Consider the following 40,886-nt stretch of genomic DNA (forward strand, 5'->3'; position numbering starts at 1 on the left):
CAAGATCCTTGCACAGCGGTTGGTGCTGAGCGAGGAAGTAACCCTGCGCGCCAGTTTTGAAGCCGGTTCCTTCAACTGGCTCGGTAGCGGATCCAGCCGGTCTCTGGACCGCTTTGTTATCACGCCAGATGTGTTCCGTGGATTTGAACCCGGCGGTATCGGCCCGCGCGACCAATCTGCGCGTGTCAGCGGTGGCAACTATGACGACTTCCTTGGCGGTAACCTCTATGCTGTGGCCCGGCTTGAAGCGCAGTTCCCGCTGGGCCTGCCCGAGGAACTGGGTCTGCGCGGGGCGGCCTTCTATGATGTCGGCAACCTCTGGGATCTCAAGAACGTCAACACTACTGGCGCAAACGTGGTGGGTGCAGATGGCTCCTGGCGCCATGTGATCGGGGTATCGCTACTCTGGACTACGGGTTTCGGACCGCTTCGGTTCAACTTTACCAAGGCGCTCAGGAAGGAAGATTTCGACAAGGAACAGACCTTCGACCTGACGCTTCAGGCCCGTTTCTGACCGCGCTATGATCCGGCGCCTTTCTCCGGTTTTCTGGCTCAGTGCCGCCCTGCTTTCAGGGGCGGTTCTGGCTTGTTTTGCCGCTGTTCAGGTTGCGCGGGCACAAGCCACCGGAGCAGGACAGACCGGAGGCTTGCAGACCGGGGTTTTGGAAACCGGAATCGTCACCACGGGCATTGTGACGATTTCGCCGGAAAGGCTGTTTGCCGAATCCGATTTTGGCCGACGGGTGGCGCGTGAGATCGAAGCCGACAGCGCCGTTCTGGCAGCCGAAAACCGCAGGATCGAGTCGGAACTGGCCGCCGAGGAACGCGAGCTCACCGAGCGGCGGCCTGAAATGGAAGCAGCAGCGTTTCGCGTGCTGGCCGAGGCCTTTGACAAGAAGGTTCAGATTAACCGCACCGCGCAGGATGCCAAGGCGCGCGCCCTGCAGGAACGCACCGAAGCCGAACGTGGGGCGTTCTTTCGCGCGGCCCGTCCGATTCTCGAAGATCTGATGCTCGAAACCGGCGCGGGTGTGATCCTCGACCGCTCCAGCGTGTTTCTGAGCGCCGGCACCTCGGATATCACCGGCCTTGCCGTCGAGCGCATCAACAGCGCCATTGGGGATGGCAATCCGCAGGCCGGTTCGCTGGACGATTGAATCCGGCGTTCCGAGTGCTTCACCGGGCGAAGCAGTGAAGGCTGATGCGGGGCTGACTGCTTGCGGCCTGCTTGCCCTAGTGGTCCGGGGTTGCTAGTCACTTTCTGGAAACGACCTAAGACAGGACATGCACATGACCGCCGAGCTGAAAAGCGCCGACATCCAGCTGATCCAGCGCATTCTGCCACATCGCTATCCGTTCCTTCTGGTGGACAAGGTGGTCGATATCGACGGTTACAATGCCGCGCGTGGCATCAAGAACATTACCATGAACGAGCCGCACTTTCAGGGCCATTTCCCCGGCACGCCGATCATGCCCGGCGTTACCATCGTCGAAGCGATGGCCCAGACAGCCGGTGTCATGCTTGGGGTGGCTTTCGATGTGGTCGATACCAACTTGCTGATCTACTTCATGTCGATCGACAAGTGTAAGTTCCGCCGAAAGGTGATTCCGGGCGACGTGATGGAAATGCAGGTCACAACCCTGCGCGGCAAACCGCGTGGCAAGATCTTCAAGTTCAACGGTGTTGCCACGGTCGAAGGCGAGGTTGCCGCCGAGGCCGAATTTTCCGCCTTTGTGGACTGGGAACCAGAAGCATGAGCACCGCTCAAGTTCATCCCAGCGCCATCATCGAAGAAGGCGCACAGCTGGGCGACGGTTGTATCATTGGTCCGCTCTGCTGCGTCGGGTCCGAGGTCAAGCTGGGAGATCGGGTCGAACTGAAATCCCATGTTGTGGTCACCGGCAACACCGAGATTGGCGATGATACCGTCATCTTCAACTTTTCGGTGATCGGAGAGATCCCACAGGATCTCAAGTTTGGTGGCGAGAAGACACGGCTCGTGATTGGACAGCGGAACAGGATCCGGGAACATGTGACGATCAACACCGGCACCGATGGTGGCGGGGGCGTCACGCGGATCGGGGACGACTGCCTGCTGATGGCCGGCGTTCATGTTGCCCATGACGTTCAGATCGGCAACCGGGTGATCATGGTCAACCACGCCGGTGCCGCTGGCCATTGCATTGTCGGAGATGACGCAATCATCGGCGGTCTGTCTGGGCTGCATCAGTTTGTGCGGGTCGGTCAGGGCGCCATTATCGGTGCATTGACGATGGTTCCCAATGACGTCATTCCCTATGGCCTTGTTCAGGCGCCGCGCGGTGAACTGGATGGTCTGAACCTTGTCGGGCTGAAACGGCGCGGTGTTTCGCGTGAGGACATCTCGGAACTCCGGGCCGCATTCAACGAACTGGCCAAGGGCGAAGGCACTTTTCTGGAGCGGGCCCGGAAGGCAAGCGAAGAATCGGACAGCGAATATGTTCGCCGGATCACCGAGTTCATTCTTGGTGTTTCAGATCGCTCGTTCCTGACGCCCAAGTGAATGCAGTCTTGCTAGAGAGGGATCTGAAATGCTGGCCCTGATTGCTGGCGGCGGTGTGCTGCCCACGGAACTGGTTGCAGAGCTCGAGACGCGGCCGCTGATTTGCGCGATGGAAGGGTTTCCGCCGGACACCCTGACCGTGGATCTCCCATTCTATCTTGAGCATCTCGGCACGCTGGTCGCCGAGCTCAAGGAACGTGGCGTGACCGAGATTTGCATGGCCGGATCGGTCGGGCGCCCACCGGTCGACCCTGCGCGGATTGATGCGGCGACGCTGCCGCTGGTCCCCATCGTTCAAAAGGCATTGGTGTCCGGGGATGACGGTGCCTTACGGGCCATGATCGGGATATTCGAGAATGCCGGGATGCATGTGCGCGCTGCCCATGAGATCGCTCCGCATCTGTTGCCGCCGATCGGCTGCCTGACCGAAGCACAGCCTTCGGACACAGAGGCCAACGACGCCGCCCGCGGGGCAGGTGTGGTGCGTGCGATGGCGGTTGCGGATGTCGGACAGGCCTGCGTAATTCACAAGGGGCAGGCGCTGACCGTCGAAGGAAATTTTGGAACTGACTGGATGCTGCGTTCGATGACCATGCGTCCGGACGCCGGCGGAGGCATTCTCTTCAAAGCGCCGAAACCGGGGCAGGACCGCCGCGCCGACCTCCCGGCGATTGGTCCCGATACGGTGACGGCCGCCTGCGCAGCTGGCCTGTCCGGCATCGTTCTTGAGGCGGGCGGCGTAATGGTGCTGGGCCGCGAAGAGGTGATGGCGGAGTGCGAACGGCTTGGCCTGTTTCTATGGGTGCGGGAGCGAACCAGCTGATGCGGGTATTCATCCTTGCCGGTGAACCCTCGGGCGATCGGCTGGGCGGGGCGTTGATGGCCGGGTTGAAGCAGCTCGTCCCCGACGTCGAGTTTCAGGGGGTTGGTGGCCCGCTGATGCAGCTTGAAGGGCTGGACAGCCTGTTTCCGATGGAAGAGCTCAGCATCATGGGTCTGGCCGAAGTGCTGCCAAAGTACTTCGACCTCAAGCGGCGGATCGAAGAAACCGGACAGGCCGCGCTGTCGATGAAGCCGGATGTGATGATCACCATCGACAGCCCTGATTTCAGCCTGCGTGTTGCCAAGATCGTGAAGGCTAACAGCAACACGCGCACGGTTCACTATGTCGCTCCCTCGGTCTGGGCGTGGCGGCCGAAGCGGGCGCAAAAGATGGCCCGGGTGATCGACCATGTGCTTGCCCTGCTGCCTTTCGAGCCGCCCTACATGGAGGCTGCCGGCATGGAATGCGACTTTGTCGGCCATCCGGTCACGATGGAGCCGCTGGCCTCGGAGGACGAGATATCGGCTTTGCGGGCCGAACTTGGGCTTGGGAACGCACCTGTTCTGCTGACATTGCCGGGATCGCGCCGGGGCGAGGTGACGCGACTGGCTCCGGTGTTTGGGGATGCTCTGGGAAAGTTTCTGCCCGAAAACCCCGATCTGCAGGTGGTGATCCCGGCCGTCGGGCCCGTCGCCGATCTGATCGCTGAGCACACACGGGATTGGCCATTGAGGCCACATATCCTTGATCCGCGCCGCTATGACCCCAAGATTGCGCTGGCCCACAAGCGTGCGGCTTTCGCCACGGCCGAGCTGGCGCTGGCGGCCTCGGGCACGGTATCGCTGGAACTGGCAGCCAACGAAACACCGATGGTGATTGCCTACAACCTCCACTGGCTGACCAGAAAGGTCGTGCCTTACCTGTTCTCGATCGACACGGTCACTCTGGTCAATCTCGTTACCGAAACCCGCACCGTCCCTGAATGCATCCTCGACAATTGCCGGCCGGACAGTATCGCCGAGGCTTTGGCAAAGCTGCGGGCGAACCCGAACGATCAGATCGAGGCCATGCGGGAAACCATGCTCCGGCTTGGACGCGGCGGACAGGAACCGGGGCTGCGCGCGGCGCAAGCTGTCTTGAACCGCATGGGGAAAGGCGCAGAGACAGGTTGAAGTCCACTCTGTCCACCGGTCGAAGCGATGGCCATGAAAAGGGCAGGGACAGTTTCAGTAACCGCGCCAGATCCAGCCACCACCATAGATACGACTGCCCTCGCTGGCATAGAATACGCAGGCCTGACCGGGTGAAACCCCTTCTTCGGGGGTGAGCAGTTCAACCTCGGCTTCGGTGTCAGAGATCGGACGCACGATCGCCTCGCGCGGGGGGCGGGTTGAACGCACTTTGACCGAGAGGTGCCATTCCGCACGGCTGGTAAAAGGCTCATCGCCCAGCCAATTAATCTCGCGCACCGGGATCTTGCGGGTTGCCAGCATGTCCTTGGGCCCGACGACCACCTGCTTTTTATCCACGTCCAGCTTGACCACATAAAGCGGTTCGCTCAGCCCGCCGATCCCCAGCCCGCGCCGCTGCCCGATCGTGTAGTGGATGACACCGGTATGAGTCCCGAGAACACGCCCATCCGCGTGCACGATCTCGCCTTGTTCGGCAGCGCCGGGGCGCAGCTTTTCAATGACACTGGCATAGTTGCCGTCGGGCACAAAGCAGATGTCCTGGCTGTCCGGTTTGTCAGCCACGGCCAGACCATATTGTGCCGCCAGCTCGCGCGTGGCGTCTTTACTGGGCAAATGACCCAGTGGGAATCGCAAGTAGTCCAGCTGTTCCGGTGTGGTTGAGAACAGGAAATAGGACTGGTCGCGGTTGGCGTCTTCGGCACTGTGCAATTCTGGCCCGTTCGGGCCGTCCTTGCGTTGGATATAGTGACCGGTCGCCATGCAGTCGGCCTCGAGATCGCGTGCGGTTTCCAGCAGGTCCTTAAACTTGACCCGCTCGTTGCACCGGATGCAGGGCACGGGAGTAGCTCCGGCAAGATAGCTGTCAGCGAACTCGTCGATCACCGCATCCTTGAAGATGTTCTCGTAGTCCAGCACGTAATGCGGAAAGCCGCGCTCTTCGGCGACGCGGCGGGCGTCGTGGATGTCGATACCCGCACAGCAGGCACCTTTTTTGGCCAGCGCCGCACCGTGATCATAAAGCTGTAGCGTCACGCCGACCACGTCGTATCCCTGGTCGGCCAGATGCGCGGCCACCACCGAGCTGTCAACGCCACCGGACATGGCTACAACAACCCGCGTTTCGGCGGGTGGCTTGGCAAATCCAAGCGAGTTGAGCGGGGTGTCGGTATCCAGCGCCATTCGGGCAGCTCCTACGGATAGTTTGGAAGACCGGCAGAATATAGGAAAATCCGAGACACTCTCAAGGGCCGGTTTCACCGACCGTTAAGTTGGCATGGCCAATCTCGGTTCAAAGTTTCGAGGATTGATGAGATGTTCCTTAAAAAAGTGGATGGCCCACGGGCCGTGACCCTGCCCGACGGAAGTGTAATGACCCGGGCGGATCTCCCGCCCGGCGATACGGTGCGTTGGGTTGCTTCACGCAAGGCCCGGGTTGTGCGGGGTGTGCTCTACGGCCTGATCTCGCGGCGAGAGGCGATTGAACGTTACCGTCTGAGTGATGAAGAGTTTCAGGGCTGGGTTTCGGCCATCGCAGAACATGGCGAAGATGCGCTGAAGGCGACGGCTGCGAAAAGGTATCGGCAAGTTTAGTCAAAATCCCGAAAGCCCCGTCCGCAGTCGTGTTGAGCCGACAGCTCTGTCCTCAATCAGTCTCTGGAATTGTAGTGCATGTCACGGCCCAGACGTGCGCCCCAATGCAGAGTTGGTATCCGTTGCAACACAGAGTCACGGGTTAGCTGGACGAAGAGCCAGAGGAAAAAGTTGCCCTTTCGACTGGAGAACTGGCGCAGGGTAATCGTTTGAGCAGCCCCAATGCCGGTGTCGGCAGACAGCTGCCCAATGTTTGGTGCGCCGACATTCCCACCGACCGTCTAACCTGCCAAACGGGTAGGTCGCGGGCAATTTGCCGCAAAGCTCTCAAAAACTCTAATCGACCAGTTACATGCATGACTGAAAAACAATGAGGCGAAACTCGATGTCACATCCATTGAACCCTGCAATTGAAATGGCAATGAATGCAGCTGATCGGTCGGGCGAATTCAAGGACCTTCCGGGTGCTGGCAAGCCGCTGGAATTTCTTTCGGCTCCCAAGGATGCCGTGATTGACCGGCTATTGAAGGAAAACCAAGCCAAACCGCTGGCCGTCCATTTAAAGAAAAAAGTTGCCGAACTGCGAGAGACCCTCAAGGCCGAAACCGATGAAGAGGGGCGGAAGGCTCTGATAAAAGAAATTGCCGACCATCAACTCAAGCTCGATTTGGAGTTGGAGGCGCTTCGCAAATATGGCTAACGCGAAGCGTCCTGAACGGGCGATATGGGTTTGGCATTGACCATTGTAACGCCTCTTTGTGAGTGAGAATGGCCGGATTTTTGCATCGAGTGCGGTGGCCGTTGCCCCATTTGCGTGGAGCAATTGATCGGCCAGTCGCTCCCAGCGGATTGCCAAGCTCAACGTTCTTAACTGGGGTGATTTCTGTGAATGCCCAAAGTGCCGTTTTTTGGACGCGCAGCCTGTGCAATTTAAGGATGCGCTGTTTTTCTCAGATCAAACCTTCCATGTTCCACTCTTGGTCATCAGCCAAGGTTAAACCCGGCCAAGGGAATGCACTTTGTCCCGGATCGCAGGCAACCGCAATTCGCCGCCTCCAGTTTGTGCCAGGTCTACTGCCCTTCGAACTGCTGCGCCGATCCAATTTGCAGGCTGGGTCGCGTGAACGGACCGCAGATTTTGACATCAAAGAGAATTAGTCAATCTGGTCGGTCAGAACCGCCAAGGTCTTTATCGCTGTGTTGTATGTGAATGTCCAACTCAGGGGTTGGTGGCAGAAATCTTGTTTCTTTGGCGTTGGTCAGTGTCATTCCTGCCCCCAGAACCTAGCGGCCTGCCCTGGAAGTGGATGAGCACCCGGTTAGGGCGAGCGAACGAATATCAAACATTCCGAGGCACATCGTTTCACTCAATAAAAGAACCAAAAATCGGGGCTTGCCATCAACAAAATGCAACCATAGATTGTGATCCAGTAGTAACGCGGGGTTAACCTTTTTTGGCCACGGTTAACCCGGCAACGGAACAAGTTTTCATGACGGAGATATCTAGATGCGCATTTTGTTGGTCGAGGATGACCCCACAACCTCAAAAAGCATCGAACTGATGCTGACCCACGCAAACTTAAATGTTTATGCCACCGATCTGGGTGAGGAGGGGATCGACCTGGCCAAGCTGTATGACTACGATCTTATCCTGCTTGATCTGAACCTACCCGACATGAACGGGCACGAAGTTCTGCGGCAGCTGAGGCTGGCTCGGGTGGAAACCCCGATCCTTATCCTGTCCGGTGAGGATGACACGGAAAGCAAAATCAAGGGCTTTGGGTTCGGGGCAGATGACTACCTGACCAAACCGTTCCATCGGGAAGAGCTGGTTGCGCGTATTCATGCGATCATCCGGCGGTCAAAGGGACATTCGCAGTCTGTGATCCAAACAGGCAGAATTGCAGTCAACCTCGACGCCAAGACAGTCGAGGCTGATGGTCAGCCCGTGCATCTGACCGGCAAGGAATACCAGATGCTAGAACTGCTCAGCTTGCGCAAGGGCACGACTCTTACCAAAGAGATGTTTCTTAACCATCTTTACGGCGGAATGGACGAACCCGAGTTGAAGATCATAGACGTGTTCATCTGTAAGCTTCGCAAAAAGCTCAGCAACGCGACTGAGGGTGAAAACTATATCGAGACAGTATGGGGTCGCGGCTATGTTCTTCGCGATCCACAGGCCAACGACCTTGGAAGGTCGCGCATCGCGGTCGGGGCCTGACAGAACACCAAAGGTCCGGGACGGAAGACGCCACTCACGCGCCGTCAGGATGACTGGACCTTAACGGGGCCTCGCCCTATCACTTGTCACGAACACGATTGTGGGCACAGGTGTGGGGCGAGGTCTTGAACGACGCGATTGCAGTTGAAAACCTGACGGAAGAGCAGGCACAGGCGGAACTGGCCCGGCTGGCGGCAGAGCTGGACCGGGCCAATACCGCATACCACGCCGAAGACGCGCCGGAGATTTCCGATGCAGACTACGACCGCCTCAAGCGTCGCAACGCCGAAATTGAAGCACGATTCCCGCAACTGAAACGCGCCGACAGCCCCTCGGAACAGGTGGGCGCGCGACCTGCAGACGGGTTCACCAAGATCACCCATGCGGTCCGCATGCTGTCGCTTGGCAACGCTTTTGACGATGGGGATGTTGCCGCCTTTGACCAGTCAATTCGGAAGTATCTGGGGCTTGGGGCCGACACCGGGCTGAGCTATACGGCAGAGCCCAAAATCGACGGACTGTCGCTGTCACTGCGATACGAAAGCGGCCAGCTCGTTCAGGCCGCGACCCGAGGGGATGGGGCTGTCGGAGAAAATGTCACCGCAAATGCGCTGACGATCGCAGACATTCCGGAGCGGATCGACGGTGCCCCCGAAGTTCTGGAGGTGCGCGGAGAGGTCTACATGTCCCACGAAGACTTCGCCGCACTCAATGCCCGGCAAGAGGAAAGCGGCGGCAAGAGCTTTGCCAACCCGCGCAACGCCGCAGCAGGGTCTCTGCGGCAACTCGATGCCAGTATCACCCGCGATCGCCCCTTGCGCTTTTTTGCCTATGCGTGGGGGGAAACCTCCGAGCCTCTGGCCGGGACGCAAACTGACGCGATCAACCGTTTGGGCGCGCTGGGTTTCCAGATCAACCCGCTGACCCGGCGGTGTGAGTCGCCAGCCGAGATGATCGCGCACTATCACAACATCGAGGATCAGCGGGCGACATTGGGCTACGATATCGACGGGGTTGTCTACAAGGTTGACGACCTTGCGCTTCAACACCGGCTTGGCTTTCGTTCGACCACGCCGCGTTGGGCAATCGCCCACAAATTCCCGGCCGAGCTGGCGTGGACCCGGCTTGAAGCCATCGACATTCAAGTCGGTCGCACCGGGGCGCTCAGCCCAGTGGCCCGTCTGACCCCTGTGACCGTGGGGGGCGTGGTGGTTTCCAATGCGACGCTGCACAACGAGGATTACGTTGCCGGTCGTGATGCCAACGGCGAAGAGATCCGGGGCGGCAAGGATATCCGGGTCGGAGATTGGGTGCAGGTCTATCGGGCCGGCGATGTCATTCCAAAGGTGGCTGATGTGGATCTGTCCAAGCGTCCGCAGAACTCCGAGCCGTACGCGTTTCCGACCCGCTGTCCGGAATGCAACAGCGAAGCGGTGCGCGAGGTCGGCGACGCCGTGCGCCGCTGCGTTGGAGGCATCATCTGTCCGGCTCAGGCCATGGAAAAGCTGAAGCATTTCGTTTCGCGCAAGGCATTCGACATCGAGGGACTGGGCGCCAAACAGATAGAGATGTTTTTTGATGATGAGCTGCTGCCCGTGAAAACACCGGTCGACATCTTCACCTTGCAATCCCGTGACGCCGACAATCTTGCAAAGCTTGCCAATCGCAAAGGCTGGGGGGAGCAGAGTGCGCGCAATCTCTGGGATGCTATCGACGAGAAACGCACGATACAATTCGGAAGACTGCTGTTTGCCCTTGGGATCCGGCATGTCGGTGAAGCGGCGTCCACGCTGATCGCGCGTCACTACGGGAACTGGTCGGCCTTCGAATCTGCGGTGACGGCGGCTTCGGGATTCGAGGGGCCGGAATGGGATGAATTGCTGGCGATCGACGGAGTTGGCGAGGTCATGGCCCGGGCGTTGGTGTCGGCTTTTGCACAAGAAACCGAGCGTGCCTCGATTGACGCGCTGGTGACTCGACTGACTGTCTTGGATGAGGAAAGGCCACAATCGGATGGAAGTCCGGTCGCCGGGCTCACGGTCGTGTTTACCGGAACGCTTGAAAAAATGACCCGAGCGGAGGCGAAGGCCAGAGCCGAGTCTCTCGGCGCGAAGGTTGCGGGGTCGGTCTCGAAGAAAACCGATCTCCTTGTGGCCGGGCCGGGCGCTGGATCAAAGGCAAAAAAGGCGGACGAGCTGGGGATCCGGACGCTGGATGAAGACGGCTGGCTCGAACTGATTGGCGACGCATGAGCGGCCGGCCTGAATCACTCTTTCCGCTCTTTGCCGGGCTGGAAACACTGGACGGGGTCGGGCCAAAGACGGCCCAGCTGCTGGAACATCTCGAGATCGAAACCCCGCGCGATCTCCTTTTTTCACTGCCTTATTCAGTGGTGGATCGGCGTCGGCGCGAAACGATTCAGGGTGTTGATCTTCCGACGACGCTGACCGTGGCGGTGACAGTTCTGTCGCATAACCCGCCGCGCAACCGGGGAGGGGCCTACCGCGTCCTGGTCGCAGATGCTCAGGCGGAGTTCCAATTGGTGTTCTTTCATGCGCGTGGCGATTATCTGAAGAAGATCCTGCCAGAGAGATCAGAGCGCGTGATCTCCGGAAAGCTGGAGCTATTTGACGGAATGGCGCAGATGGTTCATCCCGACCACGTTCTGCCGCTGGAAAACGCCGGTGACATCCCCGAATACGAACCGGTCTATCATCTGACGCAGGGGGTCAGCCAGAAAACTGCGTTCAAGGCCGCCCGAAGTGCGCTCAAGCGCGCGCCGGTTCTGGCTGAGTGGATCGATCCAACCCATGTCCAGCGCGAAGGGTGGCCGGGTTGGCACGAAGCGATGGATACCGCACACGCGCCCGAGGGGCTTGACGACATCGCACCCACGGCGCCGGCCCGCGCGCGTCTGGCATATGACGAGTTCATGGCGCATCAGTTGACGCTGGCGCTGGCGCGGCTGCGCGAACGCAAGGCGCGCGGGATCAGCAGTCACGGTACCGGTCGCCTGCAATCAAGGGTTCTGGATGCGTTGCCATATCGCCCCACCACTGCGCAGGCCCGTGCGATCGAGGAGATCGCCGCCGACATGGCCTCCGAGGCCCGGATGAACCGGTTGCTGCAGGGTGATGTCGGAGCGGGCAAAACACTGGTGGCGTTCATGTCGCTTCTGGTTGCGGTCGAAGCGGGAGGGCAGGGCGTCATGATGGCCCCGACCGAGATTCTCGCCCGGCAGCATCTCGAAGGGCTTCGCCCCCTGGCCGAAGAAGCAGGCGTTGTGCTGGAGCTGCTGACAGGGCGCGACAAGGGCGCGGAGCGTCGGGCCAAGCTGGCTGCGCTGGAAAAAGGCGACATTCAGATCCTTGTGGGAACCCATGCGGTGTTTCAAAGCGATGTGGTCTTCAAGGATCTGCGTCTTGCCATCGTCGATGAACAGCACCGTTTTGGCGTTCGTCAGAGGATGGAACTGGCCGAAAAGGGATTGGGTGCAGACGTCCTGGTCATGACCGCGACCCCAATCCCCAGAAGCCTCGCCCTGGCGCAGTATGGCGACATGGATGTATCGGTTCTGGACGAGAAGCCGCCGGGCCGAAAGCCCGTCAAAACCGCGATCCTGAGCACCGAGCGGATCGACGAAGTCGTCGACCACCTGCGCAAGGCCATTTCCGAGGGGCGGCAATGTTATTGGGTCTGTCCGCTGGTTGAGGAATCCGAGGCCGTGGATCTGACCGCGGCCGAAGAACGGTTCAAACTGTTGCGAGCGGCCTTGGGCGATGGGGTCGTTGGGCTGGTCCATGGCCAGATGCCACCTGCGGAAAAAGACGCGGCGATGGCGAGGTTCATAGCAGGTCAAACGCAGGTTCTGGTCGCAACCACAGTCATCGAGGTTGGCGTGAATGTGCCCAATGCCTCGATCATGGTCATTGAACGCGCCGAAATCTTCGGACTGGCGCAACTGCACCAGTTGCGAGGCCGGGTCGGGCGAGGGTCAGCCGAGTCGACCTGTTTGCTGATGTATCAGCCTCCGCTTGGAGAGTCGGGCCGCCGCAGGTTGGAAGTTCTTCGAGAAACCGAGGACGGGTTTCGAATCGCCGAAACCGACCTAGAGATGCGGGGTGCCGGGGATCTGATTGGCACCGCTCAATCGGGATTGCCCAAATTCCGCATTGCCGATCTGGAACGGCAGGCTGCCCTTATGGCTGTTGCGCAAAGTGATGCCCGTGCATTGCTGGCGGCAGACCCCGGACTGCAAAGCGAACGGGGCAAGGCCGCTCGTGTTCTGCTGTGGCTGATGAAACAGGACCAGGCGATCCGGTTGATTTCGGTCGGATAGCGGGCTGATCCGGTATCCGGCGGGTCGGCTTCCAGAAAAAGTGTTTTGTTTCAGTCCACTAAGGCTCTTGATCTACAAAAGTTCGCAAATGTTCTCAAAAAGTTCTTTACTTGGGGCGGTCAAAATGAGAACAAAGAGTCAACAAAGGCTTAACGACGCAGACCCAAGACCTCGAGCCGAAACAATCGATACAGGAGCCGTGCCAATGCTGACCGAACTCAAGAGCATTTTGACCCGTTCTCAGGCCACTCTGGTTCAGGATGCAGCGGGTGCTGCGTCTCTGGTTGTTATCCTGATGGTCGCTCTGCACCTGCCCGCACTCTGACGACCCTATCTGCCTGCGGTTTCGTGCCGAACCGGCTGCACCCAGTCCTATCTCTGCAAGGGTGACCTGCCTGTCCATTCCCTTGACCGGATCCCTGCCTCGGATCCAGCAGCTCGGATCGGACCCCACACGAAACACGCTTTTCCTGCCGCTGCTCCTTCTGCCCGGAAAGAGCGGCGGTTCTTTTTTGAGGGGCAGGACCGTCCGGCAGTCGCTCAGAAGATACCCATAGACAAACCCGCACCCATAGCCCGGCCGATATCGCGGCACTGTTCCAGAGCCTCGCGGGGAATGGTCTTTTCAGCCAGAATGGCTTCGGGTGTCTGGGCATGGGTGCAGATGATCAGCGGCGACTGCACTTCCTTCAGTCGCCAGCCCTGTGCGATCCGCGCAGTCTGGCGCACGGCGTTTTCGCCGTCGGACCCGGCGCAAACCATCTGGCAATAGGGTTTGCCTTCGATGCGGCCAAGGACCGGATAATAGCAGCGGTCAAAGAAATCCTTCATCACGCCCGACAGCGCTGCCAGATTTTCCGGGGCGCAAAAGATGTAGCCGGATGCCTGCAAGAGATGATCCGGCTCGGCGGAATCGGCACTTAGGAGGGTCGTGGATGTTTCTGTCTTTGCTGCCGCAGCGGCGGCTTGCGCCATTTGCCTGCTGCCACCGGTCCGGGAATGATAGACGATCAGAAGTTCGGTCATACAGCTGTTTCTCCGGAGCTTTGACCCGTATCCAAGCCTTCCTGTATCAAAGCTGGCCGGTTTCAAAAATGTCCAACAGGGCGGACAACACGGCATTGGCGGCAACCGATGCAAGTATCATGCCCATCACCCGGCTGATGATTGCAGAACCGGAATGCCCGATTACCCGGATAATGGGATCAGCAAACAGCATCAGAACCCCGGCGATGGCGACGACTGAAACCATGACAAGAGCGGTAAGACCCTGGTCAACAAACCCGAATTGCGAATTGTCCGTGAGAAGGACAATGGCCAACATGGCACCGGGTGAGGCCAGAGACGGCACGGCCAAGGGAAAAATCGCCGGGTTGGGTACGATTGCAGGCGGGGATTCTTCGGCCTGGCGGGTTTCGGATTCGGATTTGCTTTCGCCGAAGATCATGGTCAGCGCGAACAGGAAAAGAACGATACCTCCCGCGACCTGAAAGGAATTCAATCCGATCTCGAGCGCATCGATCAGCAATTGTCCAAACACGAGAAAAAATAGCAGCACGCCGATGCTGACAAGTGATGCCTGCAAGGCGGTTTTGCGGCGTTCAGACGCATCAAGGCTGGCCGTAACGGCGATAAAGACCGGGATGGTGCCAATTGGATCTATCACCACCCAGAGCGTGACGAAACGGTCAAAAAGATCGTACATGTGCCGGCCTCCCAACCCTGAAGGAAAGGCTAGCGGTTTAGCAAGGCACAGGCCAGCCCCGCAAGGCGCCAGCTCAGGCGCAGTTGGCTTGCTCGGCTTTCTCGAGGGCCTCGAGCGTCGCCTCGAGCGCCAGTAGAATCGATGCGTGACGGTTTTTGTAGTCTCGCGCCGGTTGCAGAACTTCGAGCCCGTCAAAGGGGGCATCCGGTGCCGGACCGTCCTCTTTCAGCATGGATTTCAGCTGGTCTCGTGCGGTTTCGACCTGGTCACGGGTGGTTCCGATCACGGCAGCGCCGACAACCGCAGCCGAGGCCTGCCCCAGTGCGCAGGCTTTCACGTCCTGCCCGAATTCTGCCACCCGCCCGTTTTCGACAGTCACGTCTACTGTAACGGTCGATCCGCAGAGCGGCGAGCGACGCTTGACCGTCGCATCCGGGTTTTCCAGCCGTTCCAGATGCGGAATGTCGGCTGCCAGCGCCAGAATGCGCGAAGAATACAGCTTGATCAGGTCGGTGTCGCCGGACATCTGGCTTTTCCTTCTTGGACGTTCCCCATACATAGGGATCTCAGTTCCGGATGCAAAAGGTTTTCCATCATGCGTTTCGATCCCCAGAGCCTGACGTTCAATGAGGCGGGTCTGATCCCTGCCATCGCACAGGATCACGGCACCGGCGAGGTCCTGATGATGGCGTGGATGAATGCCGAGGCCGTAGCGCGCACACTGGAGACCGGGCGGGTCACCTACTGGTCCCGGTCACGGGAAGCCTTCTGGGTCAAAGGGGAAAGTTCCGGTCATGTGCAGGAATTGGTGGAATTCCGATTCGACTGCGATCGCGATTGCCTGCTTGTCAGGGTCCGCCAGACCGGTCCTGCCTGCCATACCAACCGGCGCAGCTGTTTCTATACCGCTGTGCAATCTGGTCAGGAAGTCGAGCTGATGGCGCCCGAGGTCTGACTCAGCAAAATGACCCGTGCCGGGCCATGCCTTCGGCGAGAGTATTTGTCAAAAAGATGAAGGGATTGGTTTGAGCCCGACCATGGTGCGTATGTCCTGTGGGCTTGCACCTTCGGCGCGGTATCCGGCGATGGCGCGGGCGTCGTCGCGCTTTGCCAGCCGTTTGCCAGCGTCGTCACGGATCAACCGGTGGTGGTGGTAGACAGGGGTTGGAAGATCAAGAAGGCGTTGCAACAGGACCTGCAGGAAGGTGATCTGATAGAGGTCCTCGCCGCGAACAACATGAGTGATGCCCTGAGAAGCGTCGTCGATGACCGAAGCGAGCACATAGGAGACGGTCTCGATTTCCTTGCGCCCCAGAACCGCGTCGCCGATGTCACGGATCAAAAGGGCCGCGTCCAGTTGCTGTCGGCCTACGTGTTTCGGGCCGGTTTCGTTGAAGACCGGCATTGAAATGCCGGCAACCGAACGTTCCATGTTCAGCCTCAGCGCGTCGCCGGGTTGGCGCGAGGACATCGGACGATCGCGGCAGGTGCCGGGATAGACACCTGGACCACGTGGTTGACCCTCCTGAGGGGCCGAAAGAGCGGCGCGAATGTCGCTTCGGCGGCAGGAACAGGGGTAGACAAGCCCGCGTTCCGCCAGTTGCATCAGGGTGGCGTTGTACTCCGCAAGATGCTCGGACTGGCGCAGCACCGGGGATTCCCAATCGAGTCCGAGCCAGCGAAGATCTTCATAAATCTGTTCTTCCCAGTGTGCACGGGCCCGGTCGATATCGGTGTCTTCGATCCGGAGCAGGAAGCGGCCGCCTGAAGCCCGAGCCATGTCATGGGCAACCAGGGCCGAATAGGCATGGCCAAGATGTAGCGGCCCGGTCGGAGATGGCGCAAATCTGGTGGTAAAAGTCACCTTTTTTCAACGACATAGACGCTGGACTTCATGTCGAGGCCGGGCAAGTGGGGGCCATAGTCCTGAAACAGCAGGCTGGCGCCGCCGCAGTCCAGCCATTCATTCAGTTTGGCCTCATAGGTCGGGTCGGCAAGCGTGTGATCATTGAAGGAAAATGCTAGCAGACCTTTGGCCGGGAGTGCCGTCATCAACAGATCGAAACATGCAACCGGTGCGGCGCCCGAGCCGATGACCCCGATGGCGGCAATGGCGCGATAAGGTTGAGTCGGAACCGGGTTATCACTTTCGATATCAATGGGGTACAGCGTTCTGTAGATGTTTTTTGCCCGGGCGCCGTCCAGCATTTCGGGTGACGGATCAGCTCCGTCGATCGTATCGAAACCGGCAGCACGCAGGGCAAGTCCGGACAGGCCTGTGCCACATCCATAGTCGAGGATCGGAGCGTGATGATCGGGCAGACAGGATCTGAGCGCCTCGGCGACACGGCCGGGGGTCGCATAGCCGTTTTCGGCCACTTCCTCTTCGTAGGTGGAAGCCCATTGATCGTAGAGGGCGCGGGTTTCTTTGGCCCCATCCAACCCATAGGCTTTGTCGAGAAATGTCTTGCTCATGGGTGCAGCCTAATCGTCTGACTCAGGCCGCGTCCAGTGCGCTTTGCGACAGCCAGGCAGACCAGGCCGCTTTGGCGCGGTCGGTGTAGGCCTTGTAGCGGTCCTTGCGACCGCGCCGGCCGCCCTTGAGCCCCTCAACCGGGCGGAACAGTCCAAAGTTGACGTTCATCGGTTGGAAGGTCTTGGCCTCGGCACCTCCTGTGATGTGATGGATCAATGCCCCCATGGCGCAGTCCTGCGGCACCGCGGGAATATGATGTCCGAGAATCTGCGTGGCGGCCAACCGGCCCGCGACCAACCCCATCGCGGCGCTTTCCACATAGCCCTCGACCCCCGTAACCTGACCGGCGAACCTGATGTTGGGCTTTGATTTCAGTCGCATCTGATCGTCGAGAAGGGTCGGGGAGTTGAGAAATGTGTTTCGGTGTATGCCGCCCAAGCGCGCGAAACTGGCATTCTCGAGCCCGGGGATCATCCGGAACACATCTGTCTGCGCCCCGTATTTCATCTTGGTCTGGAATCCGACGATGTTGAACAGGGTTCCCAGCGCGTTGTCCCGCCGCAGTTGTACGACGGCGTGGGCCTTGGTTTCCGGGTCATGCGGATTTGTCAATCCCACCGGCTTCATGGGCCCGTGGCGCAGGGTTTCGCGACCCCGTTCGGCCATCACCTCGATTGGCAGGCAGCCGTCGAAATAGGTGGCGGTTTCGCCGTCGTGAAACTCGGTCTTGTCAGCGGCGAGAAGCGCATCGATGAATGCTTCGTACTGGTCACGATCCATCGGACAGTTGAGGTATGCGGTGCGCTCTTCCTCGGTCTCACCCTTGTCATAACGCGACTGCATCCACGCCTTCGACATGTCGATGCTGTCGGCATAGACAATAGGTGCGATCGCATCAAAAAACGCCAAAGCATCGGCGCCGGTTTCGGTCTGGATGGCCTGACCCAGCGCCGGAGACGTTAGGGGACCGGTGGCAAAGATCCAGTGACCCTGATCGGGCAGGGTGGTGACCTCTTCGTCGGTGACGGTGACCCGTGGATGGGCGCGCAGCCTGTCGGTGACCAATTCGGCGAATGGGTCTCGGTCGACTGCCAGGGCGCCGCCCGCAGGCAGGCGGTGTGCATCTGCGGCGGACATGATCAGACCGTTGGCAGCGCGCATTTCCCAATGCAACAGGCCGACGGCATTCTGCTCGTCATCGTCCGAGCGAAAGGAGTTGGAGCAGACCATTTCTGCCAGGTTGCCGGTCTGATGGGCAAATGTCCCGACTGTAGGTCGCATCTCGTGAATAACGACGTTGACGCCCATTTGCGCCGCCTGCCAAGCGGCCTCGGACCCGGCCATGCCGCCGCCCACGATATGCAGTGTTTCTGTTTCGCGCTGTGTCATGGGCTGCCACATAATGCGTTTCGGCAGAAATCTGAATCGAAAAACGCATTGTTATGGGCAGCGCCTTGCTAGATTTTTCTTGTGTGATCAGACGAAATGATTTTCCGACCCCGGCGGCAAGAGAATCACCTTTGCTGCGCGCTCAGGGCGTAACATCACCCGGGATGCGAGTTGTCAACCCGTCAGGCGCCGGCTGTTTCAGGACTGTGGCTCGGGCTCAAGAGATTGCGGCAATGCGCATAACCTCATGTTTGGCATATGTTTTCATGTTATGAGGGGGTGGTTTGGGGCCGCCGCTGCGGGAATGTCGAACCGGGGAGAGAGACCCAGTTTGGAGGGACCTTCCGCCCACGGCGGCCCAAAAACGTCATAGGCATTTGCCTTGACAAAGCTTTGCCACACTCTTGCCCCGATTGAAAGCTTCAATTTGGAAACAATCTTGGGCGATTGGTGATCATTGCTGCCAGTCGGGATCGCGCTTCTCGATAAAGGCGGCGATTCCCTCTTGGGTGTCGCGGTACAGCATGTTCTCGACCATGACATCCCCGGTATAGGCATAGGCCTCGTCCAGTGGCATCTGAGCCTGCCGGTAAAAGGCCTGTTTTCCGATCTTGACTGCAGCGCCCAGCTTTGAGGCAACCGTTTGCGCAAGCGCGTGTGTCTCGGTTTCAAGATCCTGCTGTGGAACGACCCGGTTGATCAGGCCCAGCGATTCGGCCCGGGTGGCGTCGATGAAGCCGCCGGTCGTCAGCATTTCGAAAGCCTGTTTGCGGGGGATGTTGCGGCTGAGTGCCACCATCGGCGTCGAGCAGAACAGGCCGATATTTACACCGTTCACTCCAAATCGCGTTCCTTCGGCCGCCACGGCCATGTCGCAGCTTGCAACCAGCTGACAGCCTGCGGCCGTGGCAATGCCGTGCACCTGTGCGATTACGGGTTGCGGCAAGCTCCGGATCGCCATCATCATCCTGGCACAGCGATCAAAGAGATCCTTGAAGTAGGCCTTGCCACCATCTTCGGCCTGCCGTCCGGCGGTCATCTGCTTCAGATCGTGCCCTGCGCAAAACGCCTTGCCTGTGCCTGAGAGGATAATCACCCGAATGCTCGGGTCTGCCGCCAGTGTATCGAACTGCTCCTGAAGGGCAGCCAGCAATTCGTCCGACAGGGCGTTCAGGCGCTCGGGTGCATTCATGGTCAGCCGTGCGATTGCGCCCGTGTCGCTACGTTCCAGAAGTGACATCTTGCTCTCCTCCCTCAAACCGGGACAACTCTAGGCCGAAAGAGGCGCGGAGGAAAAGCATGTCGCTGGCGATGACCAAGGAAGAGCTCATGGACTATCTCGGGGAAGTGTTTCCCCAGGTGGCTGATGATTTCGCGATTGATGCCCTGTCCGAAGAGCACGTGACCATGCGTCTGCTGACGGCCGAGCGGCATTTGCGCCCGGGTGGCACGGTCTCAGGGCCCTCGATGTTCGCGCTTGCCGATTGCGCGGTTTATGCGATGGTCCTGGCGCGGGTGGGCAGGCAGGCGTTGGCCGTGACCACCAACAGTTCAATGGATTTCATGCGCAAGCCGGCTTCGAACACCCAGATCCGGGCCGAATGCCGATTGCTCAAACTTGGCCGGACCTTGGCGGTGGGCGATGTGCTGATGTTCTCGGAAGGATCCGACAAGCCAGTGGCGCGGGCCACCATGACCTATTCGATCCCGCCCGAAAAAACCTGAGAGATGGGGGCGACCCGCCCGGCGCGAAGCCGGGCAGGCCGGATTGATCAGCCGCAGCAACCACCGCCACTGGCTACTAGCTTGCGGGCAGGGGCTTCGTCGAAATTGGCGCCACGTCCGAGAAAGGTGCGTTCCGCCAGATAGAAATCCGAGAACTTCTCCTCGAAATCACCGGATACGGATTTCTCGCCCAGACCGGTTGCGGCCAGCGCCTGTTGCCATGCCTTCACCTTTGGGAAAGCGGCAAAGAAGTCATAACCCGAATGCCGTTCCACCAGCCCGGCGCGATGCAGCAGCGGCAGCCATGCGATATCGACATTGCCAAGTTCCTGCCCGTGGAAGAACGGCCCGTCGCCAAGCTGTGCCTCGGCGCGTGCAAAGGATTTGATCAGCTTCTCACGGCGCATTTCCAGCGTCTCCCGGTCGGCGCTCTGCATTGCGGAACACTGGACGAGGTAATGCTTGGACGCCTGATAACTCCACGCCCGGTCGATGGCCCGGTCTTCGGGAGTTGTGGCGCGCAGCGGCGGCGTGATCTCGTCGATATATTCGACAATCGCATCCGACTCGAACAGCGCGGTGCCATTTTCGGTCACCAAAAGCGGCACCTGCGCGGTGGGCGACAGGTCGAGAAACCACTCGGGTTTGTCGCTGAGCGGGATGTATTCGATCTCATAGGGCACCTGCTTGGCCTCCAGCAACGCGGTGACGCGCTGCACGAAGGGGCAGATCTTGAAGCTCACGATCCTGATCATCGGTTGTCCTTTGCTTTGATGGTCACCCTGTAAGACGAACGCGACCGGGAAAAGACGACGATCAGCTTAGCAATTTTTGCAACGATCAGATTTTACGTCGTAATCCGCGATGCTGCCGCGCGTATCCAGCGTCAGCCTGCAGCAGTCCTCGAACACCGAACGCAGTTCCGACCGGGCCTTCTGAACCTGTGATTTCAGCGTCGAATATGGGATCCCGCGGGCATCAGCATAGTCCTTTTGCGATTGCCCGTTGATATCCACGGCAGTCAACAGATCAGCCGAAGCGCGGGGCAGTGCGGAAATGAAGGGTTCGACACAGCCTTCAAGATCCTGTCTCATGCTGGTGTCGTCGCCCTGATACCATAGGTCGTCGGGATGCAGATCGTTGTGCCGGCCAGACTTTCGATAGTGGTCAATGATTGTCCGATTTGCAGTCTGAAAGAGCCAGGGCTGCAATCGGGATTGGTCATCGACCCCCGACAGGCCGGTAAAAACCTTAATCGAGATGTCCTGCAGCAGATCGTCCACATCTGCCGGGTTGGCAACCCGGGCACGGAGGAAAGCCCTGATACGGCTCCTGTAATCGGACCAGACCTGTTCAACGTCCATAGTTCATACTCCCGCGTGAGAGATGGAGGCCATCTGAGGGGTTTTCAATGGCGGAACGTGGTCAATGGATGCAGCAGGGGGAAAATTGGGGAAAGGCTGGGGTAACTGGATACCTATTTTTTATCCAATTGAAAACACATGATAAAATTGACATTTCTGCAATTGACTAACATCGCTGGCACCCGTAAACCCCCTCCATCGAATTCAGACGGGCGCGGAATCGTGTCTGTCTTTCACATCAAACAGGATTGTCCTGCCATGAAAACCTATTCTGCAACTCCTGCAGACATCGACAAGAAGTGGATCCTGATCGACGCTGAGGGCGTTGTTCTGGGCCGTCTTGCGTCGATTGTCGCCACGCGCCTGCGTGGCAAGCACAAAGCGTCGTTCACTCCGCATATGGACATGGGCGACAATGTCATTGTCATTAATGCCGACAAGGTTCAGATGACCGGCAAAAAGCGCGAAGAAAACTTCTATTGGCACACCGGTCACCCCGGTGGCATCAAGTCGCGCACCAAGCAGCAGATCCTCGAGGGTGCACATCCCGAGCGCGTTGTGACCCAGGCGGTCAAGCGCATGCTGCCAGGCAACCGCCTGAGCCGCCAGCAGATGACCAACCTGCGCGTCTATGCCGGTGCCGAGCACCCGCACGAGGCCCAGGCCCCCGAAGTTCTGGATGTCGCATCCATGAACAAGAAGAACACCCGGAGCTAATGACCGATGGCTGATCAGATCAATACTCTCGAAGAGCTGAGCGCCGTTGCAGGCGTGGAAACCGTGGCCGAAGAACTCGTTGCACGCGAACCCGTGCGTGACGAACTGGGCCGTTCCTATGCCACCGGCAAGCGGAAGGACGCGGTTGCCCGTGTCTGGATCAAGCCCGGTTCCGGCAAAGTGACCGTCAACGGCAAGGATCAGGACAAGTATTTTGCCCGTCCGGTTCTGCAGCTGATCCTGCGCCAGCCGTTCCAGGTTGCCGGTGTCGAAGGTGAATTCGACGTTGTCGCAACCGTCAAGGGCGGTGGCCTGACCGGTCAGGCCGGTGCGGTCAAGCACGGCATCTCGAAAGCCCTGCAGCTTTATGACCCCAACCTGCGCGGTGCACTGAAAGCCGCTGGCTTCCTGACCCGCGACAGCCGTGTGGTGGAACGTAAGAAATACGGTAAGCGCAAGGCTCGTCGCTCGTTCCAGTTCTCGAAGCGCTAAGTTTCAGAACCATCATGTTTCAAAGACAGGCCGTGCCACTTGGCGCGGCCTTTTTTGGTATTTTGATCAGAGTCTTGTGAGGGTTACTTGCGGTAACCTGGCAGATCCGATGCCAACGGAACTTCGCCAATCAGACCGCCTTGACGTTGAAGCTGCCCGTCGCGAAAGATCTTGCGGGCGGAGCGCCGCCAACCTCGGCGGATCTCCTTGGCCAGCCTGTATGGCACAGGCCCTCGGCCATCGCTGGTTGGCTCGGAACCGAACGCTGTTCGTTCACTGCCGGCGATCGACGCGGGAATGTCGTCCCGACCCCGAACGTCGGCGAACATGCCCTGAACCGCGATACCCGGGGTCAGCTGAATGGCGCGATAGCCGCGAGCGGGCCGGGTTATGAAGTCGTCAAGATGGTCGCAATAGCTCTGCGACCGTCTCAAAAGGCTCTGCGCACCGGTCGGGCTGAGCAGATAGCCCGCCGCGCTGGCGACAACCTCGGTGATCGGATGCAGCCGGGAATCTCCAAGCCGCATCTCCGGACCGAGACGAACCTGTCCGGCGAGGGCGTCGAGTTTTGCCATCTCGAAACGGTCCGAATAATCCGACAGGGCGGTAATTATCGCTCCGGCTTGGGTCGATATCAGCACATCGTCTTCAAAAATTGCCGCAGGACGGTCCGACTCGACAATTTTTTCCCAAATTGCACGGTGGCTTTCGAACACGGCAATCTCGGTTTCCCGCAATGTCCAGTACGGCCCCCAGCTGTGGGGGCGGTATCGCGGGCAATCACGCATCTCGGCGGATCTGGCATCTATGGCCGGAAAACGGATGGGATCCGATATGCCGGCATTGCTGAACTGCCCCAACATGAACGCCGCCCGTTCCGGCACCCGGTCGAGATTGATGAAGTAGACGTCAGCCGTCAACGGAACCATTTCCGGATCTTGGCAAGCTTGTGCTTTGAACGCCCTTTGGCACGTTCGCTCATGTAATCCTCACCGGCATCTTCCGCCTCGACCTCGCGCAGGAGAACCGGTGCGTTCCACGGATCGAATGGCACCAGGGCCTGCGCGTTGAGGTCCGGACGGACAAACAGCTTTGCCCGGCTGTTCAGCATCGAAGCGGCAAAGGAAAAGGAGCTGTTGGAAATCGCCAAGTGATCACCCAGTGTCAGGGCGGCAAAATCCGTTGCAAAGTCATGGCCAAGATTGGCCGACGGCAGATCGCGCTCGGTCAGCACGTTGAAATCCTTGAATGCCGGCAGGACCTTTTCAGGTTCATCCGAGGCGATGTAGAGCGTCAGGTCCGGCAACTGCTCCTGCAACGCTTTGGCCCAATCAACATACCATTCCTCTGGCGCGATGAAGAAAACACCTGTTCCAAAATCGCCTCGGCGCAGGTGCAGCGTGGCCACCGGGCCGGGCTGGCGATCGAAAAGAGAGCGGATTTGAGCGGCTCGCTCCGCGTAGGCCCCTTTGAAGGTCAGATGCTCGCGGATCATCGCCTTATGCGGCAGGTAATAGCGTGTGTGGTACTGGAAATAGCCAGAGAAATCGCAGGCTGGTCGAACGTCCGGGTCATTAGCGATGTTGCTGTCCGAAAACTGGAACGTCGTTTCCACCTGCTTGTGCGGAAGGGCCGGCAGGGCTTCGACACCCGGCGCCACGTTGAACATGTCGTCGCCGGACCAGAGCGGGTTGACCGGGATATAGTCCTGATCCAGCGCGTATGTCTGCAAGAACATGTATTGGAAAACGTGGTTCGCAAAGCGTCCGGCCGATCCAACGGAGGAACAGCCGACCATCGGCCGCTTGACATAAAGCGCATCGCCCCATTCTTCACTGAACGGGGTATTCGTTTTGACGCGGATGAAGTCGAACTGTGCAAGAAACTCATCCAGATCCGTTACCAGAGGGCAACCTTCGTACAATTCAGAGTAGTTAACTTCGATCTGCAAGGCTTTGATATTAGGTAATAGATCCGTGGCACCTTTCAGTGCCATCAGCTCGGCACCCTGAATGTCCATGGCAATGAAGTCGAGGGTCTTGGGGTCAATTCCGGCTTCCTGCAACAAGGTATCGAGCCGCGATGTGCGCACGTCCACCTTCTCGGCCACGCCGATTTTCGGGTAGAGCTTGGCATGGTCCTTGAGTTCAAGAAGCGAGCTCGACTGGTCCATCGAGGTGATGTTGAAGGTTGCAGTTCCCTCGCTTTCCGATGCCGCAGCCTCGATAACGGTGACATCGGTGTCGGATGCAAATCGGTCCCGAAGCCCTTGGGCAAGTTTGGGGTTGGCTTCGACAAAAACGACCTGTTCAAAGCCAACCTTGCGGTAGGTCGAGATTTCATCGCCAAGATGCGCCCCGACATGCAATGCCCCGCGCGGCTTGATCCCGAAATGTGCCAACCGGTCGAACTCCAGCTTGATCTCTTCGCCAGCGCCAAGAAAAGGGGCCATCAATCGCTCATGCAGGGCAAGAAAGTTCGAATACTGGTAGTCTTCGGTCTTGGCGGTAAATTTCTTGACCTCTGTGAACTTGCCTCTTTCAACGCGCAGCACCCGATAACCGTGGCGGCGCAGCAGCGACCAGACGTTTCGTAGCGAGATGCCGGCGTCGAAGAACGTTCCGCCATATTCGAATTGCAGGAAATCTACCTGCCCACGACGCAGCAGACCGGCCGCGCCGCGCAGAACGTCATATTCCGCGCCTTCGACGTCGACCTTGAGGAACCGAATCCGCTCTTTGCGGTCTCCCCAATATGTGTCGAGCGTGGTGCCGGGCACGGTGATGGCGTCGAAACCCGACGCAAGCAGCTGTTCTTCGACACTGACCCGGCGGTGCAGGGAGCTTAGCCGGGCATCATCCCGATAGACGTGAAAGGTGAGGTCTTCGTTTCGGTTCGAGACCGCGTTCCAATTCAGAGTGACCCGATCGGCAATGGTGGTCTTCAGAACCTCATGCGCTTCCTTGGATGCCTCGAATGCGTGAATATTTGCCTTGCTGGCCTTGAGAACCGCCTCGGACCATTTGCCGTGATGAGCGCCCACGTCCAGAACGATATCGCCGTCGCGGATGCATTTTTTCATGATCAGCCGTTCGTCGGCGGTGATCGGGTCGTCATCATGGCTTTTGCCGCGAAGTTTTTTGAGAAATTTCATCCGATCACTTCCACAATCTTGGGGCGGTCAATGGTCATTACTACTGCCGGGCCAGTTGGTTTTAGAGGCCGGTTCAAGTGCCTTTTTCTGGCGCAGTCATTGCAGAAACCCATCCTGTTGTAAACGGCGGCGCCTGCGCTCGAACAGCCATATCATAGTGGCTTTCATGCTGCTCAGCCGTCCGGGTCGATCAGCCCCAAACCGCGAAGGTATATGCCGATCCCGGATTCCAGAAGATCTTCGGGCGGGAAGGGGGACGCCGTGCCGGTGTTGCGGGCATAGAGTTCGACGACACCGTGGCTGAGCGCCCAGATATGGGCACTGAACATCGAGGCCGGAGGCCGCTTTTCGGGAGGGATATGTTCCGACAGGTCGGTGGCGGCTTTCTCCAGCACCGATTTGGCCCGGTTGGCCGCCGCTGCCAGTTCAGGTGTCCGGTTGACGGAAATGCCGCTTTCGAACATCGCGATGTAGTGTCCCGGGTGTTTGCGGGCAAAAGCAAGATAAGCCCGACCCGTGGCCTCGAACGCCGCCAATGCAGACGGCTGGCCTTTGTCATAGGCGTATTGCATCAGGTCGGCGAACATTTCGAACCCTTGGCGGGCAGCTTCCGCAATCAGGTCTTCGCGCCCCTGAAAATGGCGATAGACGGCTGCGGGCGTAACACCCGCTGTCTTGGCAGCCTCAGACAAGGTGAACCCGGTCGGACCTTTCTGCTCGATCAGCGTCAGAGCCGCCTCAATCAGGGCCGCGCGCAGATTGCCGTGGTGATACCCGCGTTTAGGCATCCCAGATTTCCGGTCCGCCGCAGATGGATTCGTCGCGCTTGCCAAGGGCCTTGTGATCCTTGTCGTCATAATCCAGATCCGCCAGAACCGTCCGTATCGCGGCAAGGCGTGCCCGTTTCTTGTCGTCCGAGCGGATAACGGTCCACGGAGTCGCCGTGGAATGGCTGCGGGTCAGGGTTTCGCGGATGGAATCTGTGTATTCCTCCCACTTGCTTAGGCCCATGATGTCGATCGGGCTAAGCTTCCAGTGCTTTAGGGGATCGTTCTCCCGTGACTGAAAGCGGCGCAGTTGCTCGGCGCGCCCGACGTTGAGCCAGAACTTGAACAACCGGATCCCGTCATTGACCAGACCTTGCTCGATCGGAATGACCTGTCGAAAAAAGCGTTCACGCTCGGCCGGAGTGCAAAAGCCAAAGACATTTTCGACCACACCCCGATTGTACCAGCTGCGATCGAAGAACACGAGTTCACCGGCTGATGGCAGGTGCTCGATATAGCGCTGGAAATACCATTGGGTGCTCTCGGAATCCGATGGCTTGGCCAGCGCAACCACGCGCGCGCCGCGCGGGTTCAGGTTTTCGCGGAACCGTTTGATGGTGCCGCCCTTGCCGGCGGCGTCCCGGCCTTCGAAGATGATGGCGATGCGTTCGCCGCTCTCCTTGACCCAGGTCTGCAGCTTGACCAATTCGATCTGAAGATCCTGCATCTCGGCGTCATACAGTTTTGACGACATCCGCTCGTCATGCGGATAGGAGGGCTCGAGGATGTCGCCCTTTTTTGCATTCTGGATCTGCTCGCGGATCTCCTGCGGCGCGTCATTTTCAAAATAGCGTTGAATTTGCCGCTGATCTGGACGTGCCATCGGGTGCCTCCGGGTGTTCTTGGTTTGCCTTCAATATGGGATGTTAATCCGATTAACGCAAACCGGCTCTGTCCGCCGCCCGGTCGATTGCGGCAACCACGTCACGCACGGCAACATGCTGGGGCATATGGCCAATTCCTTCCAACGGGGTCAGCACCGCGCCCGAAATCCGATTTGCGAGATTGACCGAATGCAGGTTGAAATTGACGGTTTCGTCCCGTGTTCCGTGCAGGATCTCGGTCGGGACCGAGATCTCGTCATACCGGGCGGCCAGTTCAATGATCTCGTCCAGAAGGTTGGCACGTTGCAAGGCATTCGCCCGTAGGGAACTGCGCCGCAGGGTCAGGCCGGGGCCAAAATGAGAAGCGTATCCTTCCGGGACCAGTTGCGGCGCGAACACGCCTTCCAAGGCAGCCTTGACCTTGGCCTCGGAGGTGAAGGCTGTAATCAGCGGAACAGCGATCGCAGATCCGAGGCGCGATGACGTGATGCGGTAGAACGGATCCAGCGGTGTGTCCCAAGGGTGCGATGCCGCTGCGACCGGAACCAGAGCCGACAGGGTTTCGGGGTGATGCACGGCCCAGGCCAGCGCAACCGCGCCGCCATAGCTCTGGCCCATTACGATCGGGCGGGAGGCGCCCAGCAGGCCACAGGCCCGCATCAACAGCTCGGCCTGCTGGTTGATCGTCGCGCCTTTGGGGTTGATGTCTTGGCTGTAACCAAGCCCCGGACGGTCAAAGATCAGCACCCGGTAGCTTTGCGCCAGCGCGGGTGCCAGCGCAAAGCTCATGTCACGGGTGTTTCCGGATGCGCCGTGGATCAGAACCAGATCCGGACCTGCTCCCATCTCGACGACGTGAACCCGTGTCCCGCCCACGTCCAGCATGCGCCCTTCGGGTGGGTGATCGGTCTCGGCGCGGATCTCGTTGTCGGCCGCGCGCCACGAGGTGACGGCAGCCCCCGCCGCGGCCATCAGGCCGGCAAGAGTGATCCCCAGTTCAGCGGCCAATGTCGCCCATGTCGAACGGTGTCGACTGATAGATTTCGTTGATCCAGTTGCCATAGAGCAGATGCGCGTGACTGCGCCAGCGGTTCAGTGGCTGGCGACTGGGATCATCGTCCGGGTAATAGTTGCCGGGCACGTTGATCGGAGTGCCATTGGCTATATCGCGGTCGTATTCCTGCTTCAGCGTATCGTTGTCATACTCAAAATGGTTAAAGATATAGAGCGCCCGGTGTTCGGAATCCTCGACCAGGCAAGGGCCAACCTCGTCGCTGCCCAACAGGGTCTTCAGCCCCGGCGCGGCGTCGATCTCATCCTGCTTCATCTCGGTCCAACGGCTGACAGGTATCACACAATCGTCGGAGAACCCCCGCAGGAACGGTGAAGAAGGCGCAAGATTGCGGTGCCTGAAACATCCGAACGCCTTGTGGGGCAGCATGTACTTTTCGATGCCGTGAAAATGGTTGATCATCGCCATTCCGCCCCAGCAGACGCCAAAGGTGGAATGAACATTCGTCTGTGTCCAATCCATCACCTCGCGCAGTTCGTCCCAATAGGTCACCTCGGGGAACTCGAGGTGCTCGATCGGGGCCCCGGTAATGATCAAGCCATCGAACTTCTGATCCTTGATCTCCTGAAACGGGTGGTAGAATTCAGCCATGTGTTCGGCTGCGGTGTTCCGGGTGCGGTGTTCCGACATGCGGATCAGGCTGAGTTCGATCTGCAGCGGCGTGGCCCCGATCAGCCGCGCGAACTGGTTTTCGGTCTGAATCTTCTTGGGCATCAGATTCAACAGTCCGATTTTGAGCGGTCGGATATCCTGCCGTGCGGCCTGATCCTCGGACATGACCATGACGCCCTCGCGGGTGAGAACGTCATAGGCGGGCAGGTCGGCAGGAATCTTGATGGGCATCGTCGGGCTCTTTTTCGTCGGTGTTGCGGCTAGATAGTGCGCAAGGCGCGGCCTGCCAAGTCCACGGTATGTGTGGCGGGCAGACGATCGGGGCAGGGCGTCACATTCGGCTGTCGAGCAGACCGGCAACCAGATCCTCGAAATCGGCGGCATCGCGCACGCTGGCGATCTGGTCGGCAGTCACGGTCAGTCCCCAGTTCCGCGCCATTGCCTCATACCGGGGCTGGCGGTGCGCCAGCGCCTGCGCATAGGTCCAGCGAATGAAGGAATCGGGGTCCACCTCGCCAGCGGTGCAGCCTTCCTTGGCAAGGAATTCTGTCCAGACGCGGGTGAGGAACTCGGGCTGGTAAGACATCGGTTTCGGGGCCCTGTCGAACCGCCGGATCAGTTCCTCGGTATGGGCATCGTCCCCCTTGATCCAGATCATCAGAGTATGTTTGGCAAGTTCCGACAGCACGGGATCCTGAGGGTCTTCGGGATCCACCCATTCGCAAATCGATCCGCCTGTGTCGCAGATGAAATTCGGATAGCCATACAGTCGTTCGGCCCGGTCGATGAAATAGGACGTGTCGAGCAGGGCGTGTATCTCGGCCTGCCTGAACTGTTCCTGCCGGCGGCGATACTCGTCGATCTCCAGGCCGCCTGCCGCCGGGTTTCCGGGTTTGCCCAGATAAGCGGCCACCGGTGTCAGGTTCGCAAACGAGATATTGGAGCCGATATAGATCGAATCCGAAAGCAAAAGGTCGCGTAGAAACGGCACTTTCATCGCCTCGGCCTTGGCGTTGTCGGTGATATACTCGCCCATGTATCGGGTCCCGATGCGGTAATCGACCGAGTAATGAAACCAGTTTCCGCCGTCCCGGAGCAGGTTGGAAATATGCGTTTTTCCCAGCCCCGACATGCCGAAGAACAGAACGTTCTTGCGGGGAGCGCTGCGCCAGTCTCGGGCCGAATTGTAAAGCATGAGCCGCCTTGTGTGTTGTTTCGCCCTTGCTAAATCGCGGATGGCGGAGGGTCAATCGCGGGCTTTGCCAAACCCGCCATTCAGAACCATGAGCCCGAGGGCCAGCAAAACAAACCCGACATATGCCTGCGGCAGCAATGCTTCGTCGCGGACCAATGCGCCGAGTGTGATGGCAACGGGCGGAATCAGCAGGGTGACGACCATGAGATTACCGCTGCCAGCCTTTGCAAGGATCCGATAATAGAGCAGGTAGGCGCCAGCCGTCGCGACAATTGCGTAATAGCCGATCGCCATCCATGTTCTGGGTTCAAGATCCAGTGAAATGGGTCCATCGATCAACCACGCGGCCGGTGCCAAAACAAGTGTTGACCCTGTCAGCATCCCGGCAGCGGCAACCTGAGGTGGCAGATCGCCCAGCTTTAACCGTCCCCACGAGCTGGCCAGCGCATAGGACACTGTGCCTCCCAATATGGCGAATTGGGCCGTCGACCGCAGATCGAAACTATCGAATGCTTCCAGACCGATCGCTGTGGCGACGCCGAGAAACCCGAGCCCGACTCCAATGATCTTGCGCGGGGTCAATCGCTCGTCGGCAAAGATCATCGCGGCGACAATAACGGCGAATATGGCCGTGGTCGCATTGAGGATCGAGGTGAGCCCGGTCTCGATATAGAGCTGCCCCCACGACATCAGGCCGAACGGAATCACATTGTTCAGCAGTCCCATGACCAGAAACGCCCCCCAGATCCGGGGGTCTTTGGGAACCGGCAGGCGTTGAATGGCCACCACGCCCCAGAGAACCAGCATTGCCCAGAACGTGCGGTGAAACACGCTGGTCACCACCGGCACTTCATCAAGCGCGATCCGGATAGCGAGGAAAGAGCCGCCCCAGATCAGGCCAAGCAGGGCCAGCTCGGCCCACGCCCCTTTGCTGATCGTCTTTTGTTCGGTCATGGAATTTTCGCCCATTGGAGTTTGTCGCATAGAGGGCGTATCTCACGCCCACCGCATCAGGCGACCCGGTTCTTGCGAGTTTCGGCGAGAATGTTGAGGTAATTGCCCCCAAAGATCACGACGGCACCAAGCAGGACGTAGAAGTCCAGCGGTTCCTGATAAAGCAGCATGCCAACAACGGCGATGGTGGGCAGGCGCACGAAATCGAACGGCACCACCACCGTTGCCGGTGCAATGGCCAGCGCGTTGGTGATACAGAAATGGGCCAGCAACCCTCCCAGCCCAACAAGCACCAGCCACGGCAGCATCGGAAGTTGCGGCGGGGTGATCTGCCCGTCCAGCCCCGCTGAAACGAACCCCAAAACGGCCTGCATCAGCGTTAGCCAGAACATGATGCAGCCAATACTGGCAATCGTCGTGAGCTTCTTGGTGGCGATCGTCGTAAGAGCAAAGAAGATTGCGGCTGAAGCTGCGGCAAGCACGCCGAAGCTTATCGGCGTCGCTCCGGGGCGAGCAACGATGAGGATGCCGGCAAAACCGATGAGTGCGGACAGAACCCGGATCGGGGTCAGGCGCTCCTTGAGGAGAAGCGGTGAGAACAGGATGACCCAGAGCGGCTGCGTGAACTCGAGGGCAAAGACTTGCGCCAGCGGGATCAGCGGTACGGCCATGAACCAGAGGTTCTGACCGGCGAAATGGACGGTGTTGCGGATTGCGTGTAAACTGAAGGCCCGGGTCGTCACTCCGCCCCAGCCGCCCGTGAATGTCAGGACCGCAGAGACCACAAGAATACCGGTCAGGCTGCGATAGAGCATGATCTCGAACGTGTCGTAGACGGCCGACAGTTCACGCCCGACAACGGCCATTGTCGAGAAGGCCGCAATCGCACCGGTCATCCACAAGGCTGCTTTGAAGGTTGGGTTCATCTGTCTGACGCCTTTGGCCGGCGGATGATCCCGCCCGACTACCGGTCATACCGAACAAATGCCTGCGGAGTAACGATTCTCTTGGATCGCCAGATGCTTCACCAAAGTTGGATCTGCCTATTCATCCTTCACCGTGTTCAGCCCGACAATGTCATAGCTGCGCGGATAATCCCTGGTGATCCTGCCCCAGTCGGACGCCTCGGCGCGGTCTTGGTGCGCGCGAAAGGATGCGGCATCTTTGAATCGCTCGGACACGGCAAACCGACCGGGTTCCGAAACCGACTCGAACACTTCGAAATACTCGCAGCCCGGTTCGGCCCGGGTCAGATAGACATGTTCGGGCAGGGCGGCCCGCACTTCTTCAAGCGCCTCTTCGGGTACGTCGAAAAAACCAGTGAGGGTGACGGTCATGACGCGGTGGTCTTTCTGGTTCTGCTGATGAACATGGGTTTGGTGAACGCAGCGAAGCGCATCGTCAGGTCCGCGTCAAGCGTTCCGCCACCTTGAGGGCAAGAAGGGTCAGAAGCTGATCGCCAGCAAGACGACCGGTATTGCCAGGGCGGAAAGGATGATGATCGCCGGTTGCTGCCAGAACAGCTTTCGGGTGCCGCAATATCCGCACCGAGGTCCTGCAAGTCTCATCTGATGTTCACAGGCTTTGCAACTGAATACGCGCACGGTCATAGTTTGTGCCTTGATTACATAAAACAATGCATAGGGCCTTGCTGATGGGCGCCCGGTTGAAAGCTGGGTCAAAATAGCCCTGCCAGACCCGGTTGCCGCGAAATGCTCACCCCAGATTTCCACTCACTCCGCGGATAATGTTGCGATTGACGCTAAAGTGCATCAAGATTCGAGCGAGGCGGACAATTTGTCCGGTTCGAGTTGCAAATACCGCACAAGCAGTCTGCTGCGGCGGGGCAAAGAAACGGCCCGCCGGGTGTTTATTCCCACTCGATCGTGCCCGGAGGTTTGGAGGTGATGTCATAGGTGCAGCGGTTGATGCCCTTGACCTCATTGATGATCCGGGTTGCCGTTTCGCCAAGGAATTCGTGGCTGAACGGGTAATAATCCGCTGTCATGCCATCGACACTGGTTACCGCGCGAAGAGCGCAGGCAAAGTCATAGGTGCGCCCGTCGCCCATCACGCCCACGGTGCGCACCGGGAGGATGGCCACAAATGCCTGCCAGATCTCGTTATAGAGCCCGTGCTTGCGGATCTGGTCGATATAGATCGCATCGGCCTCGCGCAGAATGTCCAGCTTTTCTCGGGTGATCTCGCCGGGGCAGCGGATTGCCAGACCGGGGCCGGGAAAGGGGTGGCGACCAATGAAGCTGGCCGGTAGGCCAAGCTCGTGGCCGAGGGCGCGGACCTCATCCTTGAAAAGCTCGCGGAGGGGTTCGACCAGTTTCAGACCCATCTTCTCGGGCAGCCCGCCCACATTGTGGTGCGATTTGATGGTGACCGAGGGGCCGCCGGAAAAGCTGACCGACTCGATGACGTCGGGATAGAGCGTTCCTTGGGCAAGGAATTCGGCACCGTCGATGGTATCGGCGTGCTTCTGAAACACGTCGATAAACAGTTTCCCGATGATCTTGCGCTTGGTCTCAGGGTCGGACACCCCGTCCAGCTCGCCAAGGAAAAGCTCGCTTTCGTCAGCGTGAATTAGGGGCAGGTTGTAGTGCTCGCGGAACATGCCCACGACTTCTTCGGCCTCGTTCTTGCGCAGCAGGCCATGATCGACAAAAACGCAGGTCAACTGCTCGCCGATGGCTTCGTGAATGAGGATCGCCGCGACCGATGAATCGACACCGCCCGACAGCGCGCAAATCACCTTCTTGCCGCCGACCTGTTCGCGGATCTTCTTGATCATCTCGTCGCGATAGGCGCCCATGGTCCAGTCGCCCGCGAACCCTGCCAGGTTGACGAAATTCTCATACAGCGTCTTGCCGTTGGGCGTGTGGTGCACTTCGGGATGGAACTGGACCGCGTAGAAATGGCGCGACATGTCGGCGGTTATCGCAAAGGGCGCGTTGGGCGAAGTTCCATACACTTCGAAGCCCGGTGCGATCTGGCTGACATGGTCGCCGTGGCTCATCCAGACCTGTTCGTCACCCTCAAGGAACCAGCCGCGCAGCAGGTCGATATGCTCGCCTTGCGGGGTCACATAGGCGCGTCCGAACTCGGCGGTTCCATGACCGCTTTCGACCTTGCCGCCCAGTTGCGTCATCATCACCTGCTGGCCATAGCAGATACCAAGGATCGGCAAACCCATTTCAAACAGCTCCTGCGGGGCGCGGGGGCTGCCCTCGCGGGTCACGCTGTCAGGGCCACCTGACAGGATCACGGCCTTGGGGGCCATCTCGCGGATAAAATCGGCTGAGACGTTCTGATAGGGGTGGATTTCGCAATAGACATTCAGCTCGCGCAGGCGGCGGGCAATCAGCTGCGTCACCTGGCTGCCGAAGTCGATGATGAGAAGGCGGTCGTGCGATGTCTGGCTCATGTCCCGCTACTAGGTCGCGGCGGGATTGAGTGCAAGAGTATTCACGTCAGTCCGGGCGTCAGCCCATCGAGTCGGAGCTTTCGGTGCCGCGCTTCTGCGCCCGCGCGCCGTCCTCGCGATAGCTCCAGATTGCGATCGCAGACCAGCTGAGAACGTAGATGAGCCCGATGCCGATGATCAGTTCGCCGGGCAGTGGGCCGACATCGGCGCGTGACATGGCCTCGTCCAGTGTGCTTACCGGAGTGGGATGCACGGAAATCTTGCCGATGAACGCCAGCGACTGGATCAGCAGGATCCACAGATAGTTGCGACGAATGCGCCGGCCGATCGCGATCAGGAATCCGACATGGTAGCGCGGCTTGAGGTAGTCATGTGCCAATGTCTTCTGCCAGTTCTCCTCCATGTGCAGATCGCCGTCATAGAGGAGAGGGGCGTAGAAATGAGTTTCCAGCCATCTCGCCCGGGCCCGCCAAACATTGAAATAACGATAGCGCCGGGCCTCAAGCATCAGGAACAGGATTATGAGCACCCCGACAAGCACCAGTGGTAGCGGCGAGGCGTCGGGTGACGCGAACGAGATCGACAGCGCCACGCCCAATGTGACCACGGCCCAGTTGGTGGTGGTGTCCAGGCGGGTGCGCCAGATGGTGCTGCGATAGACCTCGCCGCGATAGAGATGCGCTACGGCTCCGATTTCGGCCGCATTGAGGGTTTTGCGTTCGGATGCGCTGTCAGAGCTTTCTTTTTTGGAAATAGTTCTGTCCCCCGTTGCCGTTGGGTCATCATGCCCAGTGGAACCGGGGAGTTAAAGGGGGGAACCGATCAGGATGTCGCTTTTGCCTCATACGCGCCGCTATCGCCATTCGGGGCAGGATACGGCTGTTATACTAAACCGGAACGATTCCGATCCATCCAAAGGACAAGCACATGGATGAAGCAATGGCCGGGGCAACACCCCGACGCAGATCGCGCGGCGGTGGCGGCGCAGCACGAAGGGCCGAGCGCACCGCGATAAAAATCGAAACCGCGAAGTACATTGAGCGCAATATCCCCAATTTCGAAGTGTTGTCCGAAGAGGCGCTCGACATCATCGAGCATAATGCCGAGACGGTGCTGGAAGAGATCGGCGTCAATTTCATAGACAACCCGGCAGCGCTGGAACGATGGACGGCAGCTGGCGCCGAAGTATCCGGCGAACGGGTTCGGATTCCGCGAGGGCTCGCCCGCCAACTGATCAAGACCGCGCCGAGCCAGTTCACGCAACACGCCCGCGATCCCGGAAAATCGGTGGTGATCGGCGGCAACAATCTTGTTCTCGCGCCGGTCTATGGCCCGCCTTTCGTACGCGACGTACAAGGCGGTCGCCGCTACGCGACGATGGATGACTTCAACAAGTTTGTGAAACTGGCCTATATGTCGAAATGGCTGCACCATTCGGGCGGCACGGTCTGTGAACCGACCGATGTTCCCGTCAACAAGCGGCATCTCGACATGCTGCTTGCGCATATGACGCTGAGCGACAAGCCGTTCATGGGGTCGGTCACCGATCCATCCCGCGCACAGGATTCGGTGGAAATGTGCGAGATTCTGTTCGGAAAGGACTTCGTTCAGGAAAATACCGTGATGACGTCGCTGATCAACATCAACTCGCCGATGACATTCGACGACGTGATGATGGGCGCGCTGGAGGTTTACGCGAGGAACAATCAGGCCTGTATCGTTTCGCCGTTCATCGTCGGTGGCGCAATGGCGCCGGTGTCGGTGGCCGGTACGCTGACACAGGTTCTGGCGGAAGTTCTGGCCGGGATCGCTTACTCCCAGATCATCCGGCCCGGCGCGCCAGTCATCTTTGGTGCGATGGTCACGTCAATTGACATGAACTCGGGCGCACCGACATTCGGAACACCCGAAGCGTCACATATAACATATGGCGCCGGGCAACTGGCGCGGCGTCTGGGATTGCCCTTCCGGTCGGCCGGTTCCTTCTGCGGTTCGAAGCTGCCGGATGCGCAGGCAGCCTATGAAACGTCGAACTCCCTGAACATGGGGCTGATGGCCGGGGTCAACTTCATGCTCCATGCCTGTGGCTGGCTCGAAGGCGGGCTGGTCGCGGATTTCGAGAAGTTCGTGATGGATGCCGATCAGCTTGGTGCGCTGCATGGTCTCGCCAAAGGCGTCAACATGGACGAGAACGCTCAGGCAATGGACGCGATCCGCGAAGTCGGGCCGGGCGGCCACTACCTTGGCTGCGCCCATACCCAGGCCAATTTCCAGTCCGCATTCTGGAAATCGGACCTGTTGGACTACAAGCCGTTCGAAACATGGGAAGAAGAGGGGGCCCGCGACACCCGGACACTTGCTTCAAACCGGGTGGAGCATCTGCTGGCGAACTACCGCCAACCGTCACTTGATCCCGAAATCGCCGGAGCGCTGGCCGCATATGTGGCCGAGAAGAAGGCGTCGATGCCCGACGCCTTCATCTAACTGTTGCACCCGGCAGGACGGGGTGGGAAGCGACTAGCCCCGTTTCACGAATAGGTTTTGGCGCGGCTGGCCTGGTACAGCCGCGCTTCGCCCATTACCGCTATCATGATGTCGAGATGTCGGGACAGAGAGTAGCCTGCATCGTCCGCGCGGCGTTATTCGTTTAGATCCCGTTCCATATCCATCAACCGCATAAGCGCAGCCCCGGGCCGTGGCAGGGTTCCGTACCCCAGTAAACGCTGCAGATGACGCTCGCGGTTGTAGTCCTGTGCACCGAAACGGGCCGCGCGGATCAGCAGGCGCGGGCGGCGCAGGGTTTTGAGCATGCTCATCAGGTCTTGCATGGTGGCTCCTTCATACTGCCAGTCGCTGTTTCGGAAACAGTCATTGCACAACTTAGGCGAGTGTTGCGATTCTGCGAAAATAGCCGTTCGCTCGGTTCAAGACTGTTTATCCTTTGGCAACAATGATGAAGGATGCCGGAGACTTTAACGAATGGGTAACAAATACACCCATAGGTTGCGTTGATAAATGTCGGGATAACCGGTGGAAAACTAGGTCAGCAGCTTACAGGGGTAAGGGTGCAACATGATGAACAGCCGAACGGACTCTTCTTTGCCGAATTGGGTGCCCGAAGGTGCGATGCGATATCTGAAACATACGGAAGAGGGGTGTTCGATCCGGGATCTGGCGCGTGTGGCGGGATGTCATGCCTCAACTGTTCTTCGACAGATCCGCAAGGTTGAGATGCGCCGGGACGATCCCCTTGTGGATGCGGCTCTGCAGGCCCTTGCCTCTCATATCCTTCCGACTGTCAAAGCAAGGACGTCGATTGGCAGTGTCGCGTCAACCGATGATCTTTCGTCATCCGACATGGACGAGAAAACGCTGAATTCCCAGACCTTGGCGCAGGAGGCCAGTCGCATACTTCGGCGGTTATGCGAAACAGGTGCGGTTCTTGCGGTGGCTGAGGGTATGGAAAAGGCCGTGGTGGTGCGGGATGACAGATCCGGGGCCAGCACCAGAACAGGCGTGGTGGATTGCAAAATTGCACAGGCCATGGCGCTCAAGGACTGGATATCTTGCGACAAACCGGGCCGGATCAGCCGCTACAGGATAACAGCCTCCGGTCGGACTGCCTTGGGTCGGATGCTGGCCGAGGCCGAGAATCTTGCCCGCGCGCGGCAAGAAAGCGGATTTGCCGAGGCGCCTGCCGCTTTTGCCGGTCCGGGATCGTCTGCTGTCGCCACAGCGGAAACTGACAATCGCAGGGCGCGCTATTGCGCGGCGGAAAGCCCACTGACCGGGCTCGCGCGTCGCAGGGATAGGGACGGGCAACCGTTTCTGGAGGAAGGTCTTGTCGCCGCAGGCGAACGGTTGAGGGAAGATTTCGAACTGGCGCAGATGGGGCCGCGCGTCACACAGAACTGGGAGAGGTTCCTGACCGGAAACGAGGGCCGCGGCACGCCGGGCGATGGTGGTAGCGGAATGGTTGCGCGCGACAGAGTACGGCGTGCGCTGGATGATCTCGGGCCAGGGTTGAGCGACGTGGCCATGCGGTGTTGCTGCATGCTTGAAGGGCTGGAGCAAACCGAAAAACGGATGGGCTGGTCAGCCCGATCGGGAAAGATCGTTTTAAGGATCGCACTGCAAAGGCTGAAACGGCATTATGAGGAACAGAGTGAACAGGATCGGCTAATCGGCTGATACCAAAAGCGTATTGGGAAAATGGAAAGGGCGGCTGGGTATATGACCCGCCGCCCTTGGCTTATTGGTGTCGAACTTGGATCAGGCCAGTTCCGGCTCTTTCTTTTCTGCCAGATAAGACATCAGGGTCTCGGGTGAGGATACGCCATAGGGGTCCTCGGGGCAGTTATCCATCAGGCCCGGCTCTTCGAACCATGCCTCTACGACACCATCGTTGACGATGGCGGCATAACGCCACGAACGCATGCCAAATCCGAGATTGTCCTTGTCAACCAGCATGCCCATTTTGCGGGTAAATTCACCCGATCCATCCGGGATCACTTTGACATTCTCGAGCTTCTGATCCTGCGCCCATTTGTTCATGACGAAGCTGTCATTGACGGACATGCAATAGATCTCGTCGATGCCCTGCGCCTTGAAATCTGCAAAGCCGTTCTCGAAACCCGGCAGCTGGTAGGTCGAACAAGTGGGGGTGAAAGCACCCGGCAGCGAGAACAGAACCACGCGCTTGCCAGCAAAGTAGTCGGAAGTGGTCTTGTCTTCCCAGCGGAACGGGTTCGGTCCTTCGATGGCCTCGTCGCGCACGCGGGTGTGGAAAGTCACGTTGGGCAGTTTTGCTCCGGCTTTCATCCTGATCTCCTGTTTCGATTGGATGGTGTCAACTCGTGGTTTGTTACCGTGAGTTAAAATGATTCTAAAAGAGGTTCAACGCTTGAAATGCTGCAGATGAAAATTTGAGGCGTCGTTTGTTCGCAAGAACTTATAGGTGAATCGGTTTGAAATATTTCGCATGTGCAGCATGGCCGTCCAATATTGGTTCGGTTGCACATGGGCATCGGCGTAACTGACCAACTGGTCTCGTTTCGGAATGCAAGCGGTGCAATGCAGCCGTGCGGGGTTTCGGGGCAGACAACGGGGCAATAGTGCAGTATCTAGTGGGAAACTCTGCGGTCTGATCGTCACACGAAACCGGCCGCATACATGTTGTGAACCCGCCCGAGCATTGCAGGGGCATTGCAAGTGCAACGGCAATAGCCAGAAAACATCACCCAGGAATTCGCCATGGCCAGAGATCTGAAAATTCCCGAACAGCGCCATCCGGAAAAGGCGCATCGTCCGGATCAGTCGCAGCCCAAGAAACCGTCCTGGATCCGGGTGAAGGCGCCGGGCGGCAAAGGCTATGCCGATACCCACAAGATCATGCGCGAGAACAACCTCGTGACGGTTTGCGAAGAGGCGGGCTGTCCGAATGTGGGCGAATGCTGGAGCCAGGGCCACGCAACCATGATGATCATGGGCGAAATCTGTACCCGCGGCTGCACCTTCTGCAACATCGCCACCGGGCGGCCGGATGCGCTCGACACGTTCGAACCGGGCCGGGTCGCCCATGCGGTGGAAAAGCTGGGGCTCAATCACGTGGTGATCACCTCGGTCGACCGGGATGATCTTGCAGATGGCGGCGCGGCGCATTTCGCCCAGACCATACGGGCGGTGCGCCACCGCAGCCCCAAGACCACGATCGAGATCCTGACCCCGGATTTCCTGAAATGCGACGACAATGTTCTGGAGGTGGTGGTCGAGGCCCGTCCGGACGTGTTCAACCACAATCTCGAAACCGTTCCGGGGCTTTACCCTTCGGTGCGCCCCGGCGCGCGATATTTCCACAGCCTGCGCCTGCTGCAGCGGGTCAAGGAGATGGATCCCGCAATGTTCACCAAATCCGGCATCATGGTGGGTCTGGGCGAAACCGAACAGCAGGTGCGGCAGGTGATGGACGACATGCGCGCGGCGGATGTGGATTTCCTGACCATTGGCCAGTATCTGCAACCGACGCCGAAACATCACCGGGTCGACCGTTTCGTGACCCCCGAGGAGTTCGCCGCCTATGAGAAAGCCGCCTATGGCAAGGGGTTCGGCATGGTCTCGGCCACCCCGCTGACGCGATCCTCCTACCACGCCGGTGACGACTTCGCCCGCCTGCGCGCGGCCCGGCAGGAAAAGCGCGGACAGGCATGACACCCGATACGCTGGCAAGATGGGTGGC

General features: G+C 59.1%; 41 protein-coding genes and 1 pseudogene (1 of these 42 cut by a window edge). 18 read left to right on the plus strand and 24 right to left on the minus strand.

Translation table 11 applies throughout. From position 1 onward, the window contains the following. From bamA to lpxB, 6 genes are all read left to right on the plus strand, one after another. Nucleotides 1-514 carry the final stretch of an outer membrane protein assembly factor BamA gene (bamA, locus tag ACP15U_RS18060; RefSeq protein WP_425046594.1) on the plus strand. 1,877 nt of this gene lie to the left of the window's left edge, so the window shows 514 of its 2,391 coding nt (coding positions 1,878-2,391); its start codon lies beyond the left edge, outside the window; its stop codon occupies nt 512-514. A 7-nt stretch (nt 515-521) separates the two neighbouring features. Then, a complete protein-coding gene (locus ACP15U_RS18065) occupies nt 522-1,157 on the plus strand; it encodes an OmpH family outer membrane protein (protein WP_425046554.1) in 636 nt (211 codons plus the stop codon). A 133-nt stretch (nt 1,158-1,290) separates the two neighbouring features. Beyond that, nucleotides 1,291-1,758, plus strand: coding sequence for a 3-hydroxyacyl-ACP dehydratase FabZ (fabZ, locus tag ACP15U_RS18070; protein ID WP_425046555.1), 468 nt, complete (start codon nt 1,291-1,293; stop codon nt 1,756-1,758). Then, nucleotides 1,755-2,543: an acyl-ACP--UDP-N-acetylglucosamine O-acyltransferase gene (gene lpxA / locus ACP15U_RS18075; protein ID WP_425046556.1), complete on the plus strand. Its 789-nt coding sequence runs from the start codon at nt 1,755-1,757 to the stop codon at nt 2,541-2,543. The genes fabZ and lpxA overlap by 4 nt, the downstream gene beginning before the upstream one ends. A gap of 28 nt (nt 2,544-2,571) precedes the next feature. Continuing rightward, nucleotides 2,572-3,366 carry an LpxI family protein gene (locus ACP15U_RS18080; protein WP_425046557.1) on the plus strand — a complete coding sequence of 265 codons (795 nt, stop codon included), beginning with the start codon at nt 2,572-2,574 and terminating at the stop codon, nt 3,364-3,366. Then, nucleotides 3,366-4,538, plus strand: coding sequence for a lipid-A-disaccharide synthase (gene lpxB, locus ACP15U_RS18085; RefSeq protein ID WP_425046558.1), 1,173 nt, complete (start codon nt 3,366-3,368; stop codon nt 4,536-4,538). The genes ACP15U_RS18080 and lpxB overlap by 1 nt, the downstream gene beginning before the upstream one ends. Nucleotides 4,539-4,592: 54 nt before the next feature. Here lpxB and mnmA read toward each other — a convergent pair whose 3' ends face one another. Further along, nucleotides 4,593-5,738, minus strand: a complete 1,146-nt coding sequence (gene mnmA / locus ACP15U_RS18090; protein WP_425046559.1) for a tRNA 2-thiouridine(34) synthase MnmA — start codon at nt 5,736-5,738, stop codon at nt 4,593-4,595. 132 nt (nt 5,739-5,870) lie between these two features. Between mnmA and ACP15U_RS18095 the strand changes: the two genes are divergently transcribed. The 5 genes from ACP15U_RS18095 (at nt 5,871) to recG (ending at nt 12,712) form a co-directional block, all read left to right on the plus strand. Further along, nucleotides 5,871-6,149, plus strand: coding sequence for a DUF1153 domain-containing protein (locus ACP15U_RS18095; RefSeq protein WP_425046560.1), 279 nt, complete (start codon nt 5,871-5,873; stop codon nt 6,147-6,149). Between the two features lie 385 nt (nt 6,150-6,534). Then, on the plus strand, nt 6,535-6,849 hold the full coding sequence (locus tag ACP15U_RS18100) for a DnaJ family domain-containing protein (protein WP_425046561.1): 315 nt from the start codon (nt 6,535-6,537) through the stop codon (nt 6,847-6,849). Nucleotides 6,850-7,656: 807 nt separating this feature from the next. Then, the gene (ctrA, locus tag ACP15U_RS18105; RefSeq protein ID WP_425046562.1) at nt 7,657-8,373 is read left to right on the plus strand and encodes a response regulator transcription factor CtrA; all 717 of its coding nucleotides are present in this window, start codon (nt 7,657-7,659) and stop codon (nt 8,371-8,373) included. A gap of 125 nt (nt 8,374-8,498) precedes the next feature. Next, the gene (ligA, locus tag ACP15U_RS18110; protein ID WP_425046563.1) at nt 8,499-10,625 is read left to right on the plus strand and encodes an NAD-dependent DNA ligase LigA; all 2,127 of its coding nucleotides are present in this window, start codon (nt 8,499-8,501) and stop codon (nt 10,623-10,625) included. Then, nucleotides 10,622-12,712 carry an ATP-dependent DNA helicase RecG gene (gene recG / locus ACP15U_RS18115; protein WP_425046564.1) on the plus strand — a complete coding sequence of 697 codons (2,091 nt, stop codon included), beginning with the start codon at nt 10,622-10,624 and terminating at the stop codon, nt 12,710-12,712. Before ligA ends, recG begins: the two co-directional genes overlap by 4 nt. Before the next feature lie 540 nt (nt 12,713-13,252). Here the strand turns inward: recG and ACP15U_RS18120 are convergent. From ACP15U_RS18120 to ACP15U_RS18130, 3 genes are all read right to left on the minus strand, one after another. Next, a complete protein-coding gene (locus ACP15U_RS18120; protein ID WP_425046565.1) occupies nt 13,253-13,738 on the minus strand; it encodes a flavodoxin family protein in 486 nt (161 codons plus the stop codon). A gap of 46 nt (nt 13,739-13,784) precedes the next feature. Next, complete coding sequence (locus ACP15U_RS18125; RefSeq protein WP_425046566.1) at nt 13,785-14,417, minus strand: MarC family protein; 633 nt, start codon at nt 14,415-14,417, stop codon at nt 13,785-13,787. A 73-nt stretch (nt 14,418-14,490) separates the two neighbouring features. Beyond that, complete coding sequence (locus ACP15U_RS18130) at nt 14,491-14,943, minus strand: iron-sulfur cluster assembly scaffold protein (RefSeq protein ID WP_425046567.1); 453 nt, start codon at nt 14,941-14,943, stop codon at nt 14,491-14,493. 69 nt (nt 14,944-15,012) lie between these two features. Between ACP15U_RS18130 and hisI the strand changes: the two genes are divergently transcribed. Further along, on the plus strand, nt 15,013-15,372 hold the full coding sequence (gene hisI, locus ACP15U_RS18135) for a phosphoribosyl-AMP cyclohydrolase (RefSeq protein ID WP_425046568.1): 360 nt from the start codon (nt 15,013-15,015) through the stop codon (nt 15,370-15,372). A 48-nt stretch (nt 15,373-15,420) separates the two neighbouring features. On the opposite strand, the gene gluQRS is transcribed toward hisI, so the two are convergent. The 4 genes from gluQRS to ACP15U_RS18155 all read right to left on the minus strand — a co-directional run bounded on the left by gluQRS (nt 15,421) and on the right by ACP15U_RS18155 (nt 19,522). Further along, nucleotides 15,421-16,281 carry a tRNA glutamyl-Q(34) synthetase GluQRS gene (gene gluQRS, locus ACP15U_RS18140; protein WP_425046569.1) on the minus strand — a complete coding sequence of 287 codons (861 nt, stop codon included), beginning with the start codon at nt 16,279-16,281 and terminating at the stop codon, nt 15,421-15,423. Then, nucleotides 16,278-16,892 (minus strand): class I SAM-dependent DNA methyltransferase, encoded by a 615-nt coding sequence (locus tag ACP15U_RS18145; RefSeq protein WP_425046570.1) that lies wholly within the window; start codon nt 16,890-16,892, stop codon nt 16,278-16,280. The genes gluQRS and ACP15U_RS18145 overlap by 4 nt, the downstream gene beginning before the upstream one ends. 22 nt (nt 16,893-16,914) lie before the next feature. Next, nucleotides 16,915-18,282, minus strand: a complete 1,368-nt coding sequence (gene trmFO, locus ACP15U_RS18150) for a methylenetetrahydrofolate--tRNA-(uracil(54)-C(5))-methyltransferase (FADH(2)-oxidizing) TrmFO (RefSeq protein WP_425046571.1) — start codon at nt 18,280-18,282, stop codon at nt 16,915-16,917. A 454-nt stretch (nt 18,283-18,736) separates the two neighbouring features. Then, nucleotides 18,737-19,522 (minus strand): enoyl-CoA hydratase, encoded by a 786-nt coding sequence (locus tag ACP15U_RS18155; RefSeq protein ID WP_425046572.1) that lies wholly within the window; start codon nt 19,520-19,522, stop codon nt 18,737-18,739. A 59-nt stretch (nt 19,523-19,581) separates the two neighbouring features. On the opposite strand from ACP15U_RS18155, the gene ACP15U_RS18160 reads away from it, so the two are divergent. Continuing rightward, nucleotides 19,582-20,007, plus strand: coding sequence for a PaaI family thioesterase (locus ACP15U_RS18160; RefSeq protein WP_425046573.1), 426 nt, complete (start codon nt 19,582-19,584; stop codon nt 20,005-20,007). A gap of 47 nt (nt 20,008-20,054) precedes the next feature. Here the strand turns inward: ACP15U_RS18160 and ACP15U_RS18165 are convergent, their stop codons facing one another. Beyond that, nucleotides 20,055-20,762 (minus strand): glutathione S-transferase family protein, encoded by a 708-nt coding sequence (locus tag ACP15U_RS18165; RefSeq protein ID WP_425046574.1) that lies wholly within the window; start codon nt 20,760-20,762, stop codon nt 20,055-20,057. 66 nt (nt 20,763-20,828) lie between these two features. Next, nucleotides 20,829-21,371, minus strand: coding sequence for an RNA polymerase sigma factor SigZ (gene sigZ, locus ACP15U_RS18170; protein WP_425046575.1), 543 nt, complete (start codon nt 21,369-21,371; stop codon nt 20,829-20,831). Nucleotides 21,372-21,629: 258 nt separating this feature from the next. Between sigZ and rplM the strand changes: the two genes are divergently transcribed. Together rplM and rpsI are read left to right on the plus strand one after the other, a co-directional pair. Continuing rightward, entirely contained in the window at nt 21,630-22,088 is a 459-nt protein-coding gene (gene rplM, locus ACP15U_RS18175; RefSeq protein ID WP_425046576.1) for a 50S ribosomal protein L13, read from the plus strand. Nucleotides 22,089-22,094: 6 nt separating this feature from the next. Continuing rightward, nucleotides 22,095-22,580 (plus strand): 30S ribosomal protein S9, encoded by a 486-nt coding sequence (rpsI, locus tag ACP15U_RS18180; protein ID WP_425046577.1) that lies wholly within the window; start codon nt 22,095-22,097, stop codon nt 22,578-22,580. Nucleotides 22,581-22,663: 83 nt separating this feature from the next. Here rpsI and ACP15U_RS18185 read toward each other — a convergent pair whose 3' ends face one another. The 12 genes from ACP15U_RS18185 to ACP15U_RS18240 form a co-directional block, all read right to left on the minus strand. Further along, the gene (locus tag ACP15U_RS18185; RefSeq protein ID WP_425046578.1) at nt 22,664-23,509 is read right to left on the minus strand and encodes a glycosyltransferase family 25 protein; all 846 of its coding nucleotides are present in this window, start codon (nt 23,507-23,509) and stop codon (nt 22,664-22,666) included. Next, on the minus strand, nt 23,497-25,734 hold the full coding sequence (locus ACP15U_RS18190) for an FkbM family methyltransferase (RefSeq protein ID WP_425046579.1): 2,238 nt from the start codon (nt 25,732-25,734) through the stop codon (nt 23,497-23,499). Before ACP15U_RS18190 ends, ACP15U_RS18185 begins: the two co-directional genes overlap by 13 nt. Nucleotides 25,735-25,907: 173 nt before the next feature. Beyond that, nucleotides 25,908-26,522 (minus strand): TetR/AcrR family transcriptional regulator, encoded by a 615-nt coding sequence (locus tag ACP15U_RS18195; protein WP_425046580.1) that lies wholly within the window; start codon nt 26,520-26,522, stop codon nt 25,908-25,910. Beyond that, nucleotides 26,515-27,384 (minus strand): polyphosphate kinase 2, encoded by an 870-nt coding sequence (gene ppk2 / locus ACP15U_RS18200; RefSeq protein ID WP_425046581.1) that lies wholly within the window; start codon nt 27,382-27,384, stop codon nt 26,515-26,517. Before ppk2 ends, ACP15U_RS18195 begins: the two co-directional genes overlap by 8 nt. 52 nt (nt 27,385-27,436) lie before the next feature. Beyond that, on the minus strand, nt 27,437-28,393 hold the full coding sequence (locus tag ACP15U_RS18205; RefSeq protein WP_425046582.1) for an alpha/beta fold hydrolase: 957 nt from the start codon (nt 28,391-28,393) through the stop codon (nt 27,437-27,439). Then, on the minus strand, nt 28,383-29,300 hold the full coding sequence (metA, locus tag ACP15U_RS18210) for a homoserine O-acetyltransferase MetA (protein WP_425046583.1): 918 nt from the start codon (nt 29,298-29,300) through the stop codon (nt 28,383-28,385). The genes ACP15U_RS18205 and metA overlap by 11 nt, the downstream gene beginning before the upstream one ends. Nucleotides 29,301-29,400: 100 nt before the next feature. After that, entirely contained in the window at nt 29,401-30,264 is an 864-nt protein-coding gene (locus tag ACP15U_RS18215) for an ATPase (protein WP_425046584.1), read from the minus strand. Between the two features lie 51 nt (nt 30,265-30,315). Beyond that, a complete protein-coding gene (locus ACP15U_RS18220) occupies nt 30,316-31,218 on the minus strand; it encodes a DMT family transporter (protein WP_425046585.1) in 903 nt (300 codons plus the stop codon). Between the two features lie 56 nt (nt 31,219-31,274). Then, a complete protein-coding gene (locus tag ACP15U_RS18225; RefSeq protein WP_425046586.1) occupies nt 31,275-32,144 on the minus strand; it encodes a DMT family transporter in 870 nt (289 codons plus the stop codon). A gap of 117 nt (nt 32,145-32,261) precedes the next feature. After that, nucleotides 32,262-32,555 (minus strand): putative quinol monooxygenase, encoded by a 294-nt coding sequence (locus tag ACP15U_RS18230; RefSeq protein WP_425046587.1) that lies wholly within the window; start codon nt 32,553-32,555, stop codon nt 32,262-32,264. Between the two features lie 533 nt (nt 32,556-33,088). After that, nucleotides 33,089-34,651: a glutamine-hydrolyzing GMP synthase gene (gene guaA, locus ACP15U_RS18235; RefSeq protein ID WP_425046588.1), complete on the minus strand. Its 1,563-nt coding sequence runs from the start codon at nt 34,649-34,651 to the stop codon at nt 33,089-33,091. 58 nt (nt 34,652-34,709) lie between these two features. Further along, complete coding sequence (locus tag ACP15U_RS18240; protein WP_425046595.1) at nt 34,710-35,405, minus strand: DUF2270 domain-containing protein; 696 nt, start codon at nt 35,403-35,405, stop codon at nt 34,710-34,712. Between the two features lie 185 nt (nt 35,406-35,590). On the opposite strand from ACP15U_RS18240, the gene ACP15U_RS18245 reads away from it, so the two are divergent. Next, nucleotides 35,591-37,135: a trimethylamine methyltransferase family protein gene (locus ACP15U_RS18245; protein ID WP_425046596.1), complete on the plus strand. Its 1,545-nt coding sequence runs from the start codon at nt 35,591-35,593 to the stop codon at nt 37,133-37,135. A gap of 44 nt (nt 37,136-37,179) precedes the next feature. Here the strand turns inward: ACP15U_RS18245 and ACP15U_RS18250 are convergent. Beyond that, a pseudogene (locus tag ACP15U_RS18250) lies at nt 37,180-37,479 on the minus strand (DUF6477 family protein). A 247-nt stretch (nt 37,480-37,726) separates the two neighbouring features. Between ACP15U_RS18250 and ACP15U_RS18255 the strand changes: the two are divergent. After that, entirely contained in the window at nt 37,727-38,842 is a 1,116-nt protein-coding gene (locus ACP15U_RS18255) for a DUF6456 domain-containing protein (protein ID WP_425046589.1), read from the plus strand. A gap of 81 nt (nt 38,843-38,923) precedes the next feature. Here ACP15U_RS18255 and ACP15U_RS18260 read toward each other — a convergent pair whose 3' ends face one another. Next, on the minus strand, nt 38,924-39,472 hold the full coding sequence (locus ACP15U_RS18260; protein WP_425046590.1) for a peroxiredoxin: 549 nt from the start codon (nt 39,470-39,472) through the stop codon (nt 38,924-38,926). 432 nt (nt 39,473-39,904) lie between these two features. Between ACP15U_RS18260 and lipA the strand changes: the two genes are divergently transcribed. Then, the gene (gene lipA / locus ACP15U_RS18265; protein WP_425046591.1) at nt 39,905-40,858 is read left to right on the plus strand and encodes a lipoyl synthase; all 954 of its coding nucleotides are present in this window, start codon (nt 39,905-39,907) and stop codon (nt 40,856-40,858) included. Nucleotides 40,859-40,886 lie beyond the last annotated feature (28 nt).

It is taken from the genome of Primorskyibacter sp. S87 (assembly GCF_049801055.1).
Taxonomy (GTDB): Bacteria; Pseudomonadota; Alphaproteobacteria; order Rhodobacterales; family Rhodobacteraceae; genus JBNAGF01.

Coding starts and splice junctions, on each gene's coding strand:
- ACP15U_RS18065 (WP_425046554.1), top strand. CDS start 522: ATGATCCGGCGCCTTTCTCCGGTTTTCTGGCTCAGTGCCGCCCTGCTT.
- fabZ (WP_425046555.1), top strand. CDS start 1,291: ATGACCGCCGAGCTGAAAAGCGCCGACATCCAGCTGATCCAGCGCATT.
- lpxA (WP_425046556.1), top strand. CDS start 1,755: ATGAGCACCGCTCAAGTTCATCCCAGCGCCATCATCGAAGAAGGCGCA.
- ACP15U_RS18080 (WP_425046557.1), top strand. CDS start 2,572: ATGCTGGCCCTGATTGCTGGCGGCGGTGTGCTGCCCACGGAACTGGTT.
- lpxB (WP_425046558.1), top strand. CDS start 3,366: ATGCGGGTATTCATCCTTGCCGGTGAACCCTCGGGCGATCGGCTGGGC.
- mnmA (WP_425046559.1), bottom strand. CDS start 5,738: ATGGCGCTGGATACCGACACCCCGCTCAACTCGCTTGGATTTGCCAAG.
- ACP15U_RS18095 (WP_425046560.1), top strand. CDS start 5,871: ATGTTCCTTAAAAAAGTGGATGGCCCACGGGCCGTGACCCTGCCCGAC.
- ACP15U_RS18100 (WP_425046561.1), top strand. CDS start 6,535: ATGTCACATCCATTGAACCCTGCAATTGAAATGGCAATGAATGCAGCT.
- ctrA (WP_425046562.1), top strand. CDS start 7,657: ATGCGCATTTTGTTGGTCGAGGATGACCCCACAACCTCAAAAAGCATC.
- recG (WP_425046564.1), top strand. CDS start 10,622: ATGAGCGGCCGGCCTGAATCACTCTTTCCGCTCTTTGCCGGGCTGGAA.
- ACP15U_RS18120 (WP_425046565.1), bottom strand. CDS start 13,738: ATGACCGAACTTCTGATCGTCTATCATTCCCGGACCGGTGGCAGCAGG.
- ACP15U_RS18125 (WP_425046566.1), bottom strand. CDS start 14,417: ATGTACGATCTTTTTGACCGTTTCGTCACGCTCTGGGTGGTGATAGAT.
- ACP15U_RS18130 (WP_425046567.1), bottom strand. CDS start 14,943: ATGTCCGGCGACACCGACCTGATCAAGCTGTATTCTTCGCGCATTCTG.
- hisI (WP_425046568.1), top strand. CDS start 15,013: ATGCGTTTCGATCCCCAGAGCCTGACGTTCAATGAGGCGGGTCTGATC.
- ACP15U_RS18145 (WP_425046570.1), bottom strand. CDS start 16,892: ATGAGCAAGACATTTCTCGACAAAGCCTATGGGTTGGATGGGGCCAAA.
- trmFO (WP_425046571.1), bottom strand. CDS start 18,282: ATGACACAGCGCGAAACAGAAACACTGCATATCGTGGGCGGCGGCATG.
- ACP15U_RS18155 (WP_425046572.1), bottom strand. CDS start 19,522: ATGTCACTTCTGGAACGTAGCGACACGGGCGCAATCGCACGGCTGACC.
- ACP15U_RS18160 (WP_425046573.1), top strand. CDS start 19,582: ATGTCGCTGGCGATGACCAAGGAAGAGCTCATGGACTATCTCGGGGAA.
- ACP15U_RS18165 (WP_425046574.1), bottom strand. CDS start 20,762: ATGATCAGGATCGTGAGCTTCAAGATCTGCCCCTTCGTGCAGCGCGTC.
- sigZ (WP_425046575.1), bottom strand. CDS start 21,371: ATGGACGTTGAACAGGTCTGGTCCGATTACAGGAGCCGTATCAGGGCT.
- rplM (WP_425046576.1), top strand. CDS start 21,630: ATGAAAACCTATTCTGCAACTCCTGCAGACATCGACAAGAAGTGGATC.
- rpsI (WP_425046577.1), top strand. CDS start 22,095: ATGGCTGATCAGATCAATACTCTCGAAGAGCTGAGCGCCGTTGCAGGC.
- ACP15U_RS18185 (WP_425046578.1), bottom strand. CDS start 23,509: ATGGTTCCGTTGACGGCTGACGTCTACTTCATCAATCTCGACCGGGTG.
- ACP15U_RS18190 (WP_425046579.1), bottom strand. CDS start 25,734: ATGAAATTTCTCAAAAAACTTCGCGGCAAAAGCCATGATGACGACCCG.
- ACP15U_RS18195 (WP_425046580.1), bottom strand. CDS start 26,522: ATGCCTAAACGCGGGTATCACCACGGCAATCTGCGCGCGGCCCTGATT.
- ppk2 (WP_425046581.1), bottom strand. CDS start 27,384: ATGGCACGTCCAGATCAGCGGCAAATTCAACGCTATTTTGAAAATGAC.
- metA (WP_425046583.1), bottom strand. CDS start 29,300: ATGCCCATCAAGATTCCTGCCGACCTGCCCGCCTATGACGTTCTCACC.
- ACP15U_RS18215 (WP_425046584.1), bottom strand. CDS start 30,264: ATGCTTTACAATTCGGCCCGAGACTGGCGCAGCGCTCCCCGCAAGAAC.
- ACP15U_RS18220 (WP_425046585.1), bottom strand. CDS start 31,218: ATGACCGAACAAAAGACGATCAGCAAAGGGGCGTGGGCCGAGCTGGCC.
- ACP15U_RS18225 (WP_425046586.1), bottom strand. CDS start 32,144: ATGAACCCAACCTTCAAAGCAGCCTTGTGGATGACCGGTGCGATTGCG.
- ACP15U_RS18230 (WP_425046587.1), bottom strand. CDS start 32,555: ATGACCGTCACCCTCACTGGTTTTTTCGACGTACCCGAAGAGGCGCTT.
- guaA (WP_425046588.1), bottom strand. CDS start 34,651: ATGAGCCAGACATCGCACGACCGCCTTCTCATCATCGACTTCGGCAGC.
- ACP15U_RS18245 (WP_425046596.1), top strand. CDS start 35,591: ATGGCCGGGGCAACACCCCGACGCAGATCGCGCGGCGGTGGCGGCGCA.
- ACP15U_RS18255 (WP_425046589.1), top strand. CDS start 37,727: ATGAACAGCCGAACGGACTCTTCTTTGCCGAATTGGGTGCCCGAAGGT.
- ACP15U_RS18260 (WP_425046590.1), bottom strand. CDS start 39,472: ATGAAAGCCGGAGCAAAACTGCCCAACGTGACTTTCCACACCCGCGTG.
- lipA (WP_425046591.1), top strand. CDS start 39,905: ATGGCCAGAGATCTGAAAATTCCCGAACAGCGCCATCCGGAAAAGGCG.